Here is a 56,127-nt window from a genome sequence, read left to right on the forward strand (position 1 = left end):
GATTCACTTTAACTTTAACACGTTTGGTGAAATATCCGGGCTAGGGTCGATGCCGCTGATTTTTTTTTAAAGCTTTCGGCAAAGCGACCGACAATGACTCGGCGACAATAAAAAAGGCCCCGAAGGGCCTCTGAAGGTTCTGATCAGTTGGCCGCGAGCAGATCGCTTACGGCCACGCAACGCCGGTTTTCAAAACGTATGTTTTTCAGCGCTTTTTCCAGCAGTGGGTTGATCTCCCCGTCGCTGTCCAGAATCCGGCTGATGCGGTCCACACCCTTTTTACTGCAGTCCATCGGGAAGAGCCGGCTGTAGGTGGCGATATACTCCGGGTCGGCGACGGCATTCGCCTTGTCCATGGCGTCGACGATGGTGTCCGCGTTGGCCCGGAAGAGTTCCAGCTGGTCCGTGGGGAACAGGCTGTAGGCGGCGGATTTGAGCTGGCTCAGCTTGAACTCGTCGTGCTTGTTGAGGATGTTGTCCAGCCACTTGGCCTTGGCTTCCTGCTGCGGGCGGGTGGCCTCGGCGGCGATGGCTTTGAGTCGGGAACGGTCGGAGTTGTCCTTCGCCAGTTCCGTTTCAATGGCCTCGGCGTAGTCGCCGTGCAGGTGATGGTTCTGCAGGGTGACCAGGCTCCAGCGCATGTCCGGATCCAGTTCCAGGCCGTCGATCTCGAGCGAGCCGGTGAGCAGTTTTTCCGCGTTGCCCAGGGCCCCGCCGGTGTGCGCCACGTCGGTGAAGGTGGAGAACCAGGTCTTCTGCGCATCGCTGCCGGCGGGTGCCTGCTGCAGTTGTTGCCAGACGAAGCGCTCGATATCGCCCTGCAGCTGTGCGCGCCTGGCGTCGTCGAGCTGCACCTGGCCCAGGTAGGCGGAGGCGCTGCCCAGGTGGCGGGATACCATGCGGATCACATTGATGTCGCTCTCGCTGCCCGCGTTTTCCAGGGCGAATTCCACATACCGGTCCAGCGGCAGTTTCGCGTCGTAGACACTGTCGTACATGCTCTGCCACAGCATCAGGCGGGTGTAGGTGGAATCGATGTCGTTGATATGTCGGGTCATGTTTTCAACGGATACCGGATCCAGGTTCACCTTCACGAAGGCCCAGTCTTCCTCGTTGGGGTTGAGGATCTGCGGACAGTCGAGGCCTATGGCATCCTTCACTTCGGTGGTTTTGCCCTTGTACAGAACCGGCAGCGCATCGGTGCGCACCATGCGGTCGCCGTCCATGCGGTAGAAGCCGAGTTGGGTGCGCTGCTCGCGCAGGGTGGGATATTCCTCCGGCGCGCTCTGGGCCAGGGTGAGGCCGGTGACCTTGTCGTTCTCACACTGGAAGCTGGCCTCGATGGTATTGAGACCGGCGTTGTACAGCCACTGCTGCTGCCACTGGTCCAGGTTCTTGCCGGCGGCCTTGCCCAGGTGGCCCATGAAGTCGTCCAGGGTGGAATTCTGGTAGGAGAGATCCTTCAGGTAGTTGCTGACACCCTTGCGGAATTTTTCTTCGCCCAGGTAGTAGGGTAACTGCTTGAGAATGGAACCGCCCTTGCCGTAGGTGATGCCGTCGAAGTTGGCGAAAGCCTCATCGGTGTTTTTCACCGGCAGCTGGATGGCGTGGGTAGTCGGCAGTGTGTCCGAGTGGTAGGCCCACTGCTTGCGGCCCAGGTAGAAGTTTTCCCAGACGTTGTCGAATTCGCTGTTCTCCGCCAGGGACAGGTTGGCCATATAGGTGGCGAAGCTTTCGTTCAGCCACAGGTCGTCCCACCAGTTCATGGTCACCAGGTCGCCGAACCACATGTGCGCCATTTCGTGGGCGATCACATTGGCGAGGCTCATGCGCTGGGCCTGGGTTTTTTCGCCGCGGGATACCAGGCGGTCTGTGAAAGTGACGGCGGCCACGTTTTCCATGGCGCCGGCGTTGAAGTCCGGCACGATCAGCTGGTCGTACTTCACGAACGGATAGGGGACTTCAAAGTATTTCTGGAAAAACTCGAAGGACTGCTGGGTAAAGGTGAACCAGTCCTGCGGCTTTACGTACTGCGCCAGGGATTTGGGGGCCATCAGGCGCAGGGGGATACCGTCGGCATCGTCTTTCCAGATTTCGTAGGGGCCGGCGTGCAGGGAGAAAATGTAGGAGGAGAACTTGGCGGACTGCGGGAACTGCCAGTGCTTGCTGTCGCCCTTCTCGATCACGTTCTCCTCGCGCACGGAGGTCACTACGGTCCAGTCCTTCGGTGCCGTCACGTCGAGGGTATAGTGGGCCTTGAGGTTGGGCTGGTCGAAATGCGGGAAGAGCTGGTTGGCGTCGTAGGGTTCGAAGTCGGTGTACATGTACACCTCGCCGTCCTGCGGGTCTTCGAAGCGGTGCAGGCCGGAACCGCTGGTGGAGTAGTCGTGCTGGTACTGTACCGCGATGGCGTTGTCGCCATCTTTCAGGTGCTCCGGGGCAATACTGATGAAATTGCCGTTGTATTCGAAGGGAACGGTTTCGCCATCCACGCTGACGGAGTCGACATTGCCCTGGACAAAATCGATGGTCAGCGGTTGTTCCAGCGGCCCGTTCAGGGTGGTATCCGCCACCAGCTCACCGGTAAGGCTCTTGCCCTGTTTGTCGATGGTCACGGACAGGCGGTAGTCCACTCCGGCCACCTGCCGTTTGCGCATTTTGGCGTAGGATTCCGTCAGCATCGGCGCGTCGGCACGGCTGACGGCAGCGGCTCCGGCTGTTCCCTCGGTGGGCTGGCTGGCGCTGTCGGCGGCCTTCTGGCCACAGGCTGCCACCACCGCGGAACACAGGAGTGTTGCGGCGAATCTTGTGGTTCTGATCATGGGTCCCCCTCTGATTTGGTTATTCTGTGAACTGCAACTCGGCAAAAATAATCGGCCCTTATAGCACGAAGCCGACAGAAAGGCGGGTTGTTCATCGTGCTGAAACGACAGGTCACCGAGGGCCAGTTAATCGTGTTGGTATCCTGGAGAAGGCAGGATGATTGTCTGCGTTGATAAGGTTTATCAGTATAGATAACTGCAGCGAATTGATGGCTGGTGGCAGTGCTTTCTACACCAGTCGGAATGTTCTTCGGCGTGCCTCGGCGATCTCTGCACGCCGCTTTATCTCCCGCTCCAGCTTCCGCCGCCGCTTCTCCTCGTCGGAGGGCCAGCTATCGGCCTCGGCCAGTGTGTGCAGTACGGCCCGCCAGAGGTGGTCGCAGTTCAGCAACAGCGGGTTGCTGATAATGGGGTAGCGCTGTTCCTCGTCACATACCTGCAGCCAGCCGTGCAGTGTGTGGCGGACCAGGAGAATCGCCTTGGTGCCGGCGCTGTCTGCCGACAGGGTGATAAAGGCCGAGTGCAGCCGGGGACGCAGGTTGTCCGCTCCGGCGAGAAAGCCCACGGTGCGGTCGTGGTGTTTGAGCTGCAATTGACGCATTTGAGATGGATGTATCGGTTTCAGTGGATGGGTGATCGATTGGCTGATTGTGCCTCAGGGGGGCGATAAAGCGAAATAATCGCCATTCATGAAGGATGGCAGATATTGATGCCTGGTCCGGATATTTCATCGGAGCCGTGATGGGCGTGCAGAGGTTATTAAGGGGCTCATAATTGTATTGGCAGTTGTCCTGAGTCCTTTTACGACGGGCGAGCCCTGTATTCACTCCATACGATCGTCATTCCGGATTCGATTCGGAATCCAGGCCGCTGGGGCATCTTCGCTGGATCCCGGATCGTTTTGTCATGCCGGACTTGATCCGGTACCGGGATGACGGCCACGGAGGGCGGGCTTTGGTCAAAATAATTTTGAGACGACTGATAAGCGAGGCCAGCTGGTAGAGTCGGCGCTTCTCAGGTGTTCGGAAGGATTAAATAAGTATGAGGGGCTGAGCTGTCGATGGAGGGGGATGACGCTGACAATCTTTATCAGTGTCGCTTCTTCGGGAGTCGGCCGGGCGCCAACTCCCGTTGTATCGGGATCAACTCACCGTAGCAATCCGATCCAGATACGGCTCGAGCTCCGGCTTGTACTCCAGAATTTCCTCCCGCGACAGGCCGTCGATCTCGTGCGGGAACACCAGCCACTCGTCGGACTTGTGGATATAGTAGTCCGGCTCGCGCTCGGTCTTGTTGCTGGTTGGCTTGTAGTAGGGGGTGGCTACGCGGATTTGCGGGGTGTTTTTCTTGCAGGCCGCGTGCAGGTCCTTGATGGTCTGGTCGATGCTGAGGCCGGTGTCGTGCACGTCGTCGACGATCAGCAGGTTGTCGTGGGATTCCAGGCGCTTGATCAGGTAGGTGAGGCCGTGTACGCGCACACGCTTGTCGCGCTGGCCGATGCCGGTATAGGAGGAAGTGCGGATGGCGATATGATCCGCGTCCACGCCCATCACGTGCAGCAACTCCTGCACTGCGATGCCCACCGGAGCGCCGCCGCGCCAGACACCGACGATATAGTTGGGGCGGAAACCGCTCTGGAAAACCTGTTCCGCGAGTGCGTAGGAATCCGTCAGCAGTTGCTGCGCGCTGATAAAGTGCTTTTTCACGTTGCTACCCATAAAAAGGGGCCCTCAGAAGAAGATGAACTTGGCCACGAACAGCGCCGCCAGCAGGTAGACGCTGATGCTGACATCCCGGCTGCGGCCGCTCAATGTCTTGATGACTGCGTAGGCGATAAAACCCAGCGCAATGCCATTGGCGATGGAGAAAGACAGCGGCATCATCACGGCCGCGATCACCGCCGGTGCCGCCTCGGTGATATCGTCCCAGTCGATGGAAGACAGGCCGGAGGTCATCAGCACCGCCACATACATCAGTGCGCCGGCGGTGGCGCAGGCGGGTACCATGCCCACCAGTGGCGAGAAGAACAGGGCCAGCAGGAACAGGCCGGCACATACCACGGCGGTGAGGCCGGTGCGGCCGCCGGCGGCCACACCCGCGGTGCTCTCCACATAGGTGGTGGTGGTCGAGGAGCCCAGCAGGGAGCCGGCCGCTGAGGCGGAGCTGTCGGCCATCAGCGCCCTGCCCATGCCGGGGAGCTTGCCCTCCCTGTCCAGCAGTTTGGCGCGGTCCGCGGTGCTCAGCAGGGTGCCGGCGGTATCGAACAGGTCCACGAACAGGAAGGCGAAGATCACGCTGATCATGCCCACTTCAAAAGCGCCGGCGATATCGAGCTGCAGCAGTGTCGGGGCCATACTCGGCGGTACGGACATCATGCCCCCGTACTGTACCTTGCCGATCAGCAGCGCGATCGCGGTCACCGCCAGGATGCCGATCATCACCGCGCCCAACACGCGCCGGTAGGATAGCGCCGCGATCAGGAAAAAGCTCAGCGACGCGAGAATGGCATCGCTGGAAGTGAGATCGCCGAGGGTCACCAGCGTGGCCGGGCTGGCCGTTACGATGCCCGCGCTCTTGAGGGCGATGATTGCCAGGAACAGGCCCACGCCCGCCGCCAGCGCCTGGCGCAGTGACATGGGGATACTGTCGATGATCCACTGGCGCACCCTGAAGATGCTGAGCAGCAGGAATACCATCCCGGAAATGAATACGGCACCCAGCGCCACCTGCCAGCTATAGCCCATCTCGCCCACGACCACGTAGCTGAAAAATGCGTTCAGCCCCATGCCCGGCGCCAGCGCGAAGGGATAGTTGGCGTAGAGCCCCATGATCAGGCAGCCGATGGCCGCCGCCAGGCAGGTGGCGGTAAACACCGCGCCCTGGTCCATGCCCGCTGCCGCCATCACATTCGGGTTGACGAAGATGATGTAGGCCATGGTCAGGAAGGTGGTCACCCCGGCGATCACTTCCTGGCGCACGCTGGTCTGGCGTTCAGACAACTTGAAGAGCCGCTCCAGCAGCGTGGCGTCTGCCGCAGGTTCGGGAGAGGTCGGGCTGGCGGTCGGCGGGGATTGGAGTTCAGTCATGGTTGTACCCGGTTGCAGGGGTCAGAAGTGATACTTGACCAGCAGGTTCACATTGCGCTCATTGGAGTCGACGCCGAAGGTACCGTCCTCGATACCGAACTTGTCACTCCAGTGGACATACTCGATGCCCGCGTACAGGCTTTTCGGCTGGCCCCAGAGTGTGCCGGCATCCCACTTGAGCTGGGAGGTAAAATTCACACTCGAGTGTGCGTCCCTCGATGCGCTGGTCCAGTCGATGAAGCCGTCGTAGAGGAAATCCGCACTGCCCAGGGAGAACGGCAGTGCCCACACCAGGGTCAGCTGCTCGTTGTCCGCCGCATCGTCGTTGTTGCGGTGATAGAAATTGGTCTGCATATAGTTGAAGCCGGGCACCGCCAGATCCAAGCCGACGCCGGCGAGCTTGTGGGTAAAGTGCGGGCCGGTGGCGGTCAGGTGATCCGGGTCGTCCATATTCCCCAGTTCCAGCGTGGAGGCCAGCAGCACATCCTTTACCGGCCCGAGGGCCAGCTCGCGGTTCTGCAGCTTGCCCAGGCTCAGGCGCGGCGAGATCTCGGTGTAGAGCTCGTCCGAACCGGCGCTGGAAGACAGATAGTCGGAAAACAGGAACAGATCGCCCCAGCTATGGCCACTGGCGTGCTCGAAAGTGACCACATCGCGGCTGGCGTCGTCCGTGCCCAGGCTGTAGTTGACCTTGTAGTCATCGCCGCTCAGGAGGCTCAGGCTGTTGTCCTGCCAGAGCACTTCGGCCTGTGTGGTGGCGGATGCCAGCAGGACGGTCGACAGAAGCAGGTGCTTGGCTGGGATCACGGGGTACCTCGATGACAATAAAATCAGGGCGGGCCCCGCGCTGGCTGCGGACAGGCACCGTCGACATCTGGTTAAAAAATGAGCGCGGAATTTACAGGAATCGCGACCCGATTTCCAATTTTTCTGACAGGCTATCCGGATTGCAAACAGGCGTGGAAGGAACAATAAACCAGCGAAAAGCCCCTGTGGGGAACAGTTTTATCGAAAGCCATTGATTCCGAATACCCGGGGCAAACCGGGCCGGGGCGACCTGAATGACTGCCGGTTAGGAAAAACGGGGGCAGTCGGGGAAGGCAGGCTGGTGTGTGGCGTGTCGGTCAGCCCGCTGATTCCGCTGAGTCCGCGGATTGCGTGCCGGGTGACGGCAGGGGCCTGCGGCGGTTTTTACGCTGGCGTTGCCCCGCAAAAAGCGTTATTTCCGCGAAGAGGCGATTCATTTCCCCGGCTACCGGGCCTGCGCGGGTGGGGAAGAACTTACAGAGGTTTTGCTTACCAGTCGATATCGCCCGTATAAATCCACTCTGGTTCCATTTTTTTATCCTCTCGCTTTCCGGTACTATCGCCGGTTCATTTTCAAGTAACGACCTGTAAACAGGGAAGTAAATGATGAATATCGATCTAGAGAAAACCCGTAGGACAGTTTTTGCCGCAGCCGTCCTGATCGGCGCGGCCGCAATATCTGCCTGTTTCGGAGATAGTGACACGGTGGGCAAGGTGGATGCATTCACTGAAAGAACCGAGCCTCTGCTCGAAAAAGATAACCGGCTTGCAGAAGAGTATCACGTGTTGCTGGAGCAGGTTCATGAGAAAGTAAGGCAACCCGAGGATGTCGAATCCGTGATCGCTTCCGGTCTGCTGGGGCAGATTGCCGATAATGCGGACAAGGCTCTGGCGAATAGCAGCCAGTACCAGGAAGAGCTGAAGCGCCTGTTCGATTCGCTGGATGAGGAGTCCCCCTGCCATCAACCGGAGGTGGCGGAAAGCCTGGGAGAGATGATTGCTGAAAAGAAACAGGCCATCGTCAAGCTCCGCAAGCTGGAAAACGGGGACCTGGAAGACAGCAGCTCGATGGCGATAGTGGGCACGACCGCCAACGCTAGCGCCGCGGGCATGAGCGGCATGATGGAGATGTTCAAGGCCTGCATGGTGCCGGCGGCAATGGGGATGACCAAGTCGGAAGTGGAAGAGCAGGCCAGGAAAAACAACGAAAGCTGAAGAGTCAGGAAGAATGAGCCGATAACCGGCTCTCATCTGTTGGCGAGCCCGCGGAATGTCCACCCGGGCTGCCATCCAGCAATTCGAATATCCCCTCCTCCCTGAGCACTCGCATCCCCAACCGCTGCTCTGAAATGCCGGACCGTAAAAGGTAGTCAAAGTGCAGCCGATCACTGCTTTCCACCGCCTCGAAGTAACGACAGTCTATCTGACCGCCGGCGATATCGAGGTGGTCGTTCAACTCAATCTGGTGGGAGGAAAATATGAGCAGGCAGTTTTCCCGGCCGGAAAAGCGTTCCAGAATCGCCAGCGATGCATCGAAGGCATCCTTGACGTTGGTGCCCTTGAACGGTTCGTCCATCAGAGCCACCACACGGCGGCCTTCGGCGACGGCACTGGCCACGGCTTTTACGCGCAGTGCCTCGGCCCTGAAATAACTCACACCGCGGCGCAGGTCGTCCGTCAAAGAGATGGAGCTGAAAAGCCTCTCCACTGGCACAAAGCAGAAACTGCGCGCCGGCACGCCCATTCCCAGTTGTGCCAGGTAAAGGGCAGTGGCCAAGGCGCGCAGGTAAGTCGTCTTGCCGGCCATATTCGGCCCGGTAAGGAAGAGCACGCGACTCTCCTGATTGAGTTCCACCGGGTTGGCCACCGGTTTGGCCAGGTAGGGATGGACGAGTCCTTTAGCACGAACGCGTAGTGCTCCCTCTTCGACCAGTGGCATTATAAACCCGTATTCACGGGTGGCATCGGCCATCGATGTCAGCGCATCCAGCTTGTAGAGCAGGCCGAGAAGCCGGGTGATGGTTTCCTTCTCGTGTATGCGCAGCACCTGGTCCAGCCGCAGCATCCGCCAGGTACCCCAGGCTCCCACGTCGTAATCCGGCACCTCGGCCAGTTTGGGTCGGGAAAGCAATGCCCGTATCTGTTGCAGCAGCGGAACCAGTTCGCCGGCGGACGATGCCAGATTCTGTGCAACAAAAGCGCGCAATGCCTGAACCAGCCTGCAGGTCGCCTGTACCCCGCGCACGATACTGAAGTAGTGGCTGTCGTGATTGAACCACATCTGGAAGGCGCCAAAAGCGAAATCCAGCCAGCTGCGGTGATCCAGGGCCGGCAATATTTCCTGTGTATAGGCTTCCGCCCCGCCACTCACGTAAGCGGAGGGCACCGCAGTGAAGAGTTCCGGCTGCGCGTCGATAAATCGGATGGAGGCCTGTGTGGCCCGTATTCGCCCGGCGTTTGACCAGGGGCGTTCCATGCGCCGCCGCAGGGCTGCAGCACCACCCCGGGTGCGGGTGAAATTGCAGAAATCGAACAGGCTGGCATCGCCGGTTTCCGATTCGAAGATTTCCAGATCTTTCAGGGTGTGAACATCCAGGCCGAGAATCCCGGAGGTGTCATTGGCGGACTGGGGCATGGATTCCGTTTCCGTGTCGAAGGGAGAAACGGCGCATTGCCTGTATGCAGGCAAGATGCGGTAACGGAATAGTTGCAGCTATCGGATATGGCATACAACGGTATGGATGATTAGCACGCCAGAATCTGATTCGGCGTCGCGCCTGGTTGCTAAGCTATCTGTCTTTACGCTCCTGATTCCCGCCAGCTTCAAGCAAGAGACGATTTATGCTCGACTACAAGCTCTACTATTGGGATCTACCGTTTCGTGGAAACTTTATCCAACTGTTTCTGGAGGAGGTCGAGGCCGGATACCAGCACTGCGACGCCGGGGATATCTACCCGCAGAAAAGCCTGAAAATAAAGAATCCCGGTATGGCATCGCCCTACCTCTACGAATGCAAGAGCAAAACCTATTTCGCGCAGATGCCCGCCTGCCTGATGCACCTGGGCAGGGAGTACGACTACCTGCCGAAGCGCTCCGAAACCCATACCCTGGCACTGAAGACGATCCTCGACTGCAACGATGTGTTGGTGGAAATCACCAACTACAACGGGTCGACGATGTGGACGAAAAATGAATGGGAACTGTTTCGCTATTCCCGTTTGTCGGACTGGATGAAAATTTTCGAGAAAACCGGCAGAGACCACGGGCTGAAGGGGGGCTCCGGCAATGGCAGCGGCTTTCTGTTGGGATCGAGGCTGTCGGTGGCTGACATCGCCACCGCTGCGCTGTTCGGCACCATGGTGTATTCATTCCCGGCGCTGGAGGAAGATCTCCGTGAGCATGCGCCCCGGGTTGCTGGCCTGTGCTGGCGGGTGGAGTCGCGGCCGAATATAAAGCCCTTTCTACAGGCGCAGCGGGAGGAGAATGGCAGGGGTTATTGTGGTGGCCAGATCGAGGAATCCCTGCGCGAGATTGTCGGCCGGTAAGGTTTCGGAAACACAAAGGGGAACGCTGCAAGAGGAGTCGGCCCAACCGTATGATACCCTGACCGCCGCCATCGCCGCACCCATGCCAGAGCGCCGGAGTCAATCGGGCTCCCCGCCTCTGCCTCAAGTTTCCCGTATATCAGTAAGCCCATGCCCAACACTGCCGAACCCGCCGCCGAACCAACTGTAGAAAAGGCCCCGACCAAGCACTCGTCCAGCATGAGCTTCCGCGAAATGCTGGCGACACTCTGGCAGTTTATCCGGCCCTACCGGAAGATCATGTTCGCCGCCGGCGTGGCGCTGGTGTTCACCGCAGGCATCACCCTGTCCATCGGCCAGGGCGTGCGGCTGCTGGTGGATCGAGGCCTGGTGGCAAGCTCCAGCGAGGCCCTGTCCAGCGCCGTGCTGATCATTGTCGGCCTGGCGCTGCTGATGGCCCTGGGCACCTACGCCCGCTTCTACCTGGTCTCCTGGCTGGGCGAGCGCGTGGTGGCGGATCTGCGAAAGGCGGTGTTCGACCATATTGTCACCTTGCATCCCAGTTATTTCGAGACCAACCGCAGCGGCGAGATCATGTCCCGCCTGACCACGGACACCACCCTGCTGCAACATATCATCGGCACCTCCTTTTCGATGGCGCTGCGCAGTTCGCTGATGTTTGTCGGTGCGCTGATTCTGCTGCTGTTCACCAATCTCAAGCTGAGCCTGATGGTACTGATCGGCGTGCCGCTGGTACTGGCGCCGATCGTGCTCTATGGCCGCCGGGTGCGGAAGCTGGCCAGAGCCAGCCAGGACTCGATTGCCGATGTGGGCAGTTACGCCGGCGAGATTATCCAGCATATAAAAACCGTGCAGAGCTATACCCGTGAGCGGGATGAGCAACAGGCGTTCGGCCGCGAAGTGGAAACCGCGTTTCAGATCGCCAAACGGCGGATACGTCAGCGCGCACTGTTGATCGCGGTGGTCATACTGCTGATGTTCGGGGCCATCAGCGGCCTGCTGTGGGTAGGTGGCAACGATATGATCGCCGGGCGCATGAGCGCCGGTGACCTGGCCGCCTTTGTGTTTTACGCAGTAATGATGGGTTCCGCGGTGGCTACCATTTCGGAAGTCTACGGCGAACTGCAGCGCGCCACCGGCGCTACCGAGCGGTTGGTGGACCTGTTGAATGTGGAATCGGAGATTCCGGTCAGCGGCGGCGATACCCGGCCGAACAAGCCTCTGGGCGCTACCAAAGCCGAGGTGATATTCGACGCGGTGGACTTCAGTTATCCCTCCCGGCCCGATCAACCCGCCATCCGCGGGCTGAACCTGGTGGTGGAGGAGGGCAGGAGCCTGGCACTGGTGGGCCCCTCCGGCGCGGGAAAATCCACACTGCTGGAGCTGCTGCAGCGTTTCTACGACCCGCTGGGCGGGTGCATCACTCTGGGCGGCGTGGATCTGCGCGAGATAGATACCGCAGACCTGCGCCGGCAACTGGCGGTAGTGCCGCAACAGCCGGCACTGTTTACCGCGGATGTCTGGTACAACATCCGCTACGGCAGGCCCGATGCCAGCGATGAGGAAGTGATCGCCGCAGCCAGGGCAGCCCATGCCCACGACTTTATCCGGCAGTTACCGGATGGCTATAACAGCCACCTGGGCGAGCAGGGCACGCGCCTGTCCGGTGGCCAGAAACAGCGCATTGCCATAGCGCGGGCGATCCTGAAAGATCCCGAGGTGCTGCTGCTGGATGAGGCTACCAGCGCGCTGGATGCCGAGAGCGAATATCACGTGCAGCGGGCCCTGGAAGCGCTGATGGAAGGTCGAACGACGATTATTATTGCGCACCGGCTGGCGACGATTCTGCATGCGGACAGCATTGCCGTATTGGATCGGGGGCAGTTGGTCGCGCAGGGCAAGCACGCAGAGCTGATAGAGATTTCGCCCCTGTATAAAAGGCTGGCGGAATTGCAGTTTCAGGATTCAGGAAGGCGCAAGCCGGCCGCGGAATAGTGGCGGGGTTTGGGGTTGGATATGCAAGTGCGACACAAACAAAAACGGGCCCCAAAGGGCCCGTTTTTACATCAGCAGAGGGTTAAACCGCTACGATGTTTTCAGCCTGTGGGCCTTTGTTGCCCTGAGTCACGGTGAACTCAACGGCCTGGCCTTCGTTCAGGGTGCGGAAACCGGAGCTGGAGATTGCACTGAAGTGCGCAAAAACGTCCGGGCCGGACTGCTGCTCGATAAAGCCAAAACCTTTGGATTCGTTGAACCATTTTACGGTTCCGGTCACTGTATTAGACATAAATAATTCCTGAGAATGTAACGGATTAGTGCCTTCGTGAGGCGATGATTTGCCTTGAAAACAAGCCGAGACTTAAAAACTGCAGGACGAGGTATTACGAGTAAAACAGCGACGTGAAGATTGTAAATGTGGGCTTTCTTTCTAGCTGCAGGCACTCTATCGGTAATCGGGTGTGCTGTCTACAGATTGTTCATTAAAGTCTGACTAATGGGTCGTGCGCGATACAGGCGAAGATCTGCGCCGGGCGGCGGTGTCAGGCCGCCCGGGCCTCCGCGCGCGCCCGATCCTCCAGGTACTCGCTGTAGGTGCCCTGGAAGTCGATCAGTTTGCTGTCCTTGATCTCCAGTACCCGGGTGGCCAGCGAGGAGACGAACTGGCGGTCGTGACTGACGAAGATCAGCGTGCCCCGATACTGGGCCAGCGCCTTGTTCAGCGCCTCGATGGATTCCATATCCAGGTGGTTGGTGGGTTCGTCCATGACCAGCACATTGGTGTCCATCATCATCAGCTTGCCGAACAGCAGGCGGTTCTTCTCTCCGCCGGAGCAGACGCGCGCCTTCTTGTTGGCGTCGTCCGCGGTAAACAGCAGGCGGCCGAGTATGCCGCGCACCGCCAGGTCATCGTGCCTGGGCTGGCGCCACTGGGACATCCACTCGAAGATGGTGAGGTCGTTGTCGAACTCCGCACTGCTGTCCTGAGGGCAGTAACCGATGGCGGCATTCTCCGACCATTTCACCACACCGCTGTTGGCCTGCAGCTCGTCCACCAGGCAGCGCAGAAAGGTGGTCTTGCCCACGCCGTTCTCGCCGATCACCGCCAGGCGCGCGCCGGCTTCCAGAATCATCTCGCCGCCGGCAAACAGCGGTTCGTCGTCGAAGCCGTGGGAGAGATCTTCCAGTGTCAGCGCCTGCCGGTGCAGCTTCTTACACTGCTGGAAAGAGATATAGGGTTTGATCCGGCTGGACGGCTTGATTTCTTCCAGCTTGATCTTTTCCATCTTTTTCGCCCGCGAGTTGGCCTGCTTGGCCTTGGAGGCGTTGGCGGAGAAGCGGTTTACAAACGACTGCAGCTCTTCCAGCTCCGCGGTTTTCTTGGCGTTCTCCGCGTGCAGCTGTTCCTGGATCAGGGTGGAGGCGGCGACAAAGTCGTCGTAGTTGCCGGGGAAGATACGCAGCTCGCCGTAATCGATATCCGCCATATGGGTGCAGACCGAATTGAGGAAGTGGCGGTCGTGGGAAATGATGATCATGGTGGAGCGGCGCTGGTTCAGCACCTCCGAGAGCCAGTGGATGGTGTGGATATCCAGGTTGTTGGTGGGCTCGTCCAGCAGCAGGACATCCGGATCCGCAAACAGCGCCTGCGCCAGCAGTACCCGCACCTTCCAGCCCGGTGCCACCTGCCTCATCGGGCCGAAGTGCAGGGATTCCTCGATACCCGCCTCCAGCAGTATCTCGCCCGCGCGGCTCTCGGCACTGTAGCCGTCCAGTTCCGCGAACTGCACCTCCAGCTCCGCCACGCGCATGCCTTCTTCCTCGCTCATCTCCGGTAGCGAGTAGATGCGATCGCGCTCCTGCTTGATGGCCCACAGGCGGGTATCGCCCATGATCACCGCGTCGACCACTGAGTACTCCTCGAATGCAAACTGATCCTGGCTCAGGACCCCCAGGGTGCAGCCGGGCTCCATGGACACATTGCCCGCGCTCGGCGCCAGCTCGCCGCTGAGGATCTTCATAAAGGTGGACTTGCCGCAACCATTGGCCCCGATCAGGCCGTAGCGATTGCCGTTGCCGAACTTGGCGGAAATATTCTCAAACAGCGGCTGGGCGCCGAACTGCATGGTGATGTTGGCGGTGGTGATCAAGAGCGTAATCCCGGGGGCTTGGAGATGGGCGGTACTGGCGAACTGCGCCGATGCAGAAGCGTACGGCGGGCCGCGCACTATAAGCACTCGCGGGAAGTATGTCGAGGAATGTGCATGAATTTTGCACAATCCGGGTGCACCTCTGATCGGGGCGCGGCGAGCACGCACCCGATCAGAGGTGAACTGTCGGTCAAAGTATCTGTGCTGTGCCAACACCTGTCTGTGACTCGACACCAGGCGCTACCAGGCAGCTCAGAAGATCAAGCGAAGCCTGTACCAGCTCTTCACTGAATATCTTACCGGCAAATGGCCCGGAAATTATTGGTCCAGTGAGAATGTGTACGGTCTGGCCGGCAGCATCTGTACTCTGTGTAGTGGCATCTACAACGCTTGTCTGGCCGTCATCCCAGTAAATTTCTATGGTTGCCGAGCCGCTGGCCGGTAATGCAAGGCAGCTACGCGACCCGGTAAAGCTACCCGAGCGACTGCCGCCTGTTATCGTCGACCCGGTTAAAGAGGTGCAGCCGGAGTAACCTACATCAAAGGTAATATCCGTTTGCTGCTCGAATAACCTCAGGCCCGGTGAGTAAGTGATGTCTGCACTTGCTGTACAGGTGAGCTCGCCTACCGCGAACGCCTTGCTGAAAGGCAGTACTGCGCAAATCAGGATGGAAATCTTTATAAGGTTGGTAATTTTCATAACACTATCTCGAAATTTTTGATTGGTTAACCTTGGGTGTCGAAAATGTTGCAATGCTTTCCCCGGTGAGGAAATTTCACCATTTGAAAAGCTTGCCCGGTCGATTGTACGGAATAATATTTCCTGTAAATCTGTAGATGAGGAAATGAATGTCTAAAGAATGGTTCTGCTAACTGTTAAGCAGAATGGAGAGGTTTCGCCCGCACTGAAAAATCAATGGACGGGTAATGGGTAGAAATAAACTGGCAGGAACGAAAGTGCGGGTGCGAGAGGTTATGGGATAGAAAAGGTTAAATAAAAATTTATTCGCCAAGGTTTACAGGTTAATTGAGATTGAAAGCCTGGTTTAGCTAAATTTACAGATTTTGACGCCAAGGGTTTGGTCTGTGGGAGGTGGGGATATACAGTGCCCTGGCTTCACTGCGCGCCCAGGGCATCTTGCGTAAAAACCTGAGGCTGACAGTCAACACAAGCCGATTGGTCCCATAGCCGCCGCAGGATAGGCCGGAGTACATAAAAGAAGCGCAGCGACCGGCCCATTACCCACAATCGGGATCTCACGGCTATTGTCCATCACCGCTATCCGAAACCGATCCCTTCACACAAACATAAACCGAGTTCGTGGATTCACCACTGAGAAACGGATTGTAGAAAGAAACGACATGCGACTCGACAGTCTCAAACACCGTTTTAAGCAGAGCCTCAAAACGCTCCTCCGGCAGGTTCTGTGACCACATGGCAAATACCCCTCCGGGGTTGAGCTGCTCCGCCATCAGTGCCAGGTTATCGGTGGTATAAAAGCCCGCGTTGGCTGCATTCAGGTACTCGGTCGGGGAATGGTCGATATCCAGAAGAATGGCATCGAACCTCCTGCCGGGGTTTTCCGGGTCAAAGCCGGTATCCGGCGCCGTGGCCATATCGAAGAAGCTGCCGTGCACATAGCGGTTGCGTGTGTCGGCGTTGAGGGTTTTCCCTAGCGGTACCAGTTCATCGTTATGCCAGCCGATGACCGTATCCAGGGCCTCGACCACAAGCAGCTCGGAAATCCGGTCGTCCTTTAAAGCCGCCACGGCGGTATAACCCAGCCCCAGACCGCCAACCACAACATTGAGTTTGTCGCCCTGTACTTGAGCCAGGCCGAGGCGAGACAGCGCTTCTTCCGCCTCGACAAACATGCTGGACATCAGGAACTCTTCGCCCAGCTTGACTTCGTAGATATCCCTGTCGCCAAGTGCGGGGATACGCCGCCTGCGCAGTGAGATCTCCCCCAGCGGTGAGGACTGGCTGTCAATTTCTTCGAATAACTTGGACATGGTGGGAGCGCCCCAATATGGTTGACGGGCTATGCCCGGTTGGTGATTGACCTCTATTGTTTCATATCGGGCCTGGAGCGCATAACGTCCGGAAGCAGGGCTGGCCGCCAAGGACATGATCGGCGAAGAACGCCGCAGTGGGGATGACCGCGTGCGCGGGCCTGTTCGGGCGTTCGGCCAAGTTGGAACGCGCGCCACTTGCCTGTGCCATCTGGATCTGGCGCAAGAGGGGCGGGCATGAAACTTCCGGCCCGCCGCCTGCCGAACCGGATGACGATTCGAAAAGTCTTAAAAAAATGTCACTCCGCTGTCGAACTTCGCCATCCCGGTTCGACTAACTGTCTAACGGGCACCAACCCGGCAGGATTATCCATCAAATGGGAAGTCCAGCCTGCACAGTCGCAGCCATAACAGAAACCCAAGGAGAGCAGAATGAAGTACCTGGCACTGGTCTATTACGACGAAAAAGTCATGGACCGCCTATCCCAGCAGGAATGGGATTCGCTCAATCAGGAGTGCATGGAGTGTGTCGCCGGCCTGACGGAGAGTGGCCACTACATCACCGGCAGCCCGCTGCTGCCCACCGATACGGCCACCACTGTTCGGGTACGCGACAACCGCATCACCACCACCGATGGCCCCTTTGCCGAGACCAAGGAGCAGCTCGCCGGCTTCTACATGCTCGAAGCGAAAGACCTCAACGAGGCCATCGCCCTGGCCGGCAGGATCCCGCCGGCCCGTTACGGCTCGGTAGAAGTCCGCCCCGCGCGGGAACTGAAGGAAACAGGCAACCAGGCCGGCGGCAACGCCGGTTGAGCCCACAGAGCTACCAGAACAGAGGAGCCCCCATGAAAAACTTTCTCGCCGTATACCTCGGCGCCCCGGATTCCATGAGCAAATGGAACGACCTGCCCGAAGCCGAACGCGAGCAACGCGTGCAGGAAGGCATGGCTGCCTGGGGTGGCTGGATGGAACAGCATCAGGACATTCTCGTGGCATCCGGTGGCCCGCTGGGCAAGACCAAGCGTATCGACCCCAGCGGTATCAGCGACACCCGCAACAACATCACCGGATACGTCATCGTGAAGGCGGAAAGCCACGAAGACGCCGCCAAGCTGTTTGAAGGGCATCCGCACTTCAGCATCTTCCCCGGAGATCGCGTGGAAGTAATGGAGTGCATGCCGATCCCCACGCCTTGAACCCGACTGCTGCCGGACAACAGCCGTCCGGCAGTGGAAAATCAGCATTGAACAAAAAGCGGAGCTGGAAATGATCAAACTATACGGAGCACCGCCCACCCGCGTGTTGCGCGTCATCTGGCTGCTGAATGAACTGGGCCAGGAATACGAAATACAACCGGTGGACCTCCTGAAAGGCGAGGCCCGCCGCGAAGGCTTCCTGGCCCTGAACCCCGCCGCCAAGGTCCCGGTACTGGTGGACGGCGATCTCGTACTGACGGAGTCTGCCGCCATCCAGCTCTACCTGGCCGAGAAGCACCCCGAAGCGGGGTTTATTCCGGAGTCACTGCAGGAAAGGGCGCAAATGTATCGCTGGATATTCTTCCTGATGACCGAGATCGAGCCACCCCTGTGGCGTATAGCGCGGCATACATTCCTGTATCCGCAAGACAGGCGATTGCCGCAGGATGTCGAGTTGGCGAAGCGGGAATGCAGGGAGATGGTGGATGTACTTGAGCGGCATATGCAGGGGCGTGAATTTGTCGTAGGCGACCGGCTGAGCGTGGCCGACTTCAATGCGGCCTATACGCTCGACTGGGTTGATGAGGAAAAGCTACTCGATAACGCCCCGCGCCTGAGAGACTACCTGCAGACCATGTACGCCCGCCCCACCGCACCGATGAGGATTGCCGAGGCATTTGCGGCGATGGAAGGGTAAGTGATGCAGTGAAGACTGTCGTTATTCCGGACTCGATCCGGAATCCAGGCCGAAGGGGCATCTTCGCTGGACCCCGGATCGAGTCCGGGGTGACGGCTCCAAGGGGCGGATTCTGATCAAAACAGTCCCGTAGGGTGCGCCATGCGCACTGAAAGGCACAAAGCGGCAGATGCCAGAGAATCGATACGCACGGCGCACCCAACAGAACTCCATACTGTCGTCATTCCGGACTCGATCCGGAATCCAGGCCGAAAGGGCACCTTAGCTGGACCCCGTATCGAGTCCGCGATGATGGCTCCGAAGGGCGGGTTCTGATCAAAACAGCTTTAAAATCACTGACAAGCAGGCTCCTACCGAATGATCAGGCTGGAAACAGAAAAGCGGTATCCTTGAAGCAATCAATCCTTCGCCATGACCAGCAACCTCTCCGCCTGGCGACGCAATTCGGCCCGCAAGTCCGACGGCGTGAGTATCTCGAAGGCAAATGGCAGTCGCGCCAGTTGCGAGGCGAACCAGTTCAGGCAGCCGGTGTGTGCGCGCCATAGCACCGCATCCCCTTTTGGTGTCAGCAGGCCCAGTTCGTCGCCGAGCACCGCGCTGGCGTTCGCAAGGTCCGTATGCAGCAGTAGCTCCACTTCGATACCCGAGTCCATACTGGCAAAACTATTGGTGAGATACGCCGCCGCATCGAAACCCCGTGGCCGCTGGAAAGGAATTTCCAGTTGGCGCAACTGCTGCATACGGTCGAGGCGGAAGGTGCGGAGATCGACGCGCAGGTGGCAGTGGCCCACCGCGTACCAGCGGCCGCGGCGGAATACCAGGCCATAAGGGTCGAACTCGCGCCGCGTCGCACTTTCATTGCCGCTGTGGCTGCCGCCGGTGTAGTCGAACACCGTGCGGCATCGGTGCTGGGTCGCGGTGGCCAGGGTTGCCAGCGTGGCACTGTCCGGCGCCGCCGTCGGCACCAGGTCCAGGGTGACGCTGTCATCGAGCGCGCGCAGTTGCTGTTTCAGTTTCTGCGGCATGACCCGCTCGAGCTTGGCCTGGGCACTGGCGACTGCAGCAGAAACGTCGCCCACACTGAGGCTGCGCGCCGCCAGCAGGCCGAGGGAGATGGCCAGCGTCTCCTCGTTGGTGAACATCATCGGCGGCAGCTTGTAGCCAGACACCAGCCGGTAGCCGCCGTGGCGCCCGCGCTCGGCCGTCAACGGAATGCCGATCTCCTCCAGGGTGGCGATATAGCGGCGCAGTGTGCGGCCGTCCACGCCCAGCATCTGTGCCAGCTTGCTGCCGCTGGCGTTGCCGTGGATCTGCAGCAACTCCAGCAGCGCCAGTACGCGTGTCGTGGGATTCGACATGACTTGCATCCTGCTCAACTTATTAGGGCGGAATATAGCCTATTTAACAACTACAGTACTCGCGTTCGCTTCACAAGCGCCAACAAATGAAGAGCAACGGAGAGCAGCTATGCAAGATACAGTCATTCTCTACACCAACCCCCAATCCCGTGGCCGCATCGCGCGCTGGATGCTGGAGGAAGTGGGGGCGCCGTATGACACGGAGGTGCTGGAATACAACGGCAGCATGAAATCCCCGGCCTACCTCAAGATCAACCCGATGGGTAAGGTGCCGGCCATCGTGCACCGCGACCAGGTGGTGACCGAGGGCGCGGCCATCTGCGCCTATCTGGCGGAAGCCTTCCCGCAAGCGGGACTGGCACCACTGCCCGAAGAGCGCGCCAGCTACTACCGCTGGATGTTCTTTGCCGCCGGACCGCTGGAGGCAACGATTACCGACTTCAAGATATTCGGGCTGGAGCCGGATGCGGAGAAGCAGAGAATGGTGGGCTACGGCAGCTACGCGGCGGTACTCGACAATCTTTCAACCTGGTTAGGCGATCATACCTATGTAACGAGCGAGCGCTTTACCGCCGCCGACGTCTATGTGGGAGCGCAGATCAATTGGGGCCTGCAATTCGGCACCATTGAAAAGCGTGCGGAATTCACCGATTACGCGCAGCGCGTCACAAACCGCGACGCCTACCACCGCGCCATGGAAAAAGATGACGCCCTGGTGGAGAAAGCCTGATGAAAAAGACCTATCGGGGAAGCTGCCACTGCGGCGCCGTGCAATATGAAGCGGATATCGACCTGAGTGCCGGCACCGGCAAATGCAATTGCTCCATCTGCAGCAAGACCCGCGAGTGGGGCGCGCTGATCAAGCCGGGCGACTTCCGCCTGCTGCGGGGTGAGGAGGCGCTTAGCAACTACCAGTTTGGCAGCAAGCAGGCGCATCACCTTTTCTGCAAACACTGCGGCGTGCGCCCGTTCGGCAGGGGGCATGTGGAGGAAATTGGTGGCGACTACGTGTCCGTATTTTTGTCGACGCTGGACAATGTAACCTCGCAGGAACTGATCGATGCGCCGGTTCAGTATTTTGATGGACGTAATGATAGTTGGTGGACGGAGCCGGTGGAAACCCGGCATCTTTAAGAGTTGAGGTGGTCATTTCATGACTGCCCATTGATTTCGTGCTGAGCCCCAGGATTCAAAGCTTTCGAAAAAGAATTTACAGAAGGGATACTGCATTATCAATATATTAAGGGTCTCATAATTGTATTAACAGTTGTCCAGGTCCCTTTAACAACGGGCGAGTCCTGTATTCCCTCCATGCGATCGTCATTCCGGACTTGTTCCGGAATCCAGGCCGACGGGGCACCTCCGCTGGATCCCGGATCGTTTTATCATGCCGGACTTGATCCGGTACCGGAATGACGGTCCGGAGGGTGGACTTTGGTAAAAACAATTTTGAGACGACTAATAATCATTGCGGTGACGAATTTACAGAGCACAGTCGCCATTCAATCTATCGTAACTCTCAATAGGGTTCAGGCCGATCCATCATCACACGGCATGCCGGCGCGCTCACCTAGACTGGAGATTTGGCAACGTGAGTGAATTACTGCCGTGGCGTGAAAATTATTTTATTTCATGAGGGGTTTTTACAGAAAATTTAAAAATATATTTTGTTCATCGGATGAATTTAAATACTAATTAAGCATTACTGTCATAAATATCATTTAATCTGGCATAGCTGTAAAGTTGGGTTCGTTGATTCAATTGGACCCGGCCGCGGAAAGCGGCCTCCCGAGAAGTACTTGGGGGGATTTCATAGACATCGATAACGATAACTTACGGGAACAGTCATGCTACTCAAACTCATCATCAGATTGACAGGCCGATTTACGGCAATGGCAGTGCTCGCCGTCGCTGCGATTGCTGCAGGCCAGGTACAAGCGAGCGATTTCTACCATCTGGACCAAGCGGTGGATAACAACCAGGTGCTTGAGATAGCGCCGATCTTTGACTTTGATGGCGATGGCTGTTTCCCCGCCGCCGGTATCAGTCGCGACGGTGAACAGAACGCGGGCCTGGATACAACGGGTAGCCTCGGCGGGGACTGCCGCACAACGGACTTCCTGAATTACTCCAACACATTGCACCGCTCGCAATGCATGCAGAAGGATGGCTCAGAATACTGTGGCCATTTTTATGCACTCTACTTTGAGAAGGACCAGGTAATCGCCGGCTGGGATCTATTTGGTCACCGGCACGATTGGGAGCAGGCCGCCGTATGGACGAAAGATGGCTCTATCACCCACGGTAGCGTCAGCGCCCATGGCGATATGGAGACGCGTGCACTGGCCGACATCCCCCATACTGGTGCACATATTCGCGTGGTCTATCACAAGGATGGTGCCTCAACGCATGCCATGCGCTTTGCGGGATCGACGGAAACCGCGGAGAACCCCTACTCCGACTTTGTCACGCCGCCGATCACCAGCTGGTACCAGATCCATGGGGACAGCAAGACCAATGCTGAAATGCGCGCGCTGTTAAACGCTTTTGACTATGGCTCCGCAACCATTCCGTTGAAAGACAGCAGCTTTATCGACAACCTGAATCGCTTCAAGCCCGCCAGCTATCCGGACTTTTTTGACGGTGAAGACTGCGAATACTCCAGTTGGTTTTCCGAAGAGGACAGTGCCGGCGCCTACTGCGCAAATGATCGCATCGTGGTGGGGGTAGAATGTTCCGGCAGTTACTGTGACAAAAAACGCCTGAAATGCTGCAACCTGCCAGCGGTGGCGCCACAAGGCGAGCGCTGGGAAGCGGAACACTGGATCTCGGAGGAGTCACCCAACAGCTGGACCAGTGATGAAGCCGTAGTGGTCGGGGCAAAATGCAGTGGTCGATACTGCGACAATTTAAAGCTTATATTACTCAATCACAGTGCCCACCCTGGAAACTGGACCACACCCTTCTCCGAGGAGCAGGGGCTCGGTCAGTGCAACAAAGGTAGTTACGTAGCCGGCGTCAGCTGCAGTGGTCGTTACTGCGACAGTCTGAGTCTCTATTGCCAGCAATAGTAGTTGTCTGCAGCCGCCACGAGCGGCTGTTCAATCCGCTCCGTTGTGTACACACAAACGGAGTTCTTGAGACGTCACTTAGAAGCGGACTGTTGAAAGAAGCCATATGGGAACCGGCCGTTTCAAAAATCGTTTTCAATAGAGTCTCGAACCTTTCCTTATGAAGGTGTTCGACCACATGACGAATGCGCAGCTTGTCTTAAATTGCTCAGCTCTCAGTGACAGGCTTTCGATGGTATAAAAACTGGCATTGATCGAATTCAGGTACTCGCTTCTATTCAAACAAATCGCCGACATCACAGCGCAGACTTTTCGTGATCTGATCCAGCGTCTTCAAGGTGGTATTCTGGGAGGCGCTCTCCAGGCGGGTCAAAGTGGCCCTGCTGATCCCCAATTTGCGAGCGAATGCCTCCTGCGTCTGCTGGCCCCGGCGGGCTCTCAGGTTTCTGGCCAATTTCTCTGATAGATTCATGGTTCAAATGTGAACATGACTACTTGTTCACAAGTGAACATTCTCTTGCTATACTTCCCGTTCATATATGAACTAGAAGCTGCTGAGGAGGTTTGATGCTATGGATAAGTATAATGGGCCAGCTATTGATTCAAGGGGTTTAGATGAGCGGACAGATAATAGCCGATCTGTATTCCAGCTTCAGCCTGGGTTACCGGTCGATGTGCTGCAAGAAGCCATCTGTCATCGGCTGGAAATGCTGTCCGCTGTGATAGAGGTTATGTCCAAGGCGGAGTTTACGTCTGCCGACGTATGGCAGCTCCAGCGTTACGGCTGGGCTATGAGCGAGATGATCGATGATCTAAAGGAAATATTCTATTCCGCTTGGGAAAAGAGCCAGTCGAATCGGCGTGTATAACCGCTACTTAGGTGATGGCTCAAAATTTGAGCGAAACCTGTTCCCAGGTTGAAACGTGGGCTTGCAGATGGCACATGGCAGGAAATAGAGCCAGTCGTCACGGAATGTTTAACACCCAAAGGGACCGAGGTCTTTGTCTATGATCTTTAATCTCTGGATCGATTAGCTTTCAGGGCCAAGTCATCTTTGATTCGCGATTTATGATTTTCCTTCCTTCCAAAAATAAAAGACCTGACCCCGCCGCCTGCATTCCCGGCAGTAGGGTGAAGTTGCCAGTGATCATCAGGCGCTGGACATGGTGGAGGTAGGCGACTACAGCGCCAGTTCCCCATTGACGCCGATCGCCCCCACAAACACCGGATCATGGGACACCAGCAGGAAGCTGTCGGGATAGTCCCACAGTGCGCTTTCCAGCAGCTGGAGGGAATCCAGGTCCAGGTAGTTGTCCGGTCCGTCCCCAAGGTACCGAATAACCAGGGTTAAGGGGATCTCCGCATGACCAAGGTTTAGCTGTAGATCTCCGGCTGTTTCCGCTCCGAAGAGGGATCCAAAGCCTTTTGCCTTATTTGCTCCTACCTGCTGACTTGTCAGAAGAATCAGTTAAAACCCGGTGAGATTCTGACACTGCTGTTCAATTGCGAGGCCCTGCTTTTTGTTAGAAAGGTCAAAATCTCTGTCGATTAGTGCTGAATAGTTACGAAATCGCGATGTTGATGTTGACCCAGCCGCAATATCACCACCGGGCGTGCTTCAGCTATGTGGCCGCGAACCAGTGAACTATGTACGGGAGATTCGGGAGCGGTATCCGGGGTATTTATCGGTGGCCAGGAATGAAAATAGGCTCACTGATTAGAGGTCCTATACACATACACTTGATCCACCAGGGCCGGGAGAATCGTCGGGACCGCCTGGTGGGCAGGGGTATTTTTCATTACAATAGTTGCCGATGGAGTCCATATCTTTGCCCATGGTTAACATGGGTAGAAGCCCCGACATTCCGTACCGCTCGGTAATCACTTTGATACCTTTGGCCCAACTCCCCAGGTACAGATACTCGCTGATGTAGCGCGTGGCATACTCTATTACATCGCCATCCTCAGTGATTCTCGCTGGCGGCCTGCACGCTTCTGTATTCAATAGCGTGGGTGTTCTGCCCACATTTGGAATTGACCGGACATTGGACTCGTCAATATTGATCTGGTTAACAGTAGGGGGAATGAAAATAAAGTGGATATAACCCGGATTCATTTCCAGTAGGGCTCTCGCTGCTGTGGTGGTTTTTCTATAAGCGTCACTTCGGTAAATGAGCGTGTCATCGCCTGGTATATACTCAAAAAGACTCAGGTATCCCGAGTTACTGTAATACGCTCCCCCGCCATAGTTCATGTGGGATGCGGGTGTGATGTTGGTTTTCGCTACATCAGGTAGTATTTCTTCAATAAGTGGAGAGCTATCACCGCGAACAAACAGTCGGCTGCCATTGACAGAGCACATGGGGTTCCCTTTCCAGTCCGATATCCATAATTCGATCGCTGTCCCTATCAGTATCAGTGCTTCTATGATCAAAAAAAATTGATCAGAAGGAGTTGAGGTTGCTGCGGGGGACAGGAATCTGAATCTAGCAGCTTTGGAGGGTGGGTGGCAACCGGGCTGGTTTGGGTGTGCATGTCGATTTCACAGCCGGCCTGAACGCTTTCGGGGCTGCCGCTACGGTCCCGAAGCCTCCGCAAATCAGTCCGCCGTGGCAATCCGGTTCAGGTAGGGCTCGAGCTCCCGCTTGTGCGCCAGGGACTCCTCGTTCGAGAGGTCGTCGGTTTTGTAGAGGTGTAGTCGGGTTCGCGCTCGGTCTTGTTGTTTTCGGGGTTGTAGTAGGGCGTGGTCACGCGAATTTCCGGTGTATCCTTAGGATCTTTAGGTAAATCGCTGAATCGTATGTGGCTCTGCGACCCTGATCGTTGCTGTACTGGCCGCAGAAAGGGAAGAGATCGATATGGCCGTCGATCAGGCGGTGGAGTGTGAACTCGAAAGTACCGGGTTGGAGCTGTATTTTCTAAAGTTTGGCATCCCCCCTCCCTTTGATGACCAAATTCTACTGGTTTTTAAGAGTTTTCTACAACTTGAACGTTGCCATCTGGGGCAGCTGGAGCGTTTTTTAGCGCGAAGCGCGTTGTGGAAGTTATCCACCAGCATGGCCTTGTATGGTTAAATATTCATGTCAACCGCAGCTGCAAGCGACCAGCAAACAGCAACTCCTGACAAAATGAGTATTACTACTTTACTTGGGACTTGGATTCCAGCATACGGACCAATTTCCTTACCTTCGATACCAAACACAACCTTTCTTCTGCTGTCAGCAACTCCTTGGAGGATGTAGTAGAAAACAGGGCCCGTAGCAATATAGAACGAAAACCAAGCAATAGCCTTTGCTGCAGAAACACTTCTGCTAAAGAACGCGAATTTTATAAACATGGATAGCGGTGAAACTTGAGAGGCTAATTTTAAAAACATAATTTTCTCTACGCAGGCATATCACGATTTATATCGTGGTTGTTACGATTGATATCCTGCCGTCTGATATTTTCTGATTGATTTCATGGCAGAATGACCCAGAGGGCCCGTGCCGCTGAGCGCTTAGCCAATATTAGATGATCGTTCCAGTTGTCGAAAATAGTCGTCACGACTGATATCCCTGAATCCATAGATTCTTGGTAACCGCTTGATTTATAAATTTTCTCAGCGAATTGGCGCTCTGGTAAAGATCACAGTCGCCACGGCTGGAATGCCGGGCCGAACACAGTCATTCTCGCTGCAAGGTGTGGTGATATGCAGAGCGGTTGCGGTTTGTGAGTGTTCGTGTCGCCACATCACTTGCCTCTGTAACCTTGGAAAGATCAAAGCTCTACGGATTTCTTGCCAAGAGACTTCCCCTTGGGCCTACTCTCCTATGTCGCTTGTGTCTAAATTGCGGCAGCCACGTAGTGTGATGGACGTCACATTGTTCTTAATCGCTATTTATAACACGGGCAATTGTGTGGTGGGCAGTGCTGTGATGTCGGTGACGGAGTCTCGTAATAGATAGTGATTGAATATGTGAGCAATCACATACTTGGGGCGTTATTGTAGAGCCGGCTTAGTGTGCCGTTCCATATCGACCGCTCCAACCTGGTGGTGGCGGTGTTGCTGACGACGCATGTGGGCTCGGTGAGTGAGAGCGCGCATCGACGGTTCCGCGGCCAACGGCTACTACAACGCCAACTCCCCATTGATCCCAACCGCCTCCACAAACACCGGATCGTGGCACACCAGCAGGAAACTGCCGGGATAGTCCCGCAGCGCCGTTTCTAGCAGCCGACGGGAATCCAGGTCCAGGTGGTTATCTGGTTCGTCCAGCAGTAACAGGTCCGGGGCGCGACTGCCGCGGGTGGTGGCCAGCAGCGCCACTTTTAGGCGCTCGCCGCCGCTCAGGGTGTTGAGCGGGCGCAGGGCCAGGTCGCCGCGCAGGTTGAGGCTGCCGAGGGCGGTGCGCCAGTAGGTGCTGTCCCTGTCCGGGTGCAGCCGGCGCAGGTTGTCCAGCGCGGAACTGTCGCCGTCCAGCAGGCTGAATTCCTGGTTCAGGTACAGGCAGCTGCCGTGGCGGTGACAGTGGCCGGCGGCGGGTTGCAGTGCGCCGCTGATAACTTTCAGCAGTGTGGATTTGCCGCTGCCGTTGGCGCCAGTGAGTTGCCAGCGGGCGCCGCTGTGCAGGGTCAGTGAGATCGGCTGCTGCCGGCCGTAGGGCAGGCGCAGGTTTTCCAGATGCAGGCGCGGACCGCCGCGCAGGCCGCTGCGGGTTACCGATAGTTGCTGCATGCGTTGTTGCGTCAGTGCGCTTTTCTCCTCGCCCAGTTTTTGCTGCAACTGGTCGCTGCGTTGGGCAAACTGCTGTTTGACCCTGCCCAGGCTTTGGCCGGCGCGGTCTTTGCGGGCATCCAGCAGTAGTTTGCTCTGCGAGCCGCGCTGGCTCCTGCCGTGGCGCTGTCGCTGTGCGGCGCGCTGCAGGGCTTTCTGCCGCTGGCGTTCGCTCTGTTGTATTTCCTGGCGGGCATTTTCCACGCGCTGTTCGGCGCCGGCGATTTCCGCATCGCGCACGCGGCGGTAGAAGCTGTAGTTGCCGCCGTATTGTCGCAGGCCCTTCTCCCCCAGTTCGAACAGGTTGTGGGCGCATTCCAGGAGTTCGCGATCGTGGCTGGCCACCAGCGCGCCGGCCGGGTGCTGTTGCAATTGCTCCCGCAGCCAGGCGCGGCCCTGCCGGTCCAGGTGGTTGCTGGGTTCGTCCAGCAGCAGATAGCAATCTCGCTGCATAAAGGCGGCGGTCAGCGCCAGCCGGGTGCGCTGGCCGCCGCTCAGTGTCGAGACGGGTGACTCCAGCGGGCAATCCAGGCCGGCGGTATCCAGTTGCTGTTGCCAGAGTGCGGGCAGGTGCCAGTGGTCCGCCACGGCGGCCAGGTCGGCCTCGTCGCCGCGCCCCTGTTCGATACGCCGGAAACGGTCGAACAGGCCATCGGCATCCAGGCAGTCCACCACCCGCGGGCCGCGCAGGCGCGCCAGCTGATCCAGCCGGTAGTGGGGGCGGTGCCAGTCGATACCGCCGCTGTCCGGCGGCCAGTGCCCGGCCAGCAGTTTCAGCAGCACGGACTTGCCGCGCCCGTTGGGGGCCACCAGGCCGCTGATGCCCGCGGGCAGGTTGGCGCTGAGGTTGTCGAGAATCGGCTTGTCGTCCAGCGTCAGGGAAATCTGGCTGATGGTGCAGATGCTTGTCATAAGCCCCTCCGGGGTTCGGAGCGGGCGGCACGGAGGTCGGGATACGGATGGGGAGTTCGGAACTGCCTTGCGCCGCCTGCCACAGGAATTGCACAGCTCCGGTGCTGGAGCCAGTCGGTTTCCGGTGTGGTGCAGGCTTACTTCATCGGCGTAGGGGGTCCTGTGCGGGGTGGTGTGTTGAACGGTGGGGAGCTTAGCCGAAGGTGGCCGAGGTCGCAATGCGTCCTCTGCCTGACTATTCGTTCGGCCAGCAGGTGCCGCCGCGGCGCTGGAGTTCCTCGACCTCGGTATTCGAATAGCCCAGGTTGCGCAGTATTTTCCGGGAATTCCTGCCCAGCGCGGCACCGGGATCGGGCACATCGGGTTTGTGACCATCGAACTGCAGCGGCGAACTGATCTGGCGGATCGGTTCGCCGTCCGTTCCCCTGGCTTCGCACAACATCTGCCGCTCCCGCATCAGCGCACTCTCCGAGGCCTCGCTGAAGTTCAGCACAGGCTCCACGCATGCATCACAGTTGGCGAAGCGGCGGGTCCATTCGTCCAGCGTTTCTGTGGCAATGGCGTTGGCGATATCGCGCTTCAGGGATTGCTGTTCTTCCGCTTGCAGAACTCGCTGTACCCACTCCGGATGGCCGAGGGTCTCGAAAAACTGCTGCGCGAACTGCGGCTCCAGGCTGCCCACGGACAGGTAGCGGCCGTCGGCGGTGCGGTAGTAGTCGTAGTAGCTGCCACCGTTCAGCAGTTCGTCCTCCAGTTGAGGGTCGCCGGCGCCGGCCAGGGCGTTGGCGCCGCTGATGGCGTTCAGGGCGAAGGCGCAGTCGGTCATGCTGATATCGATATGGCTGCCCTCGCCGGTTTGTTGGCGCTGGTAAGCGGCGGCGAGGATGCCCATGGCGGCGTGATGGGAACCGCCGGCGATATCGGCGATCTGGGTGCCGCTGAGGTTGGGGCCACTGTCGGTGCGGCCGGAGTAGCTGGCGAGGCCGGCGAGCGCCAGGTAGTTGATATCGTGGCCGGCGCGGTCCTTGAACGGGCCCGTCTGGCCGTAGCCGGTGATGGAGCAGTAGATCAGGTCCGGGCGGGTTTGTTTCAGGGTTTTGTAATCGAGGCCGAGTTTGTCCATCACGCCGGGGCGGAACTGCTCCAGCACCACGTCGTATTCCGCCAGCAGGCGGCGGATGATTTCTCCGGCCTTGGGGTCTTTCAGGTTCAGGGCCAGGGATTGTTTGTTGCGGTTGATGGTGGCGTGGGCGGCGGAGACCGGGTTTTCGGTTCCCACCATTGGCGGCAGGCCGCGGAGCATGTCCGGGCGGGTGGGGGACTCTATACGCAGGATCTCGGCGCCCATGTCGGCCAGGAGCATGGTGGCGTAGGGGCCCGGGAGGAGGGTGGAGAAGTCGAGGATTTTTAGGTCTTTCAGGGGGCCGTTTTTATTATTCATAAGTTTTCTATGGTGAGTGATTCATAGAGTTTTGCGGTTCGCTATGCCGGCGGAGTAGATCCGGTACCGGTATCCGGTGTGGCGGCATCGTTCTCTGGATTCCGGCCTGCGCCGGAACGACGATAACAGCGGTAGGAGCCGGCCGGCGACTGATGGGGCGCCGGCAGTGCCCTCTCCCCCGGCCCCACTGACTCGCGCCATCCATGGCGCTCGCCCGCTTCGCGGGCGCCTTCGGCGTCCAAATTTGATCCCGTCAAATTTGTCCCGGTGGGAGAGGGGAGCTATGTTTTTGCTTTCCGGGGCTACTCCTTGAGTAGTTCCCGCGAAATAATCAGTTTCATGATTTCGTTGGTGCCGGCGTAGATGCGCTGGACTCTGGCGTCGGCCCAGGCGCGGGCGATGGGGTATTCCCACATGTAGCCGAAGCCGCCGTGGAGTTGCACGCATTCATCCAGCAGTTTGCACTGGAAATCGGTGGTCAGGTACTTGGCCTTGGCGGCGGTGCTGACGTCGAGTTCTTTATCGTAGTGCAGTTCCAGGCAGCGGTCGACGAAGACGCGCATGGTGGTCAGTTCGCTGTCCAGTTCCGCCAGTTTGAACTGGGTATTCTGGAAGGCGGCGATGGGTCTGCCGAAGGCCTTGCGCTCGCGCACGTAGTCGATGGTCCAGCCCAGCGCGGCCTCGGCGTTGGCGATAGCGTTGACGGCCACGCTGAGGCGTTCCTGTGGCAGTTCCTGCATCAGGTAGACAAAGCCCTGGCCCTCGCCGCCGAGCAGGTTTTCCGCTGGCACCTCGACGTCGTCGAAGAACAGTTCCGAGGTGTCTTGGGCCTTCATGCCGATTTTTTCCAGGTTGGTGCCCTTCTTGAACCCGGCGCTGTCTGCTTCCACCAGTAGCAGGCTGACGCCGGAGGCGCCCTCTTCCGGATTGGTCTTGGCCACCACCACTACCAGGTCGGCGTGCTGGCCGTTGGTGATAAAGGTCTTGGAGCCGTTCAGAATGTAGTGGTCGCCCTTTTTGATCGCGGTGGTGCGCACGCCCTGCAGGTCCGAGCCGGCGCCGGGTTCGGTCATGGCGATGGCGGTGACGATTTCGCCGCTGATGCATTTGGGCAGGTATTTCTGTTTCTGCTCCTCGGTGCCGTAGTTGACGATATAGGGCACGGCGATATCCGAGTGCAGGCCCCAGCCGATGCCGGTGAGGCCGGCGCGGGCGATCTCCTCGTCGACAATCGCGTTGTAGCCAAAGTCCAGTTCCAGGCCGCCGTAGGCTTCCGGCACCTGCGGGCACAGGAAGCCCATTTCGCCGGCCTTGTTCCACAGGGCGCGGTCCACCTGGCCGTCCTTTTCCCACTGGGCGTGGTGGGGGGCGGCCTCGTTTTCGAGGAATTTGCGTACCGTATCGCGAAACTGTTCGTGCTCTTCGTTGTAGACGGTTCTCGGGATCATGGTTGTTCTCCGTTTTTTATTTCGATACTCGTCATGCCGGCACAGGCTCTTCGCCGGAATGACGAAAAATTACAGTTACTCATCGGTCAGTTGCTGTATCGACGCGGGTGGCGCGAAGCGCTCGCCGTAGGCATCTGCCAGTTGCTGCGCGCGGCGCTGGAATTCCGCCGGGCCATACTGGTTGATGTATTGCAGGGCGCCGCCGGTCCAGGACGGGAAGCCGATACCGAAAATGGAGCCGATATTGGCGTCGCGCACGTTGCGCAGAACACCTTCGTCATGGCAGCGCAGGGTCTCCACGGCCATGGCGAACAGCAGCCGCTCCTTGACGTCTTCCAGCGGCGGCTGGTTTTCGGCCAGCGGATACTCCTTCGCCAGCCCCTGCCACAGATGTTTCTTGCCTTTTTCGGGATAAGTATAGAAACCGCCGCCGGCGGCCTTGCCGGCGCGGCCCAGTTCCAGCATATGGTCCACTACCGGGTCCGCCGGGTGGGTGGTCGGTTTCCTGCCTTCGGCCTGAAGGTCTTCCACTGTCTGCTGGCGGATCTTGCCCATCAGTGTCAGTGAGACTTCGTCGCTGACCGCCAGCGGCCCCACCGGGAAGCCCGCCAGGGAGGCGGCGTTCTCAATGGTGGCCGGGTTTACGCCTTCGCCGAGCATGGCGATGCCCTCGTTGGTGTAGCAGCCGAATACCCGCGAGGTGAAAAAGCCGCGGCTGTCGTTGACGACGATTGGCGTCTTGCCGATCTGCAGCACAAAGGCGAAGGCGCGGGCCAGGGTTTCGTCGCCGGTCTGTTCGCCGCAGATGATTTCCACCAGCGGCATCTTGTCCGCGGGAGAGAAGAAATGCAGGCCGATAAAGTTCTGCGGCCGCTCGGCGGCGCGGGCCAGGCCGGTGATCGGCAGGGTGGAGGTGTTGGAGGCGAAGACCGCATTGTCGTCGAGCTGCGCCTCCGCCTCGCGGGTGACTTCCGCTTTCAGGTTGCGGTTTTCGAACACCGCCTCGATCACCAGCTCGCAGCCCTTCAGGTCGGCGGGATCGACGGTGGTCTGGATGCGGGACAGGACTGCCTGCATGCCCGCCTCGTCGATACGACCGCGCTCCAGGCGTTTTTCCAGTGCGCGCACGGCGTAGGCCTTGCCCTGTTCCGCGGCGTCGAGGGAAACGTCCTTCAGCACCACTTCCACACCCTTGCCGGCACAGGCATAGGCGATCCCGGCGCCCATCATGCCGGCGCCGAGAATGCCGACTTTTTCGATCGGTGCCGTTTCGATATGGCGGGCTTTTTCCGGTAATGAGGCGCCGGCCTTGATCGCGTTCAGTCCGAACCAGAAAGTGCCGATCATGTTTTTCGCCACCTGGCCGCAGGTCAGTTCGACAAAGTAGCGGGATTCGATCCGCGTGGCGGTATCGAAGTCCACCTGCGAGCCCTCGACCACCGTGGACAGTATCGCCTCCGGTGCCGGCATGCAGCCGTGGGTCTTTTTCGTCAGCATCGCCGGTGCCACCACCAGCAGTTGCGCGTTTTTCAGGCTTTTGGCATCGCCGCCGGGCATGCGGTAGTCGGGTTTGTCCCAGGGCTGCTGCATCGGCTCATTGCTGTTGTCGAGCACGAAGCCGCGGGCCTGTTCCAGCAACTCGTCCGCGTCGGCGGCAATCCGATGCACCAGTCCCGCGTCCAGGGCCCGCTGTGGATCCACCTGTTTTCCTTCCATCAGGTAGGGCAGCGAGTCCTGCATACCCAGCAGTCGCGGCATACGTACGCAGCCACCGCCGCCGGGCAACAGGCCCAGGGTGACTTCCGGCAGGCCGATCTTGACCTTGCGGCTGTCGATGGCGATCCGGTGGTGGCAGGCGAGCGCCAGTTCCCAGCCGCCGCCGAGGGCGGCGCCGTTGATCGCGGCCACCACCGGTTTGCCCTGGGTCTCCAGCCAGCGCAGGTCGGCTTTCAGCGCTTCGCAGTTTTCAAAAAAGGTCTGCGCCTCTTCGCGCTTCGCGGCGTAGAGGCCGTTCAGGTCGCCGCCGGCGAAAAAGGTGCTCTTGGCGGAGCGCAGGATAATGCCGGCGTAGTCGTCCTTCTGCAGTTGCTGCACCGCCTCGTGCAGGGAGTCGGTGAAGTCGCCGTCCATCACGTTGGCGGAGGCGTTGGGATTGTCCAGGATCAGGTGGACGATATTGTCGCTGTCTTTTTCCAGGCGAATGGATTTCATTGTTGCGCTCTCCCCTCAGACCCGTTCGATAATGGTTGCCACGCCCATGCCGCCGCCGACACAAAGTGTTACCAGCCCGTAGCGCTTCTGCTGTGCTTCCAGCTCGTCCAGCAGCGTGCCGATCAGCATGGCGCCGGTGGCGCCGAGCGGGTGGCCCATGGCGATGGCGCCGCCGTTGACGTTGATTTTCTGCGGGTCGATATCCAGTTCGCGCTGGAAACGCATGACTACTGCGGCAAAGGCTTCGTTGACTTCGAACAGGTCGATATCCTGTGCCGACAGGCCGGCGACTTTCAGCGCCTTTCTCGTCGCCGGTGCCGGGCCGGTGAGCATGATGGTCGGATCCGTGCCCACCACCGCGGCGGAGACGATGCGGGCGCGCGGCTCCAGGCCCAGGTTGCGGCCGGCCTGTTCGCTGCCCACCAGCAGCGCCGCGGCACCGTCGACGATACCGGAGGAGTTGCCGGCGGTGTGCACATGGTCGATGTGTTCCACCTGCGGATAGCGCTCCTTGACCACATCGTCGAAACCGAATTCTCCGGGCGCGGTGAAGGAGGGTTTCAACTGCCCGAGCCCTTCCATGGAGGTATCCGGGCGCACCAGCTGGTCGCGGTCCAGGATCAGCAGGCCGTTGCGGTCCCGCACCGGAACAACGGATCTGGAAAACGCTTGTCGCTGCCAGGCGGCGGTGGCTTTGCGCTGGGACTCGACGGCGAAGGCATCGACGTCGTCTCGGGAGAAACCGCCCAGGGTGGCGATCAGATCGGCGCCGATCCCCTGGGGAGCGAAATCGATATCCAGCGCGGTGCGCGGGTCCGCGGCCCAGGCGCCGCCGTCCGATCCCATGGGCACCCGCGACATGGATTCCACCCCGCCGGCCACCACCAGCTGTTCCCAGCCGGAACGCACCTTGGCCGCGGCCAGGTTGACCGATTCGGCACCGGAGGCGCAGAAGCGGTTCAGGGTGACGCCGCCCATATCCCAGTCCCAGCCGGCCACCAGTGAGGCCGTCTTGGCGATATCCGCGCCCTGGTCGCCGATGGGGGTGACGCAACCCATGACCACATCGTCTATCTGTCGCGTATCCAGGTCGGTGCGACGCTCTAGCTCGCGCAGCAGGTCGGCGAGCAGGGTGATGGGTTTCACCTCAAAGAGGGCGCCGCCGGGTTTGCCTTTGCCGCGGGGTGTGCGGATGGCGTCGTAGATATAGGCATCGCTGGCCATAGGGGAAGCCTCGCTGTTGCTGTCTTGTCATTATTATCGATTGTCGCTGCCGCAGTGGGCGCGGTATGGCTATAACCATAGTTCCGCCGAGCGGGTGCGCAATGATCAAAGGCATCAGCGGGGGTGACGCCGGGGAAGCTGGCGCCTGAGGACACAGGCTGCCGAAAAAATAAATGACCATAAAGACAGGGATGGATCGGGACCATCGGTTATTCGGAATCAAACTAATCCGATGGAACAGGTGCCATACACTCAGGAGAGGCGTTTAGTGGTTTTAAACGATGAGGTTTTACCATGGCGGATGATTTACTGGACATGGCCGTGCGCCAGCTGGGGTCTTCAGGCATAGGCGCACTGGGCAGTGCGCTCGGGCTGCCCGAAGGCAAGGGAGAATCCGCGGTAAACACCGGGCTATCCACCGTACTGGCCGGGATGCTGCACAAGGGCAACAGTAAGACCGGCATGGCCTCCCTGTTCAATATGGTAACGGGCAGCAGCGGGCTCGACTTTTCCAATATCGCCGATGTGTTCGAGGATCAGGAGCAGATGAGCAGCCTGCAGAAGAGCGGCGGCAATATGCTGGAGACCATCTTCGGTGACAAGTCGGGCGATGTGGGCAGTACGCTGTCCGGTTCGCTGGGGCTCAGTGGCGGCACCGGCGGCAGCCTGCTGAAAGTGGCCGCGCCGGTGGTGATGTCGCTGCTGGGCAAACTGGTAAAGAGCAAGGGGCTGGATATTTCCGGCCTGGGATCACTGCTCCTGGGGCAGAAATCCCATATTAAAGGCCATCTCCCCGACGGCCTGCTGAAGCAGCTCGGCGTTTCCGATTTCGGAAAGCTGGGCGAGGGCCTGGAAACCCACGGCCACGAAGAGCCACAAGAGGCGCGCCCGGAGGCGGTACAGCACAAGCGGGAAAAGAAACGCGGCAGTTTCGGTAAGTGGTTCTGGCCGCTGTTGATTGCGCTCGCCGCGCTCTACGCACTGAATATGTGCGCGAAGAAAGACGAGGTGGAGGACCAGCCCGGCCAAGTGATTCTCGAGGAAGAGACCACCATGACCGAGACGCCGGACGGCACCATGGGTGACACCGCCGACTTCTCCACCAGCTTTCGGGAATATATCGACAGCGCCTCGCGGGATCCGAACAGGGAATTCCCGCTGACGATCGAATTCGACAAAGGCAGCGCCGAGGTCACCGGTGCCTCAACGCCGGATGTGGAAGCGCTGGCGACAATCCTGCAGGAAAACGAGGGCCTGACTGTCGCTGTCGAGGGGCACACGTCCGGCGAGGGCGACGAGGCGCGCAACCAGCAGCTGTCCCAGGAGCGCGCCAATGTCGTGCGCCAGATGCTGGTGAACAAGGGGATCGACGGCAGCCGCATCACCGCAACCGGTATGGGGTCCGCCAAGCAGGTTGCGGATGACAGTACCGAGGAAGGCCGCGAGAAAAACCGCCGCATCAGTGTGCGGGTGGTGAATTTCGAATAAGCCTGTTACCGAAACAAAAAATCCCCGCAGCCGCGGGGATTTTTGCAGGGGCGCCCCTGTGCTTGACGGGCTGGCGCAAGTTGGGCTTCGCGGAGTTCGCTCCAGCCTAGTGTGCTGTGCGGGAAGTTCGCGAACAAAGGAGCACAGCCAAAGCGCTCAGATCAAGGCGAGAAAGCGCTGGACTAGCAGCGTTATTTCAAGCTTTCTCAACGCAGAGCTGGGCGCTTTGGCGCAGCGAACTGTTTGCGAACTTCCCGTACGGCACACTAGACACTAACCCCGATACTTCTCCCGATAGGCCCCCGGTGCCAGCCCCGTCCACTTCTTGAATGCGCGGTTGAACGCGCTGGGTTCGGAAAAGCCGAGGCGCTCGGCGATCTCCGCCACTGCGGTTTCCTGCTTCTTGAGCTGGTAGACCGCCATATCCCGGCGCACCGAGTCCTTGATGTCCTGCCAGCTGTTGCCCTCTTCCTTCAGGCGCCGGCGCAGTGTCTGCGGCGATATGTACAGCCGCTCGGCGACATCGTCCAGGGACAGGTTCTCGATGCCGTTCTGTTGCTGCAGCATGCGGCGGATGCGGCCGGTAAAGCTGTGGTCGGACTTGTACTGGGCCAGCAGGCACTCGGGAGCGCGGGCCAGGAATTCTGACAGTTGCTGTTCGTCGCGCACCAGCGGTAGCTGCAGGTAGCGGGTGCTGAAAACCAGGCAGGTTTCGCGCTGGTGGAAGTAGTGCCGGCAGGGGAACATATCGCTGTAGTCCTCGTTGTATGCCGACGGCGGAAAAGCGAGGTGTACCCGCTCGAGCAGGATGGTGCGGTCGATCAGCCAACTGAAAAAGCGCAGCCAGATCAGTGCCAGGGATTCCACGAACACCTGGTTCGGCAGTCCCTTTTCGTTGCTGTGGTGGAAGATCAGGCGGGCCTCTTCGCCGTCCTCCACCAGTTTGATGTGCAGGTCGTCGCTGACCATGGTCACGAAGCGGCCGGAGCGAAACAGCGCGCGGCGCAGGTTGGGACAGCTTATGCAGGCGTGGCCCATCATCGCGAAGGTGCCGGGCAGCCAGGGGCGGGCCAGGTAACCGCCGGACTCGTCGCCGAGAAGATCCCACTCGCGCCGCAGCAGGTCGGCGACCTGTTCGCGCGGAATGCGGTGGTCCGGTGCGTCCAGTTTTCGCGGGTCTATATCGCTGTCCAGCAGCAGCTGGTGGCAGTCGAGCCCCGCGGCCTCGGCCCCGGCCAGTTGCGCCCGGATGGCGGCGGCCAGGATGCCCGGTTCTATATCGCGGAATTTGGGAGCCTCGGTTTCCAGATTGTCGCTTTCCACTGTTGCAGCCCTCACTGTATCGAACCGGGATTATGCGCAAAGCGATGAGGAAAGTCAGGTTTGCCGGCTGGAAGGAATGGGTTTGCAGCGGATTCGGGGCCGACCGTTCAGTCGATCCGCGGTCGGGGCTGTGGTAAAACAGGGGCCCGCAACAACGGATGAGTACCATGTCCCCGCAACCGGAATCTGTCCTGAATCCCACCATCTGTCGCCGCATGCTGATCGCCTACCTGATCGAGCGGCTCGAGAAGCCCAACAACCCGGCGCTGGAGGAGGCCACCGGCTGGCCGCGGCGCACGGTGCAGGATCTCATCGCCAAGGGCCTGCCGGGCCACGGTACCCGGGTGGAGTTTGTGCAGGAGGGAGTGCGCAACAACGACGGCTATTACCAGCTGCAGGACTGGGGCTCCTTCGATCGGGACTGGATAGCGGCGCACCTGGCGGAAATCTGCCAGGTGCTGGGAGTGAAAGTGCCGGAATAAGGAGGCGGAAACTGCCCCGCGGGCGATGGCTTTGTCGCCGGGTGCCGCCGAAGCGAGCGGCTTCCCGGTCGGATAGGCGGTCCGGAGCTACTCCGAACCCGCTTTCTGCTGCAGTATCTTGTTGACCTTTTCCACCAGCGACGGATCGGATTTCAGGCCGGTGGCGATCTGTTGGTACTCGTCTTTTGTCAGCCCGGAGCCCTGGATCGCCTCGAGCATTTTGCCCTGGGCTTCCTTGTTCAGGGCCTCCGCTTCCTCGATGTCCGCGGCGGCTTTCAGTTTGGGGGCATATTCCTTGCTCAGGACCACGATCTGGCGGTAGGCATCGGCAAATTTTTCCAGCTGCGGCTGGCTGAAGGAGACCTGCTGTGCAGTAGCCGGTGCGGCGCCCTCCTGGGCCTGGGCCAGCGGCAGAGCCAGCAGAAGGGAGAGTGCGGTGAGAATGACTGCTGATATCTTCATTGTGCAACCTCGATGGTGTCGGAGGACGCTTTTGCTGCAGCGGGAGCGCCCAGCGTCATTTTGGGGCTCTGCGACGCCGGCTCAGGGAAGCGCGGAGGCGCAGCCAACCTGAAACCTTCGCCGGGCAAAAGTTCAGAGTTGTCCGCTCAGCGTAGTCAGTTTCTGTGCGCTGTTGCGCAAATAGCCGCCAGTTGAGCCGTTTTCTTCTGCGCCCTGAAGGTTTCCCGCGGGTTCCGGGCCGCCTCTCAGTGCTGGGGTTACGATTGCCTGTCGATGGCTCGAGCCAGAGCGGGGTCAGAAGATACCGAGAAACTTGTTGCGCCGTTTCAGTGTGCTTTCGCAGCCGTTCAACTGGCGCCGGTAGCTCTGTGCGCGGGCGGAGACCTTGTGTGACACCTTCTTCAGCCAGGCCTTGTTCCTGAAGGTGCGCCGGTTAAAGCCCCCCTGTCCCTCGTGGTAGGCGAGATAGAGGTGGTAGGTATCATTCGATTCGATGCTGCACTGGCGCGCGCTGGTGTGGTTGTACCAGCCGACGAAATCGATGGCGTCGCCGAAATCGTCGCGGTCGGCGCCGTAGTTGGAGGCGTCGCGCTGGTAACCGCGCCAGGTGCTGCCCAGTGCCTGGGAGTAGCCGTAGGCGTCCGATGGCCGCGGGCCGGGAAAGATCCACAGTATCTTGGTGCGCGGCGGGCGCGCGTCCTGCACGAAGCGGGATTCCTGGTGCAGTATGGCCATCATGGTGGGGATGGGGGATCCCCATTTCTCCTCGGCGTCCTTGGCCTCGCCGTACCAGTCGTCCTTCTCGCGGAAGATGGAGCAGATATCGTCCGGGTTTTTGGGCGGGCTGACGGCGCAACCGGCGCCCAGTGCGGCGAACAGCAGCGGCAGCAGGGTGGTAAAACGGCGTTTGTTGTTTTTCTCCGACATGGAAACTCCCGACTATTCGGCGGTAAACGTCTTGACACCCGAAGCGGTACCGAGCAACAGGATATCCGCCGGGCGCCGGGCGAAGATGCCGTTGGTGACCACGCCGGTGAGGTTGTTGATCGCCGCCTCAAGCGCTTCCGGCTCGGTGATCTGAAGACCGTACACATCGAGAATGACATTGCCGTTGTCGGTGGTCACGCCCTGGCGGTAGATCGGGTCGCCGCCCAGCTTGACCAGCTCCCGCGCCACCAGCGAGCGCGCCATCGGGATCACCTCCACCGGCAGCGGGAAATGGCCCAGCACCGACACCCACTTGCTCTCGTCGGCAATGCAGAGGAATTCATCCGCGCAGGCGGCGACGATCTTCTCGCGGGTCAGCGCGGCGCCGCCGCCCTTGATCAGCTCCAGCGCCGGGTTGGCCTCGTCGGCGCCGTCCACATAGACCTGGATGCCGTCGACGCTGTTCAGGTCGTAGACCGGGATTCCGTGGGACTTCAGTCGCTCGGCGGAGGCGTCGGAACTGGCCACGGTGCCGTCGAAGCGGCCCTTGATCTCCGCCAGGTAGTCGATAAAGAAATTGGCGGTGGAGCCGGTGCCCACACCGATGATGGAATCCGCTTCCAGCTTGGGGGCGATGTGGTCGATGGCGGCGCGGGCGGTGGCCCGTTTCAGGTCGTCCTGGCTCATGGGAATAATCGTTTCCTGTGCAATTATTTGTATTCGGTTGCCGGTGTCGAGCGAATATTTATCGCAGAACCGGCATTTTGGTAGCAAAGATGCTGGCGTAGGATTAGACTGGTCTTCCTGCGCGGTGCCGCGGAGCACCCATGCTGAAGCGTGCCGCGCCCCGAGAATCTGTTCTGCCGAAAGACGCCATGCCCAAGTCCTATATCAAGCGCATTCTAGACGCGCGCATTTACGATGTCGCCACCGAGACGCCGTTGGATCCGATGCGGCAGTTGTCGCACCGCTTCAGCAACCGCATCCTGCTCAAGCGCGAGGACCTGCAGCCGGTCTTCTCCTTCAAGGTGCGCGGCGCCTACAACAAGCTGTTGCAGTTGCCCGCCGAGCAGCGCGCCCGCGGCGTGATTGCCGCCTCCGCCGGCAACCACGCCCAGGGCCTGGCGCTGGGCGCGGCGCAATTGGGGGTGCGCGCCACCATCGTGATGCCCAAGACCACCCCGCAGATCAAGGTGAACGCGGTGCGCATGCGCGGCGCCGAGGTGATACTGCACGGCGATGCCTTCGACGAGGCCGCGGCCAAGGCCCGGGAGCTGGTGGAGGAGCGGGGCCTGACCTTCGTGCACCCCTACGACGACCCGGATGTGATCGCCGGCCAGGGCACCGTGGCCATGGAGCTGCTGCGCCAGCACTCCGGCAACCTGGATGCGGTGTTCATCCCGGTGGGCGGCGGTGGCCTGGCGGCGGGAATGGCCGCCTATATCAAGTATGTGCGCCCGGAAATCAGGGTCTACGCGGTGGAGCCCGAGGACGCCGCCTGCCTGAAGGCGGCGCTGGAGGCCGGCGAGCGGGTGCGCCTGCCGCAGGTGGGGCTGTTTGCCGACGGCGTGGCCGTGGCGCAGATCGGCGAGGAGACCCACCGGGTACTGCGCGAGACGGTGGACGGTGTCATCACCGTGAGCACCGACGAGATCTGCGCGGCGATCAAGGATATCTTCGAGGATACCCGCTCCATCGCCGAGCCCGCCGGCGCCGTGGGACTCGCGGGCCTGAAGAAGTACATCGAGGAAAGCGGCGACCGCAACGCCGCCCTGGCCACCGTCTGCAGCGGCGCCAACACCAATTTCGACCGCCTGCGCTATATCAGCGAACGCACCGAGATCGGCGAGAAGCGCGAGGCGGTGCTGGCGGTGACCATTCCCGAGCGCGCCGGCAGCTACCTGGATTTCTGCCGCAGTCTCGGCGATCGCGCCATCACCGAGTTCAACTACCGTTACGCCGACGGCGGCGAGGCGCATATCTTCGTCGGCATGCAGGTGGCGGCGGACGCCGATCGCCAGCAGTTGCTGGAGAAGCTGGACGCCGATGGCTACCGGGTCACGGACCTGACCGACAATGAGATGGCCAAGCTGCATATCCGCCACCTGGTGGGCGGGCGCGCGCCGGGACTGTCCGACGAGGTGGTCTACCGCTTCGAGTTCCCCGAGCGCCCCGGCGCGCTGCGCAAGTTCCTGGAGCGGCTGGCCGGGCGATGGAATATCACCCTGTTCCACTACCGCAACCACGGCGCCGCCTACGGTCGCGTGCTGGTGGGTATGCAGGTGGCGCCGGCGGAGCGGCAGGCGCTGCGGGCACTGCTGGAACAGCTCCAGTACCCCTTCTGGGACGAGAGCGACAACCCCGCCTACCGCTTTTTCCTCGCCAGTTGAGGCGGTAGAGGTGGTCCCGACAGGGTGTCGGGGCCGCCGCGTAGTCCGTCTCCCCGCCGCTGTCGAATTTTTTGTGCAAAAATGAGACAAAAATCGCAAAAAATGCTCGACTAACGGTTACTATTTCACCGCTTCTGCAGTATCTTCATCAGCGTTGAACTTTTGCGTTCAGGTGAGTCCAACGCAAGGTGAAACGCATAAAGGCTCACACAAAACCAAGAACAGCCGAATACAGGATGGTCCCCATGAAACCCGATGCACTGACAATCGCAGTGGTTGTCTTTGTCGCGGGCGTACTGCTGAGCAGCACCGGTCTGACCGAGGTTTTCGCCTCGGATCCGGAACCGCCGGCGGCTCTGCAGAAAGGAGTGGTCACGCGCTGAGCGTGACTCCCTGCCCGCTGCAACCAAAAAAGGCCGGACGCGCGAGCGTCCGGCCTTTTTTCGTCTGGCGTGGCGGATGGTAGGGGGCGCGATACCCTGTTGCCTCTCCGCGGCCCGGTTTGTTGGACTTCGCAGCACGCAGACCAACGTGCGCCCAGGTCACGCCCGGCGGCAGCGGTAGAAACCCGCCTCGGTCACCACCCCGCCCAGGGGAATATCCCAGCTGTCCGTGGGCAGCTGCGCCACACACTGCAGCTGGTGGGCGGCGCCGATCAGTGTGGGACCGGAGCCCGGCAGCGGGCGCTTGAAGGCGAAGGTGCGGTCGTAGAAGCCGGCGCCCATGCCCAGGCGCGCGCCGTCGCGATCGAAGGCCACCAGCGGCACCAGCACCAGATCCAGCCGCCGCGGCGACAGGCTGTCGCCGCGCACCGGTTCGGGAATGCGGTAGCGGTTGCGGTAGGTCAGCGGGCTGCCGTGCCAGCGGCGGAAGCGAAGCTGCGGCCGCGGCGCATGTGGCAGTACCGGCAGGTAGAAATGTTTGTCGGTGAAGCGCTCGATCAGCCAGCGGATATCCAGCTCCCCGTCCATCGGCCAGTAGATGCCGATATGCTTTGCGCGCTGCAGCAGCGGGCTGCGGCTCAACTGGATTGTGGCCGCGCGGCCGTGTCGGCGCTGCTGGTAGACCGTCAGTTGCCGTCTCGCGGTGCGCATGCGGCGGCGCAACTCGGCCTTCTCGGATCGGGCGATGCTTTTACTCATCGTTGAATCGGGAATGGATCGGCGGGCGTCGATGAAAAGTGATAAGGACCCCGAGTGTGCGGCTGCAGACATAGCCTTGAACCGTGAAGTTCAAGGTGGCGGTCTCCGGAATGCATCAGGCTTTCCGCTGCACGGCGGACTTGCTCAACAGCATACGCTGGAAACCTCCTGAATGAGATTATCGGCTCGAGGACATAGTCAACTGGCCAACACCTCAGGGTCCATTTCAGTATAACGCTGATGGTCGTGAAAGGCTAAAGGACCTTTTGCGGAAATCGGGGGGAAATCGGGACTGTCAAGTATCCCCGGTATCGATCTTGCCCAGCGCGTCCTCGACCTTGTCCTGTAAGCGGTCGAGCATTTCCTGCTCCAGCGGCACCCGGGTGAGCTCCGCCTTGGCCTCTATCAGCTCGTGGGCGATGTTCAGCGCGGCCATCACGGCGATGCGCTCCAGGCCGATCACCGAACCGCTGGAGCGGATACGCGACATACGCTCGTGCAGCAGGCGCGCGGAGGCCTGCAGCTCGGCGCGCTCGTCCTCTGCACAGGCGACACGGTACTCCTTGTCGAGAATGGAGACCGTTACGGTTTCAGTGTCGGAAGTCGGTGCTGAGTCACCCATCAGGTATCTTGCGCTAGCCCCTTGAGGCGGTTGATCATGGCTTCGACCCGGGAGCGGGCGGCCTCGTTGTTTTTTATCAGGCGCTGGCGCTCGCGCAGCCAGTCGGCTTCCTGCTGACGCAACGCGTGGTTGTCATCGGCCAGCTGTTGGCAGCGGGCGATGAGCGAATCCACTGTGCTTTCTAACGCTTGCAGCTTGTCCATAATTCCTGCGTTTCGGCGTTGCCCGTTCATTGTCTTTAAGCTCGCAGCACGACAGACTGCGAGGGATTCCGCTACTATATTGCCGGCGTATGGGAGGGTCAATTGCCGCGCCCGCGCGGGCTATCACAATTTTGCCCGCGGATCAGTGGCGGCGTATGCCCCCGGCGGCAGCCTGCTGCGGAATGCGGCAATCTGCTCAAATGCTGATCACAGGCCATTTCCCGATGTCATTGGCCCGGCGCCGCCTCCCCACCTGAAACAGACAGTATAGAAAACACCGAGCGGTATTTATGACAGCGCCAGCCAACCAGTTTGATTCCCTCGCCGACGCCATTCTCGCCGCCGGCGGCACCACCGACCCGAGCGAGCTGCACGGTTTTGCCTGCGGCGTGGTCGCCGCCGGTGCGCGGCCGGACAAAAACCGCTGGGAAAAAGAGCTGGCCGAACTGATGCAACTGGACGCGATACCCGCGGAACTCAACCGCGATTTTCAGAAGCTCGCGGACGACAGCCTCCGGCAACTGCGCGACAGCCAGTTTGATTTCCGGCTGCTGCTTCCCGGCGACGCCGGCCTCGAGGCAAAGACATCAACCCTGGGCAACTGGTGTCAGGGTTTTCTGCTCGGTTTCGGTATCGGCGATTTCCAGGGCGAAATGCCGGCCACCAGCCGCGAGGCGCTGGAGGATATCGGCACCATCGCCCAGGTGGACGCGGGGACAATCGAGGAGTCCGACGAGACGGAAAACCACTTGTTGCAGGTGGAGGAATATGTGCGCGTGGCGGTCATGAATATTTTTACCGAGTGCAGCGGCGATCGCAACATCGCCGACGACAGCGGCCCCACCCTGCACTGATGGCTGTCGGCAGGAAAGGCCCCGCGGCGGGCATCGCGAAAGCGGAGTACGCGCGCCGGCGCGCCCACCTGATTGCCGGACTGGCGCCGGACAGCCTGGCGATAGTACCCGCTGCGCGGGAACAGCTGCGCTCGCGGGATACCTACTTCCCGTTTCGACAGGACAGCGACTTCCTCTACCTGACCGGCTTCAACGAGCCCGAGGCACTGCTGGTACTGGTGCCCGGCCGCGACCAGGGCGAGGAGCTGCTGTTCTGTCGCGAGCGCGACGCGGAAAAGGAAATGTGGGACGGCCCGCGCCTGGGCCCCGAGCGCGCCGTGGAACGCTGCGGTCTCTGCGACGCATTCCCGATCGGCGACCTGGACGATATCCTGCCGGGCCTGCTGGAAGGGCGCGAGCGCATCTACTACACCATGGGCCGCTTCCCGCAACTGGATCGGCGCCTGCAGCACTACCTGCAGGCGCTCGACGGCGCCCCCGGCAGCGCCGGTGCGCCGGAAATGGTCGACCTGGATCGCCAGCTGCACGACCTGCGCCTGTACAAAAGTGCGCAGGAACTGCGCCTGATGCGGCGCGCCGCCGGGATCACCGCCGAGGCGCACCGCCGCGCGATGCTCGCCTGCCGCCCCGGCGTTTACGAATACACGCTGGAAGCGGAATTGCTGCGCACTTTTGTCGCCGCCGGCGCGCGCCAACCCGCCTACCCGAGCATTGTCGGCGGCGGCCGCAACGCGTTGGTGATGCACTATTGCAGCAACGACGCGGCGCTGAAAAACGGCGACCTGGTGCTGGTGGATGCGGGCTGCGAATACCGCGGCTACGCCGCCGACGTAACCCGTACCTACCCGGTCAACGGCCGTTTCAGCGGCGCCCAGCGCGCCCTCTACGAAATCGTGCTGGCGGCGCAGCGGGCGGCCATCGACGCAATACGCATCGGCAATCACTGGGACCAGCCGCATATGGCCAGCGTGCGCACCATGACCGAGGGGCTCGCGGAACTGGGCCTGCTGCGCGGCGAGATCGACGGCCTGATCGAGTCCGGTGCCTACCGCCGTTTCTATATGCACCGCGCCGGCCACTGGCTGGGGATGGACGTACACGATGTGGGGGACTACCGGGTACACGGTCAATGGCGCCAACTGGAAGCGGGCATGGCGATGACGGTGGAACCGGGCCTCTATATCGCCGCCGACGACCGGAAGGTGCCGGAAAAATTCCGCGGTATCGGTATCCGTATCGAGGACGATGTGGCGCTGACAAAAGACGGCGCGCAGGTACTGTCGGCGGCTGCGCCCAGGACCATCGCCGAAATCGAGGACACCATGCGGCAGGGGACTGAAGAGACACAGTTGCAGGGGGAATTGTGGTGAGCGAACCGAAACGCGTCGACCTGGCGATTGTCGGCGGCGGCATGGCCGGCGCCAGCCTGGCGCTGATGCTGGCGCACTACTGCCCGCGGCTGTCCGTGGCGCTGCTGGAACGACAGGCACTGCCGGATGCCGGCGCCAGCGTGCAGCTGCCCAGTTTCGACACCCGCGCCACCGCCGTCGCCGCCGGCAGCCTGCAGATCTTCGACGAACTGGGCCTCTGGCCGCAGTTGCGCGGTTACGCGGCGCCCATCGAACATATCCACGTCAGCGACCGCGGCCGCGCCCTGGGCGCGGCACTGACAGCGGACGAGCAGGAGCGCGCCAGTTTTGCCGGCATGCTGGGCGCGGTGATCGAAAACGCGGCCCTGGGGCCGGTACTGCACGGCGCCCTGGCGCGGACGAATGTGCAGATGCTGGCACCGGCGCAGGTCGACGCCGTGCAGATGTCGGAAAGCGGCGCGCAACTGGCCTGGCGCAGCGATTCTGACAGTGGTGAGCACTCACTATCGACCCGGCTGCTGGTGGTTGCGGACGGCGTCGATTCGCCCCTGTGCCGGCAACTGGGGATAGAGACGGAGCGAATTGATTACCGGCAGCGGGCCCTGGTCACTACCATCGGTCTGGAGCGGGATCACCGCAACCGCGCCTACGAGCGTTTTACCGACGATGGCCCCATGGCGCTGCTGCCGCTGCCGAAACGGGATGGCCTGCACCGTATGGCGCTGGTGTGGACTTGTGCCGCCGGGGTAGCGGAGGAGCTGGCCGCACTGTCGGAAGCGCGTTTTCTCCAGCGCCTGCAGCGCGCCTTCGGCTGGCGCGCCGGGCGCATGGTCCGCGCCGGCGCCCTGCAGAGCTATCCGCTCAGCCTGTCCCTGGCGCGGGAACAGTGGCGCCGCAACCTGGTACTGGTGGGCAACTGCGCCCATTTCCTGCACCCGGTGGCGGGGCAGGGCTTCAACCTGACGCTGCGGGACTGCTACGGCCTGGCGCAGGCGCTCGCCGGTGTCGATTTGGCGTCAAATTCAACGCGGCAGCTAGACTTGTTACAGGAGTACGGCCGCGGCCGGCGGCTGGATCAGCAGCTAACCATTGGCTTCAGCGACCGCATACCGCCGCTGTTCGCCTCGGCAAACCCGCTGGCGCGGGGGCTGCGCCAGGCGGGGCTGCTGGGCCTGATGCTGGCGCCGCCACTGCGGTCGGGTTTTGTCGGCCAGGCGGCCGGTTTTGGGCTTTAATTGACGCACTGGCCGCTCGGCCGGGTCACCTCCAGCAGGGGCAGACTATGAACAGACAGCGTATGGATATCGCCATCGTCGGCGGCGGCATGGTGGGCCTGGCCCAGGCCGCCTTGCTGGCGGTGCGCCACCCGCAGTTGCAGATCGCGCTGCTGGAGGCGGCCAGTGAACAGCCGCCGGTGCCCGCCGACCACTACGATCCGCGCGTGGTGGCGCTCACCCAGTCCTCCCACGAGTTGCTCGAGGAAGTGGGCGCCTGGGAATCCTTCGGCGGCGAGCGCGCCTGCCCCTATACCGAAATGCGCGTCTGGGACGCCGAGGGCACCGGCTCGGTACGCTTCAACAGCCGCGATGTGCGGCTGCCCAATCTCGGCCACATCGCCGAGAACAGCGTGGTGGTGGCGGCGCTGCGCCGGCGCCTCGAGGCCCTGCCCAACGTGGAGCTGGTGGACGGCTTCCGCCTCGAGAGCTGGTGGCGCGATTGCGGCCTCTGGCACCTGCAGCCGCGCAGCGACCGCGTCAATGTGATCGAGGGGCTGGAGGAAAACGGCGAGATACTGCGTACGCGCCTGCTGATCGGCGCCGACGGCGCCCGCTCGCGGGTGCGCGACCTGCTGCGCATTCGCGCGCGGGAAACCGTCTACAACCAGACGGCGCTGGTGTGCGTGGCCCGCTGCGAAAAGTCCCACCAACACACCGCCTGGCAGCGCTTCCTGAAAACCGGGCCGCTGGCGTTCCTGCCGCTGGCCGGGCTGGGTGACGAAAATCACTGCGCGGTGGTCTGGTCCGCGGACCGGGAGCTGGCGCGGGAACTGGTGATGCTCGATGACAACGCCTTCGCCCTCAACCTGGAAAAGGCGTTCGAGAGTCGCCTCGGCAATGTCGAGGAGGTTGGCGAGCGCTTCTCCTTCCCGCTGCGCGCGCGCCATGCGGAATCCTACTACGGCCCCGGCGCGGTGCTGATCGGCGACGCCGCCCACAGCATCCACCCGCTGGCCGGCCAGGGGGTCAACCTGGGGCTGCAGGATGTGTCGGTGCTGAGCGAGGAAATCGCCCGCGCCCTGAAACGCGGCCTGGAGCCGGCGGACCCCTCGGTACTGGCGCGCTACCAGCGCCGCCGCCGCGGCGACAACGCCGCCACCCTCAAGGCCATGAGTACCTTCAAATCCCTGTTCGGCGCCGGCGACCTGCACTGGCGCTGGCTGCGCAACACCGGATTGAGTATGGTAGACGCCAGCCCGTTGCTGAAAAAACGCATCATCCTGCGCGCCATGGCGGTGTAAGCCGGGAGCGCCGAGCCCCGGCTCGGCACGCGGGCCGCAGGCCCGCCATGGCTTTGCCACTTATTGAGACAGGCCCCGACAATTGAGCCACTGGACCACCGTCTACCAATTCCCCATCGACAAGGACCTCTCCGAACTGGCGCAGTTTATCCGGCGCAATCGCCTGCCCCTGCGCATCAGTGAGGAAAACAACAGCCAGGTATTGTCCGCGGCCGATCCGCGCCTGCCGGGCCTGTTGCAGCCGGTGCTGGAGCGTTGGCTCGCCGGCGAGATCCGCCTGGGCGATATCCGTGTGGAAGCGGTGGAGGAGCCCGCACCCGTAGCCACTGATGACGCCGTGGAGGAACAGCGCGAGGGCGAAAGGAATACCCCGGAGGAAACGGAAGCCGGCTCTTCAGCGAACACGGACCTGCCGGAAAACGCATCGACACAGCCCGCCCCCGCCTCGCCGCTACCGGACTGGCCCCTGCATAAAACGCCGCTCTGCCTGGTGTTGATCGCGCTGTGTTTTATCGGCTGGCTGTTGCCGGAGCCCTTGGCTCGGGCGCTGTTGATTGTCCCCGATCGCGGCGGCGATTTCGCTCTCGAGGGTTCCACCCTGGCCCGGCACTGGGCCCAGGGCGAGTACTGGCGCCTGTGGACGCCGGCGATCGTGCATTTCTCCCTGCCACACGCGCTGTTCAATGCCCTGGGCGTCTGGATTCTCGGCCGCTCGCTGGAAGCGCGCGCCGGCACCCTGGCGTTTGCGCTGCTGGTATTGACCAGCGCCGTCGCCTCCAACCTGGCGCAGTATTACTGGTCGCCGGAAACATATTTCGGTGGTATGTCCGGTGTGGTGTACGCGCTGGTGGGGGCCGTGTTGGTACTGCAGCGCTGGCGGCGGAACTGGCGCGATGTACCCAGCGGCATTGTCGCCGTAGCGGTGGGGTGGTTGCTGTTTTGTGCCACTGGCCTTTTCACGTATATTTTCGGCACCGGTATCGCCAATGCCGCGCATATCGGCGGATTTTTGTGTGGTATCTTGTTGACGCTGTTGTACTGCTTCACCAGCGGCGCCAGACAATTTTCCGATAATCCCGCGGCCGCCTGATCTTCTTATGTTCCTGTTGATTGTCTATGTACTGATTGCGCTGGGCTTTTCCTTCCTGTGCTCGATTGCCGAGTCGGTGATACTGAGCGTGACCAAACCCTACACCAGCCTGCTGGAGCGCGAGGGCAATCGCGCCGGCGCGGTGCTGCGCAAACTCAAGGAAGACATCAACGCGCCGCTGGCGGCCATCCTGACCCTCAATACCGTTGCCCACACCGCCGGCGCCGCCGGTGCCGGTGCCCAGGCCGCCGAGGTCTTCGGCAGCCAGTACGTGGGAGTGATCTCCGCGGTCCTGACGCTGCTGATCCTGATTCTTTCCGAGATCATTCCCAAGACCCTCGGCGCGGTCTATTGGCGCCAACTGGCTCCGGTAACCGGCTACACGGTGCGTTTCCTGGTGTGGATACTCTACCCCTTCGTGAAAATGTCCGAGTGGCTCACTCGCGGTCTCGCCCACGGCCCCACGCTGACCGGTTTCAGCCGTGAGGAATTTGCGGTGATGGCGGAACTCGGCCGCGCCGAGGGGCAATTGGAAGAGCGGGAGTCGAATATCCTGCGCAACCTGTTTTTTACCCTGCGCGATCAATCGGTGCGCGAGGTAATGACACCGCGCACCGTGGTCTACTCCCTGCCCCAGGACGACACCCTGGAAGATGTCTGCGAGGATGTGGAAAAGAGCCGTTTTTCTCGCATCCCCATCTATGAGCGGCGCGACCCCGACTGCGTGGTGGGCTTTGTACTCAAGCAGGAATTGCTGCTGGCGCAGGCGAAGGGCGGGGGCGAAGACAAACTGTCGAAATTCCGCCGCGATATGCTGATGCTGCCGGAGACCGCCACCATCTACCAGGCTTTCCAGAAAATGCTCGCGCGGCGCATGCAGATCAGCGCGGTGCTGGACGAGTACGGCAGCCTGGAAGGGCTGGTCACGCTGGAAGACCTGCTGGAAACCCTGCTGGGCGAGGAAATCGTCGACGAGGCGGACAAGACGCCGGACCGCCAGCAACTGGCCAAACGACTGTGGCGCTGGCGCTCGAAGCGCTACGGCCTGAAGGTGGATGACGAGGCCCAGCGGGAGGAAGACGACGGGGAATTCGAGGGTGGCGATACTGGCAATACCGAAGAGCCGCCCGGCAAAGATGAAGCCGGACATTGACCGGATTTATCGTTCCGGTAAACGAATAAAACTTGATCAGAGTGAACCCTGGCCCCATAGTCCAGTCTATGACGTAGAGTAGAAATCCCCTGTCGGTTGAGGCTGGCAAACGATTTTTCGCTCGTAGAGGCCCGGCAGCGGCAAGGTATTCAATGGCCCGCTGTTTTTGGGTACTCCCATCTCCGATGGATGCAGATTGGTAGGTTTTTATCGTGCGTATCGGGTTGCTTTTTCTGGTTCTGCAGTCGGTGCTGTTGTGTGCAACAGCGCAGGCCGAGCCCGATATCGCGCAGAGAAAACTGCATCCGGCGCGCTGGAAGCCTCCGGTGGCGACGGCGATCCCCTGCCGCAGGACGGCGATGTCGACACCGAACTGCAGCGCAGTGCGACCACTGATTCCGACTCCCCGCTGACCACCCCCGTCGAGACGCAGGCACCGCGCCGTGCGTTACCGGCCGACCGCTGCATTGCCAATATAATCCGCGGCCCTCCCTTTCTGGCGTAACTCCGCTTTTCACTGTTATTGAACCCGTTTGCCGCGTTATGCGCGGCCAACCGCTCGACGCCACACGGCGCGAGCCAGAGAGAGTTATCGCCATGAAAAACTTCGACTTTCTGCAACTGCAGGACCTGGACCGGCTGGTATTTCCGGAAGAATTCCACGACCTGACCCTGGACTCCCCGGCACTCAGTTTCATTTCGGATTTCAAGCATCACCATCCCTCGGTATTGACCACTTCTGTCACCGCCCTGAATGCGGCCAAGGTAATGCGCGCCGGTCACCTGAGCGCGGTGTTGGTGCTGGACAGAGAGGGCACGTTTACCGGCCTGCTGACCCCGGACGACGTCAGCCGCCAGCGGATTGTGCAACTGGTGGCAGCGGGCCTGCCGCGACATGAGCTGACCGCGGGTGACCTGATGCGCCCGCGCAGTGAATTGAAAATGTTGAGCTACCAGCAGGTGGCCAACAGCCGTATCCGCGATGTGCTCGGGGCCATGCGCCGCGAGCGGCAGCGGGTCTGCCTGATAGTGGATCAGGACAACCACCATGTGCGCGGACTGCTCAGTGCTGACGAGGTGGGTGAGCGCCTGCAGGCGCGGATCGATATTGAACAGGCGCCCAGCTTTACCGACCTCATCGAGACGATGGCGCCCGTCCACTGAGTGGTGTCGGCAAAGCGGTAGGGTGCGCCGTGCGCACCAGAGTTTACGCAGCCGGCACCAATCCCTGAAGGACGCCCGCCAGAAAACGCGATGGGCGGGACGAGGCCCGCCCATCGCCGTTCCGTTCCGGCGGGCAGCTCGCCCCTGTCCATCCCAGGGCCGTCCCCACTCCCTCCTCCGCAGGAAACCGAATCTTTGGCGGCGCCGGCGCTCGATCGCAGGTTTAAGTCCCGGAGCCTGCTAGGCTTGCAGATCATAGCTGTATTAGGCGGGGGCCTTCTGGTAACGGCGATGGCGGCGCCGTTAGAATATGCGGCTTTATGGTGCACTGACTTCGAGAACAAAATATGGGAAACAGAACGCCTCTGTATGACGCACATGTCGCCATGGGCGGCAAAATGGTGGATTTCGGCGGATGGGATATGCCGCTGCACTACGGATCGCAAATGGAAGAGCACAACAAGGTGCGCACCGCCGCCGGCATGTTCGATGTCTCCCATATGACCGTGGTCGATATCGACGGCGACGGCGCCCGCGACTTCCTGCGCTACCTGCTGGCCAACGATGTGGCCAGGCTCGACGGCAAGCCCGGCAAGGCGCTCTACACCGGCATGCTCAACGAAAAGGGCGGTGTGATCGACGACCTGATCGTCTATCTGGTGGATCCCGGCTACCGCATGGTGGTCAACTGCGCGACCCGCGACCGGGACCTGGCCTGGATGGAGCAGCAGGCCGAATCCTTCGAGGTCTCCCTGAGCGAGCGCCCGCAACTGGCGATGGTCGCCATCCAGGGCCCCGAAGCGCTGGACAGGGTGAAGGAAGTGTTGGGCGTCGACTGGATTGCCGCCATCGACGACCTGAAACCCTTCCAGAGCGTTGCCCGCGGCGACTGGTTCGTCGGCCGCACCGGCTATACCGGGGAAGACGGTGTGGAGATCATGCTGCCCGGCGAGGACGCCGACGGCTTCTGGCGCGCACTGGCGGATGCCGGCGTGGCGCCCTGCGGCCTGGGCGCGCGGGACACACTGCGCCTGGAAGCCGGCCTCAACCTGTACGGCCACGAAATGGACGAGGACACCTCGCCGCTGGTCGCCAATATGGGCTGGACTGTCGCCTGGCAGCCGGAGGAACGCGACTTTATCGGCCGCGGGCCCATTGCCGAGGAAAAGGCGGCCGGCGTAAAACAGAAACTGGTGGGCCTGGTGCTGGAAGAGCGCGGCGTACTGCGCGCGGACCAGCCGGTGGTGGTGGACGGCGCCGACGAGCGCGGTATCATCACCAGCGGTACTTTTTCCCCCACCCTGGGCCATTCCATTGCGCTGGCGCGGGTGCCGGTGACGGTGGGCGACACCGCCCGGGTGGAGATGCGCAAGAAGCTGGTACCGGTGAAGGTGGTTAAACCCTGTTTTGTGCGCAATGGCAAGTCGGTTGTCTGAGGGCCTGTTTCGAATCTGTCAGAGTTAGGCCCCCGGTGGCGGGGTCGGATGGGGGACCGCTTTCCGGGACACGCCGTGAATACGTCCCTGTAGGCTTGTCTGCGAGGTCCCTCTCGCAGACAGTCCCGGAAAGCGGTCCCCCACCCGACCCTGCGAGCCCCGTACAGGAAGCCAAACAGGCTCCGAAAAAAGAATCTGAAGAAATCTGCTTAATAGAGGGATCACAGCATGAGCGAAATCCGCAGCGAACTGAAATACATGCCCAGCCACGAGTGGGCGCGGCTGGAAGAGGACGGCACCGTCACCATCGGCATCAGTGACCACGCCCAGGACGCATTGGGTGATGTGGTGTTCGTGGAGACCCCGGAAGTGGGCACTGAGCTGGCCGCCGGTGACGAGGCCGGTGTGGTCGAATCCGTGAAAGCCGCCAGCGATATCTACGCACCGGTTTCCGGCGAAGTGATCGCCGTGAACGAGTCCCTGGAAGACGCTCCCGAGAGTGTCAACGAATCCCCCTACGACGAGGGCTGGATGTTCCGCGTCAAGCCGAGCGATACCGGTGAGCTGGATAAAATGCTCGATGCGGATGCCTATCGGGAAGAAGCGGAAGAGTAGTCAGCGTTCAAAATCAAATATCAATGGAAAAAGCCGCCGGGCATCTGCCCGGCGGCTTTTTTTATTTCGAGCTTTGTTTTTTTACATTTGACATGTAATTTTTGCTATTTGGGTTTTGACTCTCCCCTTCCGGCTGCAATAGCGCCTTCAACCCCAACCCCTGCAGAAAGTCCTGCAATACCTGCTCTATCTGCTCCGGATACTGCAGGTCCAGCACCTGTTTCAATAACTGATCGGCATCGGACTTTTTCACCGCCCGCAGGGCCGCCTTGACCCGGGGCAGGTTGGTGGCGTTCATCGACAGTACGTCGTAGCCCATGGCGACCAGCAGCAGGGCGCCACCGGGGTCACCGGCCAGTTCGCCGCAGATACCCACCTTGGTGCGGGCGGTGTGGCCGGCGTTGACCACCTGCAGCAGGGCGCGCAGCACCGCCGGGTGCAGGGCGTGGTAGATACTGGCCACGCGGCTGTTGTTGCGGTCTACCGCCAGCAGGTACTGGGTCAGGTCGTTGGAGCCCACGGATATGAAGTCCACCTGCTGCGCCAGGTCGCTGGCCTGGTAGACCGCCGACGGGACCTCGATCATGATGCCGAGCGGCGGCATGTCGATCCGATAGCCCTCGTCTCGCAGTTCCCGGTGGGCCCGCTCTACCAGCTTGCGCGCCGCTTCCACTTCGCCCACGCCGCTGATCATCGGCAGCATGATGCGCAGGTTGTCGAGCCCCTGGCTGGCTTTCATCATGGCCCGCACCTGGCCCAGGAAAATCTCCGGGTGGTCCAGGGTCACGCGGATACCGCGCCAGCCGAGGAAGGGGTTGGTCTCCTCAATGGGAAAGTAGGCCAGCGCCTTGTCGCCGCCCACATCCAGGGTGCGCATGGTCACCGGGCGCGGCGCGAAGGCCTCCAGCTGTTCGCGGTAGATCTCGCGCTGCTCCTCCTCGGACGGGAAACGGTCGCGCAGCAGGAAGGGCACCTCGGTGCGGTAGAGGCCCACGCCCTCGGCGCCCCGCTCCAGGGAGCGCACCACGTCCGCCATCAGGCCGGTGTTGACCCACAGGCGCACCCGGTGGCCGTCGGCGGTCTCGCCGGGCAGGCCGGCCAAGTGGTCCAGGTTGCGCGCCAGTTCGCGCTCTTCCTCGACGATGGCGTCGTAGCGGCGCCTGAGTTCGGCGCCCGGATGCACATGCAGCTCGCCGCGATAGCCGTCCACCACCAGCTCGGCACCGTCGATCTGCTCGTAGGGCAGGTCCTGCGCCCCCATCACTGCCGGCAGCCCCATGGCGCGGGCGATGATGGCCACGTGGCTGTTGGCGGAGCCCTTCACCGAGATCAGGCCCATCAGACGCTCGCGCGGCACTTCGGCGAGCATCGCCGCGGTCAGTTCCTCGCCGATCAGAATCGTATTTTGCGGATAGTCCCGCTGGGCCTGCTGTTGTTGGCGCAAGTGCATCAATACCCGCGCGCCCAGGTCGCGCACATCGGCGGCGCGATCGCGGAAGTAGGCGTCGGACATGGCCTCGAAGCGGCGCACGTGCTCCAGCATCACCTCGGCCCAGGCGCGGGAGGCGCTGAGCTGCTGGCGGATACGGTCGCAGACCTCCACCGCCAGGGAGCTGTCGTCGAGCATGCTGATATAGGCGTCGAACAGCGCCCGCTCTTCGCGGTTCAGGTCGTTCTTCAGGCGCTCGCCGACCTCGCGAATCTCCTTGCGGGCATTGCCCAGTGCCTGCTGGAAGAGTTCCAGCTCGGCCTCCACGTCCATACAGCAGGAGTAGGGTACGGTGGCCAGGTTGGCCTGGGGCGAAACCACATGGGCGCGACCGATGGCGACACCCGGTGAGGCGGCGATACCGCCGAACCGGGTCTCACGGCGCTGCCGCCCGATGGTGGCCAGGGCGCCGGTGGCTTCGGCGTGGGCGATCACGCCGGCCAGCTGCGCCGACAGGGTGACCAGGAAGGCTTCCTCGCCCTCGTCGAAGCGGCGCTGTTCCGCCTGCTGTACCACCAGCACGCCGAGCACATTGCGGTGGTGAATGATGGGGGTGCCGAGAAAGGCGCTGAAACGCTCCTCGCCGGTGGCGGGGAAGTACTGGTAAGCGGGGTGGGACTCGGCGCGCTCCAGGTTGATGGGCTCCTCTCGGGTGACCA

Annotated in this window: 52 protein-coding genes, 1 other RNA gene and 1 pseudogene (1 of these 54 only partly in view); 25 read left to right on the top strand and 29 right to left on the bottom strand. The window is 60.8% G+C overall.

Annotated elements, in window-relative coordinates; translation table 11 throughout:
* Positions 1-143: 143 nt before the first annotated feature.
* From pepN to OQE62_RS09005, 5 genes are all read right to left on the bottom strand, one after another.
* On the bottom strand, positions 144-2,822 hold the full coding sequence (pepN, locus tag OQE62_RS08985) for an aminopeptidase N (RefSeq protein WP_265721689.1): 2,679 nt from the start codon (positions 2,820-2,822) through the stop codon (positions 144-146).
* Between the two features lie 229 nt (positions 2,823-3,051).
* Positions 3,052-3,423, bottom strand: coding sequence for a hypothetical protein (locus OQE62_RS08990; RefSeq protein ID WP_265721690.1), 372 nt, complete (start codon positions 3,421-3,423; stop codon positions 3,052-3,054).
* Between the two features lie 541 nt (positions 3,424-3,964).
* A complete protein-coding gene (locus OQE62_RS08995) occupies positions 3,965-4,528 on the bottom strand; it encodes a phosphoribosyltransferase (RefSeq protein WP_265721795.1) in 564 nt (187 codons plus the stop codon).
* A 24-nt stretch (positions 4,529-4,552) separates the two neighbouring features.
* Entirely contained in the window at positions 4,553-5,908 is a 1,356-nt protein-coding gene (locus OQE62_RS09000; RefSeq protein WP_265721691.1) for an NCS2 family permease, read from the bottom strand.
* A gap of 21 nt (positions 5,909-5,929) precedes the next feature.
* On the bottom strand, positions 5,930-6,715 hold the full coding sequence (locus OQE62_RS09005; protein WP_265721692.1) for an outer membrane protein OmpK: 786 nt from the start codon (positions 6,713-6,715) through the stop codon (positions 5,930-5,932).
* Positions 6,716-7,318: 603 nt separating this feature from the next.
* Here OQE62_RS09005 and OQE62_RS09010 point away from each other — a divergent pair.
* Complete coding sequence (locus tag OQE62_RS09010) at positions 7,319-7,930, top strand: hypothetical protein (RefSeq protein WP_265721693.1); 612 nt, start codon at positions 7,319-7,321, stop codon at positions 7,928-7,930.
* A 4-nt stretch (positions 7,931-7,934) separates the two neighbouring features.
* On the opposite strand, the gene OQE62_RS09015 is transcribed toward OQE62_RS09010, so the two are convergent.
* Positions 7,935-9,350, bottom strand: coding sequence for a MutS-related protein (locus OQE62_RS09015; RefSeq protein ID WP_265721694.1), 1,416 nt, complete (start codon positions 9,348-9,350; stop codon positions 7,935-7,937).
* Positions 9,351-9,556: 206 nt separating this feature from the next.
* Here OQE62_RS09015 and OQE62_RS09020 point away from each other — a divergent pair, with 206 nt between their 5' ends.
* Positions 9,557-10,261 (top strand): glutathione S-transferase, encoded by a 705-nt coding sequence (locus OQE62_RS09020; protein WP_265721695.1) that lies wholly within the window; start codon positions 9,557-9,559, stop codon positions 10,259-10,261.
* Between the two features lie 150 nt (positions 10,262-10,411).
* The gene (locus tag OQE62_RS09025; protein ID WP_322746568.1) at positions 10,412-12,256 is read left to right on the top strand and encodes an ABC transporter transmembrane domain-containing protein; all 1,845 of its coding nucleotides are present in this window, start codon (positions 10,412-10,414) and stop codon (positions 12,254-12,256) included.
* A gap of 82 nt (positions 12,257-12,338) precedes the next feature.
* Here OQE62_RS09025 and OQE62_RS09030 read toward each other — a convergent pair whose 3' ends face one another.
* The 4 genes from OQE62_RS09030 to OQE62_RS09045 all read right to left on the bottom strand — a co-directional run bounded on the left by OQE62_RS09030 (position 12,339) and on the right by OQE62_RS09045 (position 16,422).
* Positions 12,339-12,548: a cold-shock protein gene (locus tag OQE62_RS09030; protein ID WP_265721696.1), complete on the bottom strand. Its 210-nt coding sequence runs from the start codon at positions 12,546-12,548 to the stop codon at positions 12,339-12,341.
* Between the two features lie 253 nt (positions 12,549-12,801).
* Positions 12,802-14,409 (bottom strand): ABC-F family ATPase, encoded by a 1,608-nt coding sequence (locus OQE62_RS09035; protein WP_265721697.1) that lies wholly within the window; start codon positions 14,407-14,409, stop codon positions 12,802-12,804.
* A 190-nt stretch (positions 14,410-14,599) separates the two neighbouring features.
* A complete protein-coding gene (locus tag OQE62_RS09040; protein ID WP_265721698.1) occupies positions 14,600-15,109 on the bottom strand; it encodes a hypothetical protein in 510 nt (169 codons plus the stop codon).
* 563 nt (positions 15,110-15,672) lie between these two features.
* Positions 15,673-16,422, bottom strand: a complete 750-nt coding sequence (locus OQE62_RS09045; protein ID WP_265721699.1) for a spermidine synthase family protein — start codon at positions 16,420-16,422, stop codon at positions 15,673-15,675.
* Positions 16,423-16,854: 432 nt separating this feature from the next.
* On the opposite strand from OQE62_RS09045, the gene OQE62_RS09050 reads away from it, so the two are divergent.
* From OQE62_RS09050 to OQE62_RS09060, 3 genes are all read left to right on the top strand, one after another.
* On the top strand, positions 16,855-17,238 hold the full coding sequence (locus tag OQE62_RS09050) for a YciI family protein (RefSeq protein ID WP_265721700.1): 384 nt from the start codon (positions 16,855-16,857) through the stop codon (positions 17,236-17,238).
* Positions 17,239-17,270: 32 nt separating this feature from the next.
* The gene (locus tag OQE62_RS09055; RefSeq protein ID WP_265721701.1) at positions 17,271-17,621 is read left to right on the top strand and encodes a YciI family protein; all 351 of its coding nucleotides are present in this window, start codon (positions 17,271-17,273) and stop codon (positions 17,619-17,621) included.
* Positions 17,622-17,691: 70 nt separating this feature from the next.
* The gene (locus tag OQE62_RS09060) at positions 17,692-18,318 is read left to right on the top strand and encodes a glutathione S-transferase family protein (protein WP_265721702.1); all 627 of its coding nucleotides are present in this window, start codon (positions 17,692-17,694) and stop codon (positions 18,316-18,318) included.
* A 398-nt stretch (positions 18,319-18,716) separates the two neighbouring features.
* Here OQE62_RS09060 and OQE62_RS09065 read toward each other — a convergent pair whose 3' ends face one another.
* The gene (locus tag OQE62_RS09065) at positions 18,717-19,676 is read right to left on the bottom strand and encodes a helix-turn-helix transcriptional regulator (RefSeq protein ID WP_265721703.1); all 960 of its coding nucleotides are present in this window, start codon (positions 19,674-19,676) and stop codon (positions 18,717-18,719) included.
* 109 nt (positions 19,677-19,785) lie between these two features.
* On the opposite strand from OQE62_RS09065, the gene OQE62_RS09070 reads away from it, so the two are divergent.
* The 3 genes from OQE62_RS09070 to OQE62_RS09080 all read left to right on the top strand — a co-directional run bounded on the left by OQE62_RS09070 (position 19,786) and on the right by OQE62_RS09080 (position 22,747).
* The gene (locus OQE62_RS09070) at positions 19,786-20,406 is read left to right on the top strand and encodes a glutathione S-transferase family protein (protein WP_265721704.1); all 621 of its coding nucleotides are present in this window, start codon (positions 19,786-19,788) and stop codon (positions 20,404-20,406) included.
* Complete coding sequence (locus OQE62_RS09075) at positions 20,406-20,810, top strand: GFA family protein (RefSeq protein ID WP_265721705.1); 405 nt, start codon at positions 20,406-20,408, stop codon at positions 20,808-20,810. The genes OQE62_RS09070 and OQE62_RS09075 overlap by 1 nt, the downstream gene beginning before the upstream one ends.
* A gap of 713 nt (positions 20,811-21,523) precedes the next feature.
* Positions 21,524-22,747 (top strand): NPP1 family protein, encoded by a 1,224-nt coding sequence (locus tag OQE62_RS09080; protein ID WP_265721706.1) that lies wholly within the window; start codon positions 21,524-21,526, stop codon positions 22,745-22,747.
* Between the two features lie 274 nt (positions 22,748-23,021).
* Here OQE62_RS09080 and OQE62_RS19485 read toward each other — a convergent pair whose 3' ends face one another.
* On the bottom strand, positions 23,022-23,219 hold the full coding sequence (locus OQE62_RS19485; protein ID WP_377535753.1) for a helix-turn-helix transcriptional regulator: 198 nt from the start codon (positions 23,217-23,219) through the stop codon (positions 23,022-23,024).
* 100 nt (positions 23,220-23,319) lie between these two features.
* Here OQE62_RS19485 and OQE62_RS09085 point away from each other — a divergent pair, with 100 nt between their 5' ends.
* On the top strand, positions 23,320-23,616 hold the full coding sequence (locus tag OQE62_RS09085) for a hypothetical protein (protein WP_265721707.1): 297 nt from the start codon (positions 23,320-23,322) through the stop codon (positions 23,614-23,616).
* An 858-nt stretch (positions 23,617-24,474) separates the two neighbouring features.
* Here OQE62_RS09085 and OQE62_RS09090 read toward each other — a convergent pair.
* Together OQE62_RS09090 and OQE62_RS19555 are read right to left on the bottom strand one after the other, a co-directional pair.
* Positions 24,475-25,110, bottom strand: a complete 636-nt coding sequence (locus tag OQE62_RS09090; RefSeq protein ID WP_265721708.1) for a hypothetical protein — start codon at positions 25,108-25,110, stop codon at positions 24,475-24,477.
* A gap of 409 nt (positions 25,111-25,519) precedes the next feature.
* Positions 25,520-25,660: pseudogene (locus OQE62_RS19555) on the bottom strand (transposase); the annotation flags it as partial.
* On the opposite strand from OQE62_RS19555, the gene OQE62_RS09095 reads away from it, so the two are divergent.
* A complete protein-coding gene (locus tag OQE62_RS09095; protein WP_265721709.1) occupies positions 25,607-25,822 on the top strand; it encodes a hypothetical protein in 216 nt (71 codons plus the stop codon). The pseudogene OQE62_RS19555 and the gene OQE62_RS09095 overlap by 54 nt on opposite strands.
* Here the strand turns inward: OQE62_RS09095 and OQE62_RS09100 are convergent.
* From OQE62_RS09100 to OQE62_RS09125, 6 genes are all read right to left on the bottom strand, one after another.
* Entirely contained in the window at positions 25,819-26,124 is a 306-nt protein-coding gene (locus OQE62_RS09100) for a hypothetical protein (RefSeq protein WP_265721710.1), read from the bottom strand. The two genes, OQE62_RS09095 and OQE62_RS09100, sit on opposite strands and share 4 nt — an antisense overlap.
* Positions 26,125-26,859: 735 nt before the next feature.
* Entirely contained in the window at positions 26,860-28,416 is a 1,557-nt protein-coding gene (locus OQE62_RS09105) for an ATP-binding cassette domain-containing protein (RefSeq protein WP_265721711.1), read from the bottom strand.
* Positions 28,417-28,651: 235 nt separating this feature from the next.
* Positions 28,652-29,857: a CaiB/BaiF CoA transferase family protein gene (locus tag OQE62_RS09110; protein WP_265721712.1), complete on the bottom strand. Its 1,206-nt coding sequence runs from the start codon at positions 29,855-29,857 to the stop codon at positions 28,652-28,654.
* A gap of 302 nt (positions 29,858-30,159) precedes the next feature.
* Positions 30,160-31,305 (bottom strand): acyl-CoA dehydrogenase family protein, encoded by a 1,146-nt coding sequence (locus tag OQE62_RS09115; protein WP_265721713.1) that lies wholly within the window; start codon positions 31,303-31,305, stop codon positions 30,160-30,162.
* 75 nt (positions 31,306-31,380) lie between these two features.
* Positions 31,381-33,516 (bottom strand): 3-hydroxyacyl-CoA dehydrogenase NAD-binding domain-containing protein, encoded by a 2,136-nt coding sequence (locus tag OQE62_RS09120; protein ID WP_265721714.1) that lies wholly within the window; start codon positions 33,514-33,516, stop codon positions 31,381-31,383.
* 15 nt (positions 33,517-33,531) lie between these two features.
* Positions 33,532-34,740 (bottom strand): acetyl-CoA C-acetyltransferase, encoded by a 1,209-nt coding sequence (locus tag OQE62_RS09125; RefSeq protein ID WP_265721715.1) that lies wholly within the window; start codon positions 34,738-34,740, stop codon positions 33,532-33,534.
* A gap of 294 nt (positions 34,741-35,034) precedes the next feature.
* Between OQE62_RS09125 and OQE62_RS09130 the strand changes: the two genes are divergently transcribed.
* Positions 35,035-36,228 carry an OmpA family protein gene (locus OQE62_RS09130; protein ID WP_265721716.1) on the top strand — a complete coding sequence of 398 codons (1,194 nt, stop codon included), beginning with the start codon at positions 35,035-35,037 and terminating at the stop codon, positions 36,226-36,228.
* Between the two features lie 273 nt (positions 36,229-36,501).
* On the opposite strand, the gene OQE62_RS09135 is transcribed toward OQE62_RS09130, so the two are convergent.
* Entirely contained in the window at positions 36,502-37,551 is a 1,050-nt protein-coding gene (locus OQE62_RS09135) for an AraC family transcriptional regulator (RefSeq protein ID WP_265721717.1), read from the bottom strand.
* 167 nt (positions 37,552-37,718) lie between these two features.
* Here OQE62_RS09135 and OQE62_RS09140 point away from each other — a divergent pair, with 167 nt between their 5' ends.
* The gene (locus OQE62_RS09140; protein ID WP_265721718.1) at positions 37,719-38,033 is read left to right on the top strand and encodes a helix-turn-helix domain-containing protein; all 315 of its coding nucleotides are present in this window, start codon (positions 37,719-37,721) and stop codon (positions 38,031-38,033) included.
* An 87-nt stretch (positions 38,034-38,120) separates the two neighbouring features.
* On the opposite strand, the gene OQE62_RS09145 is transcribed toward OQE62_RS09140, so the two are convergent.
* The 3 genes from OQE62_RS09145 to rpiA form a co-directional block, all read right to left on the bottom strand.
* Entirely contained in the window at positions 38,121-38,495 is a 375-nt protein-coding gene (locus OQE62_RS09145) for a DUF4168 domain-containing protein (RefSeq protein WP_265721719.1), read from the bottom strand.
* Positions 38,496-38,789: 294 nt separating this feature from the next.
* The gene (locus OQE62_RS09150; protein WP_265721720.1) at positions 38,790-39,422 is read right to left on the bottom strand and encodes a transglycosylase SLT domain-containing protein; all 633 of its coding nucleotides are present in this window, start codon (positions 39,420-39,422) and stop codon (positions 38,790-38,792) included.
* 12 nt (positions 39,423-39,434) lie between these two features.
* Positions 39,435-40,109, bottom strand: a complete 675-nt coding sequence (rpiA, locus tag OQE62_RS09155) for a ribose-5-phosphate isomerase RpiA (protein ID WP_265721721.1) — start codon at positions 40,107-40,109, stop codon at positions 39,435-39,437.
* Positions 40,110-40,249: 140 nt separating this feature from the next.
* Between rpiA and ilvA the strand changes: the two genes are divergently transcribed.
* Positions 40,250-41,812 carry a threonine ammonia-lyase, biosynthetic gene (gene ilvA, locus OQE62_RS09160; RefSeq protein ID WP_265721722.1) on the top strand — a complete coding sequence of 521 codons (1,563 nt, stop codon included), beginning with the start codon at positions 40,250-40,252 and terminating at the stop codon, positions 41,810-41,812.
* A gap of 245 nt (positions 41,813-42,057) precedes the next feature.
* Positions 42,058-42,195 (top strand): hypothetical protein, encoded by a 138-nt coding sequence (locus OQE62_RS09165; protein WP_265721723.1) that lies wholly within the window; start codon positions 42,058-42,060, stop codon positions 42,193-42,195.
* 159 nt (positions 42,196-42,354) lie between these two features.
* On the opposite strand, the gene OQE62_RS09170 is transcribed toward OQE62_RS09165, so the two are convergent.
* From OQE62_RS09170 to OQE62_RS09185, 4 genes are all read right to left on the bottom strand, one after another.
* A complete protein-coding gene (locus OQE62_RS09170) occupies positions 42,355-42,954 on the bottom strand; it encodes a 5-formyltetrahydrofolate cyclo-ligase (RefSeq protein ID WP_265721724.1) in 600 nt (199 codons plus the stop codon).
* A gap of 43 nt (positions 42,955-42,997) precedes the next feature.
* Positions 42,998-43,178: non-coding RNA, 6S RNA (gene ssrS / locus OQE62_RS09175), on the bottom strand.
* A gap of 71 nt (positions 43,179-43,249) precedes the next feature.
* Positions 43,250-43,576 (bottom strand): cell division protein ZapA, encoded by a 327-nt coding sequence (locus OQE62_RS09180; protein WP_265721725.1) that lies wholly within the window; start codon positions 43,574-43,576, stop codon positions 43,250-43,252.
* Complete coding sequence (locus OQE62_RS09185) at positions 43,576-43,779, bottom strand: TIGR02449 family protein (RefSeq protein ID WP_265721726.1); 204 nt, start codon at positions 43,777-43,779, stop codon at positions 43,576-43,578. The genes OQE62_RS09180 and OQE62_RS09185 overlap by 1 nt, the downstream gene beginning before the upstream one ends.
* Before the next feature lie 290 nt (positions 43,780-44,069).
* On the opposite strand from OQE62_RS09185, the gene OQE62_RS09190 reads away from it, so the two are divergent.
* From OQE62_RS09190 to gcvH, 10 genes are all read left to right on the top strand, one after another.
* Positions 44,070-44,633: a UPF0149 family protein gene (locus tag OQE62_RS09190; RefSeq protein WP_265721727.1), complete on the top strand. Its 564-nt coding sequence runs from the start codon at positions 44,070-44,072 to the stop codon at positions 44,631-44,633.
* On the top strand, positions 44,633-46,003 hold the full coding sequence (pepP, locus tag OQE62_RS09195) for a Xaa-Pro aminopeptidase (protein ID WP_265721728.1): 1,371 nt from the start codon (positions 44,633-44,635) through the stop codon (positions 46,001-46,003). The genes OQE62_RS09190 and pepP overlap by 1 nt, the downstream gene beginning before the upstream one ends.
* The gene (gene ubiH / locus OQE62_RS09200; RefSeq protein ID WP_265721729.1) at positions 46,000-47,238 is read left to right on the top strand and encodes a 2-octaprenyl-6-methoxyphenyl hydroxylase; all 1,239 of its coding nucleotides are present in this window, start codon (positions 46,000-46,002) and stop codon (positions 47,236-47,238) included. The genes pepP and ubiH overlap by 4 nt, the downstream gene beginning before the upstream one ends.
* 47 nt (positions 47,239-47,285) lie before the next feature.
* On the top strand, positions 47,286-48,521 hold the full coding sequence (locus OQE62_RS09205) for a UbiH/UbiF/VisC/COQ6 family ubiquinone biosynthesis hydroxylase (RefSeq protein WP_265721730.1): 1,236 nt from the start codon (positions 47,286-47,288) through the stop codon (positions 48,519-48,521).
* Between the two features lie 82 nt (positions 48,522-48,603).
* Positions 48,604-49,611: a rhomboid family intramembrane serine protease gene (locus OQE62_RS09210; protein WP_265721731.1), complete on the top strand. Its 1,008-nt coding sequence runs from the start codon at positions 48,604-48,606 to the stop codon at positions 49,609-49,611.
* A gap of 7 nt (positions 49,612-49,618) precedes the next feature.
* A complete protein-coding gene (locus OQE62_RS09215) occupies positions 49,619-50,764 on the top strand; it encodes a CNNM domain-containing protein (protein WP_265721732.1) in 1,146 nt (381 codons plus the stop codon).
* A gap of 256 nt (positions 50,765-51,020) precedes the next feature.
* Positions 51,021-51,269 carry a hypothetical protein gene (locus tag OQE62_RS09220; RefSeq protein ID WP_265721733.1) on the top strand — a complete coding sequence of 83 codons (249 nt, stop codon included), beginning with the start codon at positions 51,021-51,023 and terminating at the stop codon, positions 51,267-51,269.
* 92 nt (positions 51,270-51,361) lie between these two features.
* Positions 51,362-51,928 (top strand): CBS domain-containing protein, encoded by a 567-nt coding sequence (locus OQE62_RS09225; protein WP_265721734.1) that lies wholly within the window; start codon positions 51,362-51,364, stop codon positions 51,926-51,928.
* Between the two features lie 347 nt (positions 51,929-52,275).
* Entirely contained in the window at positions 52,276-53,364 is a 1,089-nt protein-coding gene (gene gcvT / locus OQE62_RS09230) for a glycine cleavage system aminomethyltransferase GcvT (RefSeq protein ID WP_265721735.1), read from the top strand.
* A 228-nt stretch (positions 53,365-53,592) separates the two neighbouring features.
* Positions 53,593-53,979: a glycine cleavage system protein GcvH gene (gcvH, locus tag OQE62_RS09235; protein WP_265721736.1), complete on the top strand. Its 387-nt coding sequence runs from the start codon at positions 53,593-53,595 to the stop codon at positions 53,977-53,979.
* 61 nt (positions 53,980-54,040) lie between these two features.
* Here the strand turns inward: gcvH and ptsP are convergent, their stop codons facing one another.
* On the bottom strand, positions 54,041-56,127 hold the 3' portion of the coding sequence (gene ptsP / locus OQE62_RS09240; RefSeq protein WP_265721737.1) for a phosphoenolpyruvate--protein phosphotransferase. It continues 232 nt past the right edge of the window; the window shows 2,087 of its 2,319 coding nt (coding positions 233-2,319); its start codon lies beyond the right edge, outside the window — the gene reads right to left on this strand; it ends in the stop codon at positions 54,041-54,043.

Source organism: Microbulbifer halophilus (genome assembly GCF_026183675.1).
In the GTDB taxonomy this organism is placed as follows: domain Bacteria; phylum Pseudomonadota; class Gammaproteobacteria; order Pseudomonadales; family Cellvibrionaceae; genus Microbulbifer; species Microbulbifer halophilus.

What these genes read in the sequence shown, in the direction of transcription:
- pepN (WP_265721689.1), bottom strand. Translation starts at nt 2,822, where the DNA reads ATGATCAGAACCACAAGATTCGCCGCAACACTCCTGTGTTCCGCGGTG.
- OQE62_RS08990 (WP_265721690.1), bottom strand. Translation starts at nt 3,423, where the DNA reads ATGCGTCAATTGCAGCTCAAACACCACGACCGCACCGTGGGCTTTCTC.
- OQE62_RS09000 (WP_265721691.1), bottom strand. Translation starts at nt 5,908, where the DNA reads ATGACTGAACTCCAATCCCCGCCGACCGCCAGCCCGACCTCTCCCGAA.
- OQE62_RS09010 (WP_265721693.1), top strand. Translation starts at nt 7,319, where the DNA reads ATGATGAATATCGATCTAGAGAAAACCCGTAGGACAGTTTTTGCCGCA.
- OQE62_RS09015 (WP_265721694.1), bottom strand. Translation starts at nt 9,350, where the DNA reads ATGCCCCAGTCCGCCAATGACACCTCCGGGATTCTCGGCCTGGATGTT.
- OQE62_RS09020 (WP_265721695.1), top strand. Translation starts at nt 9,557, where the DNA reads ATGCTCGACTACAAGCTCTACTATTGGGATCTACCGTTTCGTGGAAAC.
- OQE62_RS09025 (WP_322746568.1), top strand. Translation starts at nt 10,412, where the DNA reads ATGCCCAACACTGCCGAACCCGCCGCCGAACCAACTGTAGAAAAGGCC.
- OQE62_RS09030 (WP_265721696.1), bottom strand. Translation starts at nt 12,548, where the DNA reads ATGTCTAATACAGTGACCGGAACCGTAAAATGGTTCAACGAATCCAAA.
- OQE62_RS09040 (WP_265721698.1), bottom strand. Translation starts at nt 15,109, where the DNA reads ATGAAAATTACCAACCTTATAAAGATTTCCATCCTGATTTGCGCAGTA.
- OQE62_RS09045 (WP_265721699.1), bottom strand. Translation starts at nt 16,422, where the DNA reads ATGTCCAAGTTATTCGAAGAAATTGACAGCCAGTCCTCACCGCTGGGG.
- OQE62_RS09050 (WP_265721700.1), top strand. Translation starts at nt 16,855, where the DNA reads ATGAAGTACCTGGCACTGGTCTATTACGACGAAAAAGTCATGGACCGC.
- OQE62_RS09055 (WP_265721701.1), top strand. Translation starts at nt 17,271, where the DNA reads ATGAAAAACTTTCTCGCCGTATACCTCGGCGCCCCGGATTCCATGAGC.
- OQE62_RS09060 (WP_265721702.1), top strand. Translation starts at nt 17,692, where the DNA reads ATGATCAAACTATACGGAGCACCGCCCACCCGCGTGTTGCGCGTCATC.
- OQE62_RS09065 (WP_265721703.1), bottom strand. Translation starts at nt 19,676, where the DNA reads ATGTCGAATCCCACGACACGCGTACTGGCGCTGCTGGAGTTGCTGCAG.
- OQE62_RS09070 (WP_265721704.1), top strand. Translation starts at nt 19,786, where the DNA reads ATGCAAGATACAGTCATTCTCTACACCAACCCCCAATCCCGTGGCCGC.
- OQE62_RS09075 (WP_265721705.1), top strand. Translation starts at nt 20,406, where the DNA reads ATGAAAAAGACCTATCGGGGAAGCTGCCACTGCGGCGCCGTGCAATAT.
- OQE62_RS09080 (WP_265721706.1), top strand. Translation starts at nt 21,524, where the DNA reads ATGCTACTCAAACTCATCATCAGATTGACAGGCCGATTTACGGCAATG.
- OQE62_RS19485 (WP_377535753.1), bottom strand. Translation starts at nt 23,219, where the DNA reads ATGAATCTATCAGAGAAATTGGCCAGAAACCTGAGAGCCCGCCGGGGC.
- OQE62_RS09085 (WP_265721707.1), top strand. Translation starts at nt 23,320, where the DNA reads ATGGATAAGTATAATGGGCCAGCTATTGATTCAAGGGGTTTAGATGAG.
- OQE62_RS09090 (WP_265721708.1), bottom strand. Translation starts at nt 25,110, where the DNA reads ATGTGCTCTGTCAATGGCAGCCGACTGTTTGTTCGCGGTGATAGCTCT.
- OQE62_RS09095 (WP_265721709.1), top strand. Translation starts at nt 25,607, where the DNA reads ATGGCCGTCGATCAGGCGGTGGAGTGTGAACTCGAAAGTACCGGGTTG.
- OQE62_RS09100 (WP_265721710.1), bottom strand. Translation starts at nt 26,124, where the DNA reads ATGTTTTTAAAATTAGCCTCTCAAGTTTCACCGCTATCCATGTTTATA.
- OQE62_RS09105 (WP_265721711.1), bottom strand. Translation starts at nt 28,416, where the DNA reads ATGACAAGCATCTGCACCATCAGCCAGATTTCCCTGACGCTGGACGAC.
- OQE62_RS09110 (WP_265721712.1), bottom strand. Translation starts at nt 29,857, where the DNA reads ATGAATAATAAAAACGGCCCCCTGAAAGACCTAAAAATCCTCGACTTC.
- OQE62_RS09115 (WP_265721713.1), bottom strand. Translation starts at nt 31,305, where the DNA reads ATGATCCCGAGAACCGTCTACAACGAAGAGCACGAACAGTTTCGCGAT.
- OQE62_RS09120 (WP_265721714.1), bottom strand. Translation starts at nt 33,516, where the DNA reads ATGAAATCCATTCGCCTGGAAAAAGACAGCGACAATATCGTCCACCTG.
- OQE62_RS09125 (WP_265721715.1), bottom strand. Translation starts at nt 34,740, where the DNA reads ATGGCCAGCGATGCCTATATCTACGACGCCATCCGCACACCCCGCGGC.
- OQE62_RS09130 (WP_265721716.1), top strand. Translation starts at nt 35,035, where the DNA reads ATGGCGGATGATTTACTGGACATGGCCGTGCGCCAGCTGGGGTCTTCA.
- OQE62_RS09140 (WP_265721718.1), top strand. Translation starts at nt 37,719, where the DNA reads ATGTCCCCGCAACCGGAATCTGTCCTGAATCCCACCATCTGTCGCCGC.
- OQE62_RS09145 (WP_265721719.1), bottom strand. Translation starts at nt 38,495, where the DNA reads ATGAAGATATCAGCAGTCATTCTCACCGCACTCTCCCTTCTGCTGGCT.
- OQE62_RS09150 (WP_265721720.1), bottom strand. Translation starts at nt 39,422, where the DNA reads ATGTCGGAGAAAAACAACAAACGCCGTTTTACCACCCTGCTGCCGCTG.
- rpiA (WP_265721721.1), bottom strand. Translation starts at nt 40,109, where the DNA reads ATGAGCCAGGACGACCTGAAACGGGCCACCGCCCGCGCCGCCATCGAC.
- ilvA (WP_265721722.1), top strand. Translation starts at nt 40,250, where the DNA reads ATGCTGAAGCGTGCCGCGCCCCGAGAATCTGTTCTGCCGAAAGACGCC.
- OQE62_RS09165 (WP_265721723.1), top strand. Translation starts at nt 42,058, where the DNA reads ATGAAACCCGATGCACTGACAATCGCAGTGGTTGTCTTTGTCGCGGGC.
- OQE62_RS09170 (WP_265721724.1), bottom strand. Translation starts at nt 42,954, where the DNA reads ATGAGTAAAAGCATCGCCCGATCCGAGAAGGCCGAGTTGCGCCGCCGC.
- OQE62_RS09180 (WP_265721725.1), bottom strand. Translation starts at nt 43,576, where the DNA reads ATGGGTGACTCAGCACCGACTTCCGACACTGAAACCGTAACGGTCTCC.
- OQE62_RS09185 (WP_265721726.1), bottom strand. Translation starts at nt 43,779, where the DNA reads ATGGACAAGCTGCAAGCGTTAGAAAGCACAGTGGATTCGCTCATCGCC.
- OQE62_RS09190 (WP_265721727.1), top strand. Translation starts at nt 44,070, where the DNA reads ATGACAGCGCCAGCCAACCAGTTTGATTCCCTCGCCGACGCCATTCTC.
- pepP (WP_265721728.1), top strand. Translation starts at nt 44,633, where the DNA reads ATGGCTGTCGGCAGGAAAGGCCCCGCGGCGGGCATCGCGAAAGCGGAG.
- OQE62_RS09205 (WP_265721730.1), top strand. Translation starts at nt 47,286, where the DNA reads ATGAACAGACAGCGTATGGATATCGCCATCGTCGGCGGCGGCATGGTG.
- OQE62_RS09215 (WP_265721732.1), top strand. Translation starts at nt 49,619, where the DNA reads ATGTTCCTGTTGATTGTCTATGTACTGATTGCGCTGGGCTTTTCCTTC.
- OQE62_RS09225 (WP_265721734.1), top strand. Translation starts at nt 51,362, where the DNA reads ATGAAAAACTTCGACTTTCTGCAACTGCAGGACCTGGACCGGCTGGTA.
- gcvT (WP_265721735.1), top strand. Translation starts at nt 52,276, where the DNA reads ATGGGAAACAGAACGCCTCTGTATGACGCACATGTCGCCATGGGCGGC.
- gcvH (WP_265721736.1), top strand. Translation starts at nt 53,593, where the DNA reads ATGAGCGAAATCCGCAGCGAACTGAAATACATGCCCAGCCACGAGTGG.